Source organism: Pauljensenia sp. UMB0895 (assembly GCF_030218905.1).
Classification (GTDB): Bacteria; Actinomycetota; Actinomycetes; order Actinomycetales; family Actinomycetaceae; genus Pauljensenia; species Pauljensenia turicensis_A.
The window spans coordinates 1-57,671 of the sequence record NZ_JASOQR010000013.1; the positions used below are offsets into that span (position 1 = coordinate 1).

Below are 57,671 nucleotides of genomic sequence, written 5' to 3' on the forward strand. Positions count from 1 at the left end.
CACCCTCAAGTTGGCCGCCACATGCATATACGAGTGGGGGGAATGAGCTAGCGTCGGGCTACCTGCGCAGTTGCAAGGAATACCGGGTAGTCACGCCCCGACTTCGAAATCGTCATCACCGTGGAGACGAGGATATTCTGGCAGCCACATTCGTGGAGCAACTGCTCAACGAGAGCACGTTCGGTGCCGTGATGAGCCGGAACAATATCTCCGTCAGCATGGTAGGAACCGTCGTCCGCATCCATATCCGCCAGAGCAACCCAGCCACCCGGCCGCGCTCGCTCCACAAGCGCACGGATCACCGAGCGCTGATCCTTCATATGATGCAGAGCCATCAGCGACACAATGACGTCATATTCCTGGGAGGGAACTTCGCTGACCCACTGCTCCGCGTCACAGAACAGGGCATCCATGCGATCATTCAGGCCGGCATCCGCAATGTTGCGGTGAGCAACTTCCAACATTCCCTGAGACGTATCACCCAGACTCACGTGATCGGCATGGGAGGACAGAGCCAGCCCCAGCAGCCCCGTCCCAGAACCGATATCGAGCCAGTGACCTCCCGAAGGGAGTCGTCGCATTATTTCTGAGGCGACGGTGCGTGCGCGTTCCCCGCGTACGGGAGAAGAATCCCACTGCTCCGCGTGGGCATCGAACGGAGAATTGGCCGTAGGAAAAGACGAAAGCATGGGAACAGTGTATAGGAGCCTGTCTAGGGCGTGCTGCCCGCTTGGGGCGTGAGGTGTGGAATGAAGAAGAGAAATGACGGCATCGAAAAGGAAAGGAGCGCGTGGGGAGGAATAGCGCAGGAGGATGTCCGCCTCGTCGGGGAAAGGATCCGCATGGCGGACGTTTCCGCGCACACAGACGCAGCTCAGCACACTGGATGTATGCGCACGATCAAATTGGCCGTGATTCCCGGCGACGGTATCGGTAAAGAGGTTGTTCCCGAAGGCCTGAAGGTTCTGACCAAGGTCCTTGAAGGTTCCGACCTGGAACTTGAAACGACTCAGTTCGATCTGGGCGCTGACCGCTGGCACCGCACCGGTGACACCCTGACCGACGAAGATCTTGAAGCAATCAGGGGAAACGACGTCATCCTTCTGGGTGCTGTTGGTGACCCGTCGGTTCCCTCCGGTGTCCTTGAGCGCGGTCTGTTGCTGAAGCTCCGCTTCGCTCTCGATCACTACGTGAACCTTCGTCCCTCGAAGTACTACGAAGGCGTTGCCTCGCCGCTACGCATTCCCGACAACACAGACTTCGTTGTTGTCCGTGAAGGCACGGAGGGCCTCTACTGTGGCAACGGCGGTGCCGTCCGCGTCGGCACCCCGCACGAGATCGCAACCGAGGTTTCAGTCAACACTGCTTTCGGTGTTGAGCGCGTTGTACGCTACGCGTTTGAAAAGGCCAACGCTCGGCCTCGTAAAAAACTTACTTTGGTGCACAAACACAATGTCCTCGTGAACGCCGGACACCTCTGGCGTCGCACAGTCGAAGCCGTCGGAGCCGAATACCCTGACGTCGCCGTCGACTACTGCCACGTTGACGCGGCCACGATCTACATGGTCACCGACCCGCAACGCTTTGACGTGATCGTCACCGACAACCTGTTCGGCGACATCCTCACCGACGAAGCGGGCGCAGTCACCGGTGGCATCGGCCTGGCCGCATCGGGCAATATCAACCCCGACGGCGCATTCCCGTCGATGTTTGAGCCCGTCCACGGCTCTGCGCCCGACATTGCAGGCCAGGGCAAGGCTGATCCGACTGCAACGATCTCCTCGGTCGCACTGCTGCTTGACCATATTGGCAAGCCGGAACTGGCAGCCAAGGTGGAAGCCGCCATCGAAAAGGACATGGCCGACCGCGCTGCCGCCGATAAGGCAGGCGCTCCGCTGGTTCGCTCCACCTCCGAAATCGGAGACGCGATCTGCGTGGCACTTGCCTGAGCGTATTCTCACCGACTGATGCTCGCCTAGGTTCACATGACGGAACCTTGGCGAGTATCGTCGTATCCACACATATCCTGGACGTAACGCCTACGAAGAGGAGAAATAATGGCGATCCAAGAGCATGTGCCTACTCAGCTGGAATCCTTGGCTGCTCAGCCGATTGGATCCGGTGACGAGCTTGCAGGTCGTTTCCCTCTTACCGTCAACCCGAATCCTGCGTCGCAGGCAGAATACGACGCGGTGATGAATGATCTGACCTTCGGCTGTCAGTTCACCGATCACATGGCCCACATGCGCTGGATCAAGGGTGAAGGTTGGACGGATCGTGGTGTGATTCCTTACGGTCCGCTGGATCTCACGCCGGGTGCTGCGGTTCTGCACTACTCGCAGTCCGTGTTTGAAGGCATCAAGGCGTACCGTCACGATGACGGGTCGATCTGGACCTTCCGCCCGACTTTCAATGCGGCGCGCATCAACCACTCGGCTCGTCGTCTGGCTCTGCCCGAGATGGATCGCGAAGACTTTGTCGCTTCCCTGGTTGACTACGTTCGCGCGGATTCAAAGTGGGTTCCCGAAGGCGATGGCACCAGCCTCTACCTTCGCCCGTTCATGTTCGCCTCCGAGGCATTCGTGGGTGTCCACGCCGCCCAGGTTGTCGACTACTACGTGATCGGCTCGCCGTCCGGCCCGTACTTCAAGTCCGGCCTCACCGGTGTTCCGATCTGGGTCGTGAAGGGCTATCACCGCGCTGGCCCGGGTGGCACGGGTGCCGCGAAGGCGGGTGGCAACTACGCTGCGTCCCTGATGCCGCAGGAAGTCGCTGCTGAAAAGGGCTTCTCGCAGGTCTGCTTCCTGGACACCTACGAGGAAAAGTATCTCGAAGAGCTCGGTGGCATGAACATGTTCGTCGTCATGGCTGACGGCACGATCCGTACGCCCGAACTGTCCGGTGTCATCCTTGAGGGTGGTACGCGTTCTGCAATCTGCCGTATGTTGCGCGAGCAGGGAACCGAGGTTCGTGAAGAAAAGATCGCTCTGGACGAACTGGTTGCGGGCATCCGCTCCGGCGCTGTTTCGGAGATCTTCGCGTGTGGCACGGCCGCCGTCATCACGCCGATTACTCGCCTTGCGAATGATGACTTCGATGTGGAGCTCCCCGTTGGTGAAAAGACGAAGGCTATCCACGCTGAGCTGACCGGTATCCAGATGGGTCACCGTCCGGATCCGTACAACTGGCTCTACCGTCTCGCTTGACTTTCACGTTTTTAACGTAGGGGCCTCGTTGATTTTTATCGACGAGGCCGCCTCCATATACAAGACTGGGCTGTGGGACTGAGTCCCACAGCCCTAAAGCCTTGTGAGGGGCGGAGTTGGATCACTGATCAGCCAGGCGTGCACCTTCAGTCAGTGATTCGAGCTTTGCCCATGCGATCGACGGGTAGACGCGGCCACCCAGGCCGCAGTCGGTCGATGCGACAACGCGTTCCTTGCCGACGATGTCGGTGAACTGGTGGATACGCTGGGCAACCAATTCGGGGTGCTCGACAACGTTTGTGGAGTGAGATACAACGCCCGGGATCAGGTACTTTCCTTCAGGAAGCTCGATGTCCTTCCAGATTGTCCACTCGTGAGCGTGGCGCGCATTCGCTGCCTCGAAGGTCAGGCCATTGGCGTTCACTGCAAGAGCGAGGTCGACGATGTCCTTGAACGGGATGTCCGTGGTGTGCGGGCCGTGCCAGGAACCCCAGCAGACGTGGAAACGGATGAGCTCGGGATCGATACCTGCAAGTGCGTGGTTCAGAGCATCGATACGGACTTGCTGGAAAGCGCGGTACTCCTCGAGTGAAGGGGCAACAGCGAACTGGTCCCAGCCCTCGGCAATATCCGGAGCATCGATCTGAACGGTCAGGCCTGAGTCGGTGATGCGCTTGTATTCCTCGCGAAGAACATCAGCGAGTGCCCACACGACGGCCTCGTCATCTTCATAGAAGGCGTTGGCGACGCGGGCGGCAGAGCCGGGGGAGATAGAGGCGATGAAGCCATCCTTCACGGACTTTCCAACAGCTTCGAGGGCTGCTTTCGTGCCGGCAATATCGGCGTTGACAGCGTCGGTGCCAATGTAGGTGAGTTCCGATGTGATCGTCGGGAAGACAACGGGATTCTTATTCGCAATGTGGATACCGGAATCCGGATCGGAGTAGGCGTCTTGGAAACGTTGCCAGTCTCGGCGCTCTGCGAAGGAAGAGTATGAAATGCGACCTTCGCGGCCTGCCGGAGGACGCACATCGAAACGAGCGGTCTCTTCAGCGGTCAGACCACCGAAACGGGAGAAGGAGTAGGTCCACCATGCGCCGTAGTCGACTGTGTCGAGCATCGCATGACCGTACTCGCCATCGTTAACGACCGAAATGCCGAGCTCAACCTGCTTGGCAATAACCTTGTTTGCTTCTTCCTGAAGAATCAGAGCAAACTCAGCGTCGGAGAGCTCACCCTTTGCGCGCTTCCAGTTCGCGTCGACAAGTTTGGGTGTGCGGGGGAGTGAACCCACATGGGTTGTACGGATAGTCACGTCGGTAATCCTTTCTAGCGACCGCGTCGTGAGTGAAAGATTACGTTTGGGTACGAGGCGTAGGCCGAGGCGTCCATTGGGTAGGCGAATGTGACAAACTGTCTGTTCACTCAATGACCTCGTCGGACGCGCGTCAACCAATCCTCTTAGGCTTAACGCATTACCTAATTACTGGGAGGACGCTCATGAGCAGGCAGCTTCGCTCCGCGACTTCAACGCAGGGCCGCAATATGGCTGGTGCCCGTGCGCTCTGGCGCGCGACGGGTATGAGAGATAGCGACTTCGGGAAGCCGATTATTGCCGTCGTTAACTCGTTCACCGAATTTGTGCCTGGACACGTCCACCTTCGTAACGTTGGCAAGCTTGTCGCTGACGCAATCGTTGAAGCTGGCGGCGTTGCCAAGGAAATGAACACGATTGCCGTCGATGATGGTATTGCGATGGGCCATGGTGGCATGCTCTACTCGCTCCCCAGCCGCGAGGTCATCTCCGACTCCGTTGAATACATGGTGAATGCCCACTGTGCGGACGCCATGGTCTGCATCTCCAACTGTGACAAGATCACGCCCGGCATGTTGATCGCTGCGATGCGCCTCAACATCCCCGTTGTTTTCGTCTCCGGCGGCCCAATGGAAGCTGGCAAGAACATCGATCCGTCCGTGATCATTGGCGACGCGAAGACCGGCCACGGCAACCTCATCACCGTTATGAATGCGACGGCGAACGACGAGGTTTCCGACGATGCGCTGCTCGCCATCGAGAAGCTTGCTTGCCCGACCTGTGGTTCCTGCTCTGGCATGTTCACCGCGAACTCGATGAACTGTCTGACCGAGGCCCTTGGCCTGTCGTTGCCCGGTAACGGTTCAACCCTCGCCACCCAGGTTGCTCGCCGCGACCTGTTCGTGCGCGCAGGCGAAATGATCGTTGACCTCTGCCACCGCTACTACGACGAGGAAGATGATTCCGTCCTGCCTCGCAACATCGCGAACAAGGATGCCTTCCACAACGCGATGACACTGGATATGGCGATGGGAGGATCCTCGAACACCGTCCTGCACCTGCTGGCAGTTGCGCACGAAGGCGGAATTGACTTCGACCTCGAAGACATCGCAGAACTGGGACGCACTGTCCCGTGCCTGTCCAAGGTTGCACCGAACCACAACGACTACCACATGGAAGATGTCCACCGAGCAGGCGGTATTCCGCGCATTCTTGGTGAACTTGACCGTGGTGGGTTCCTCACCCACACCGTCCACACCATCCACTCGCCGTCGCTGGACGAGTGGCTGGGAGCATGGGATCCGAAGTCGCCTACCGTCACCGACGAAGCGATCGAACTTTGGAAGGCTGCGCCTGGAAACGTGCGCACCACCGAACCGTTCTCTACCTCGAATAAGTGGGCTGAACTCGACCTCGATCAGGAAAATGGTTGCGTCCGCGATATCGAGCACGCCTACACCGCAAACGGTGGCCTGACCGTTCTCTTCGGCAACCTTGCCCCCGAAGGCGCCATCATCAAGGCAGCCGGTATTGACCCGTCTCTCTTCCACTTCGAAGGCCGAGCGCGCGTCATGGAATCCCAGGACGAAGCCATCGAAAAGATCCTCGACAAGACCGTCGAAGCTGGCGACGTTGTTGTCATTCGCTACGAGGGGCCCGCAGGGGGGCCGGGCATGCAGGAAATGCTCTACCCGACCTCCTTTATCAAGGGACGAGGCCTCGGTAAAGCCTGCGCCCTCATCACCGACGGTCGTTTCTCCGGCGGCACGTCTGGCATCTCCGTTGGACACATTTCGCCTGAGGCTGCTGACGGTGGTCTGATCGGCCTGATCGAAGACGGTGATCCGATCATCATCGACGTGAACGAGGGTCTTCTGCAGCTCGATGTCCCCGAAGAGGAAATCGAACGCCGTCGCGCCGCTCAGGAAGCACGCGAACACCCGTGGACTCCGCTGAACCGTGACCGCGTTGTCTCACCCGCACTGCAGCTCTACGCCGCAACGGCAATGAGCGCATCGAAGGGCGCAGCGCGCGACGTCTCGCGCGTCCTCCGTTGAACGTTGAATCAGTGGTCGCGGCCTCGTCGATTGTGATGAGGTCCCCCACCCATATCTGAACGGTCAGCCCAACACGACCTGACCAGACCAAAGCGCACACGCGCTGAACTCGAGGGAGCTGGCAATGAGCGAACACGTTGCCCTGTACGACACGACCTTGCGCGACGGAGCCCAACAGGAGGGCATTTCCCTGTCCGTCGCTGACAAGCTCGCAGCACTGCCCATTGTGGACGAGCTGGGCGTCGACTACATCGAAGGCGGATGGCCGGGCGCGATTCCGAAAGATACGCAGTTCTTCCAGCGTGCTCGCGGCATACAGTTGCATCACGCGCGCCTTACAGCCTTTGGTGCCACCACGAAAGCCGGCGTTCGGGCATCCGAGGATCGCCAGGTTGCTGGGCTTGCTGAATCAGGCGCATCGGTCGTCACGCTGGTTGCGAAGTCGGATCCTCGCCATGTGACGCGTGCGCTACGAACAACGCTCGAAGAAAACCTGCGCATGGTGCGTGACACCGTCGAATACCTGACGGGCGAAGGTATCGACGTCATGGTCGATCTGGAGCACTACTTCGACGGGCTCGCATTCGATCCTTCATATGGAATTGAAGTGATGCTCGAGGCCGCGCGCGCTGGAGCCGTCGCAGTTATTCCGTGCGACACGAACGGTGGAAACCTGCCGTCGACTATCGGTGCGCTGACAGCGCGTTCGCGTCAAGCTTTGGATGAGGTCGGGTGCGGTTTAACGGTGCTCGGCATTCACGCTCACAACGACACCGGGTGCGCGGTAGCGAACACCATTGCTGCCGTGGAAGCGGGGGCGCGTCAGGTCCAGGGTACAGTCAACGGCTACGGTGAACGCACCGGTAATGCGAACCTGCTAACGTGTGCGGCGAACCTGCAGATCAAGTGTGGTTTTGATGTGATCCCGGACGATGCGCTCTCGTCGCTGGACTCCGTGTCCCACCGCATTGCGGAGCTCGTGAACATCACGCCGTTCGCGCGCGACCCCTACGTTGGAACCTCGGCATTCGCACACAAGGCTGGCCTGCACGCATCCGCGATCCGCGTCGATCCCGATCTGTACCAGCACATCGATCCCGCCCTGGTAGGGAACGGCATGCGGATGCTGGTATCCGAAATGGCTGGAAAGTCCTCAATCGAGCTGAAGGCTGAGGAACTCGGCATCGACCTGACTGCTCTTCCGAATGCCGCGGGCGTGCTGGCGGCAAAGGTGAAAGAACGCGAAGCTGCCGGCTACACCTACGATGCTGCCGACGCTTCTTTCGAACTGCTGGCGCTGGGCGAACTTGGGCAGATGCCACGCTTCGTCCGCGTCGAGTCCTGGAAGGTGACGACTCAGGAAATCGCTGAAGTCAAGGGCGATCCCTTCGCCGAATCGGAAGCAACCGTCAAGATTCACACGGAACGCCGTCACATTCGAACGGCCGAAGGAAACGGCCCTGTGAATGCTCTCGACCGGGCACTCCGTCACGTGTTGACTCGCGACTATCCGGTGTGCGCGAGCTTCAAGCTCTCTGACTTCAAGGTGCGTATTTTGGACGAGGATCGTGCGGGCACCGACTCCACGATTCGCGTTCTGATTGAAACCACTGACGGACATCGCTCCTGGTCGACCGTTGGTATCGGTACGGATATTATCGAGGCCTCGTGGGAAGCGCTCTTCGACGCCTACATGTGGGGGCTGTTGCATTCGGGCGTGGCGCCACTGTTGCGTGAGTGAACTTCAGCTGAAAACGCTGGCACGATTCGCATTGCGGGGCGTGGCGGAGGACAATTAAGGCATGCATGGAGAGTACAAAGTTCCCGGTGGCAAGCTCGTCGTTGTTGACTGCGACGTGGAAAACGACTCGATAGTGAATGTGCGCCTCTCTGGCGACTTCTTCCTTGACCCCGATGATGCGCTACTGCGTATGACGGGCGCGCTTGAAGGTGCCCCCGCATCACTGTCGGGTGTTGAGATCGCATCGCGCGTTGAAGTTGGCCTGGATCCTGATGATGTTCTCATGGGTGTTACGCCCGCCGCTGTTGGCGTGGCCGTTCGTCGTGCTCTGGGACATGCGCTCTCTTGGGATGACATCGATTTCGAGGTCATTCACGGTCCCGTTGTCGACCCGATGATTAACGTTGCCATGGACGAGACACTGGTCGAAGATGTTGCGGCTGGTCGCCGTAAGCCGTTCATGCGACTCTGGGAATGGAACGGCCCGCAGGTTGTCATCGGTTCCTTCCAGTCCTACCAGAACGAGATCCAGCAGGATGGCGTCGAACGCTACGGCATTACCGTGTCCCGTCGCGTCACCGGCGGCGGCGCTATGTTCATGGAGCCCGGCAACTGCGTCACGTACTCGCTGGTCATTCCGACCGCTCTGGTTGAAGGAATGAGTTTCGAACAGTCATACCCTTTCCTGGACCAGTGGGTCATGGAAGTCCTGGCAAAGCTAGGCGTGAAGGCGAAGTACATTCCGCTGAATGACATTGCGTCCGAAGCGGGCAAGATCGGCGGTGCAGCACAAAAGCGCTGGTCAAACGGCTACATGGTTCACCACGTGACAATGGCCTACGACATCGACGCAGTGAAGATGAACGAGGTTCTGCGCATCGGCATGGAAAAGATCCGCGACAAAGGAACCCGTAGCGCTGTCAAGCGTGTTGACCCGATGCGCTCCCAGATCGGTCTGCCACGCGAGCAGATCCTCGACACCTTCTACGACCATTTCAAGACGAAGTACAACGCTACTGACGGTGAAATCACTGAAGCCGACATCCAGCGTGCGAAGGAACGGTGCGAAACGAAGTTCGCGACCTACGAGTGGGTGCACCGCATTCCGTGATTGGTCAGAGCTGTTCCCCGCGGCTTGTCTCAGTCGCGAGGATGTTGTCAAGAGCCAGTGATTATCGAGAGCTGAGAGACGTACTCAATCCCTCGCAGGAAACTCCGTTCTCCGCCGACTTCTCGAATCAGATCAAGGGTGAGATAGACAGGCGTCATGCTCATGTCCCAGTTTTGCACCTAGCCCAGGTGACGCGCCCCGAAAACGGCGGTGCCGACGCGGACGATTGTTGCGCCTTCAGCGATCGCCCAGTGAAGATCATTCGACATTCCCATCGACAGTTCCAGCTTGCTCATCGCGTACGAGACCTCGATTCGATCTCGGATCTCGCGAAGCAGTGCGTACGCGGAGCGAACATCAGCCTCGACAGGGGAATTCAGCCCAACTGTCATGAAGCCACTGAGCTTCAAGTGTTCTGACCTCACGACTGCCTCAACGACAGAATCAACGCCTGCCGGCTGGCACCCGTGTTTCGTGTCTTCACCGGACACGTTGACCTCGATGAAAACCGGCAGGGAAGTGGAAAGACGCTGGTCGATCTTCGCGGCGAGCGCTACAGAATCGAGGGATTCAATCAGATCGACGCACGCCAACGCTTGATTGATCTTGTTCGATTGCAGTGGTCCGATCAAGTGCACGTGAGAGCCGTCGACGCTACGGATAGCATCGACGGTATCTCGGGCTTCCTGAACGCGATTGTGGCCAAGCAAGATCGGCTGCCCAAGGTCTTTCAACAGCCGTGCCGCTTGCGCGCATTCCTCGGCGGATCGCGTCTTCACGGCAAGCTCGAGCGCAACTTTTTGCGATGCCCCATAGTGGGTGCGCGCAACCTCAATCCGTTCCAACGCGTGCTGAATTCCCGCCTGAATGTTCATAGGTGAATCGTACGGCAGTCCGGCCTCGTACCCCCTGAATAATCCCTGACTTGCTCTGAACAACTGGCTTTCGAAGAGCGCGCCCAACGCGCATGCGAGATAATTGATGCAGCTTCACCAACGACTTCAAGGAGACTTCGTGCGCACGCTGCTCAACATCATTTGGCTACTCTTCGGTGGCATCTGGCTTTGGCTGGGATACCTGCTGGCCGGCATCATCGCGTGCGTTTTCATTGTGACGATCCCGGCTGGCCTGGCGTGCTTCCGTATCGCACAGTACGTGCTCTGGCCGTTCGGACGTAGTGTTGTGCCTCTGCCACATGCGGGCGCGGGGTCGACTCTGATGAACGTCGTCTGGTTCCTGATCGCTGGACTCTGGCTCGCAATGGGGCACGTAGCAACAGCTGCTGCGCAAGCCGTAACGATCGTCGGTATTCCGGTGGCGCTTGCGAATCTGAAGATGATTCCGGTGACGTGCTTCCCGTTCGGAAAGACCGTGGTTTCTGATCCGCGCGCAGTAATCATCTGAGCAGGTGCATCCAAGTGGGGAAAAAGAAAGCGAATGTGAGTTCGCCGTCAGGTCCGACTCGTGCGATTGAAGCATTGAATAAGGCCGGGATTTTCTTCACCTTGCACGAATACGAGCATTCGCCCGAAGCTCGCACGTATGGTGGTGAAACGGTTGAGAAGCTCGGTGTTAATCCGGCGACTGCATTTAAAACGCTGATGGTTAAACTGAATACCGGCGAGTTCGTTGTCGGGATTATCCCGGTTCTTCATCATCTGTCGATGAAGCTGATCGCGAAGGCTGCGGGTGCGAAGAACGCTGAGATGGCGGATCCTGCTGTCGCGCAGCGTCGTACGGGATACGTGGTGGGCGGGATTTCTCCGCTGGGACAGACGACTTCGCACCGTTTATTTGTTGATGAGTCCTGTTTGGACCATGACACGATGATCGTGTCAGGTGGTAGGCGCGGCTATTCGGTGGAGTTGAGCCCGCTGGACTTTATCGATGTGTCAGGCGCCGAATGTGTTCCGCTGACTGCGATCGACTAGGTGAATACAGGCCCGGCGTCTGCTGAGCCGTTAGAGATGAAAACCCTGAAGCAGGCTTGCGATAGGAAACTCTCTCTTTTCTGCTGCCCGAGCAAGCTTCAGATCATTCGTGCAGAAAGTGATCTGAGTATTGGGACTTGTCAGGATCGAAGCTGTTGCAAGGTGAATCGCATCGAGGCTCTTGAGCTTGCCGGTGAACTTCTTAGTGCGGGCCTACGGACAGTAGGGTCAGCGCGACTCCGTCTTGGCGATCGGATTCAACAAGGTCGATCAGGGCGACGAGGTGCCAGTCGCCATCGCCATTCGGATCAAGCAGTGTCTGAGTCGCCAACCAATACGTGTGGTCACCGTCCGCCTCGGCGCCAGCAACCTCAAGATCTGCGGGGGAAGGGTGCTCATTCAATTCGCACAATGAGGCCGACCGGGCTTCCTGATCGATCCCGATCCAGTCATACTCTGCCCAGTAGCGCTCCAACACGTGATCCCAACGTTCTTCATCCCACCCGGAATCGGCGTCCTCGCGCGCCAGAGCCTCAACCGCGTCGCGGCTCATCAGTTCTACACGATGGAACATCGCCTTACGCACTGCCGTACGGAATGCATGCTTGTTCGTCGTAAACGCGATCGTTCCGTCCTCGTCAGCGCCGAACGCAACCTCGTTTCCAACCGTCTGTGTAGCAGAATTCGAGGCCTTGCCTTCAGCCAATGCCTCCCACTCGTCCAACAAGGAGGAGTCAACCGCACGAATCAGGCAAGCCAGCCAATCGATGATCGCCTCGACCTCGTCCGTCATCGCATCATCGGGAATAATCTGCTTCATGCCACGATATGCATCCGTCAAATAACGCAACAGCACGCCCTCGGAACGTCCCACGTCGTAACGGGAAACAAGCTCCGTGAATGTCATCGCGTTCTCAACCATCTCACGGACAACTGACTTTGGAGAAATCTCAAGATTCCCGATCCAAGGATTCGCCTTCACATAGGTTGCGAACGCCGACTCCAACAGATGAGCCAACGGCATCGGCCACGTTACCGATTCCAATGCTTCCATACGTTCGTCATACTCCATGCCCTCGGCCTTCATCGCGGCGACGGCCTCACCCTTGGCTACAGAACGCTGGGCAAAGAGCAGTGGACGAGGATCATCGAGAACCGATTCCACAACGGACAGAACATCAAGCGCATATGACGGCGAGTCAGGATCCAAGAGTTCAATCGCAGCAAGTGCAAACGGCGACAGGGGCTGATTCAATGCAAAATCATCGGGCAAATCAGTTGCCGCACGGAGCCTGGGACGATGTTCCTTCAACGCTTGAGCGGTAGAGACGTGCTCGACTACGCCCGCCTGCAACAACGAGGAGTAGATGTCGCCCAAGCGGCGAAGATGTGGGTTCGAGTCCTGGGAACGGTCATCGTTGCCCACGGCCAGCTCCACCAAATGGGCTCCAGGATCACGCCCTGCAACTTCCGCTCCGGCAAGAACATTCAAGACCATCGAGTGCGTCATTGAGAACTGTGAACGCAACTGTTCGGGCTGCTCTTGCGTCAAACGCGTGAACGTCGCCTTTGTCCACGAGATCGTTCCGTCGCCAGGGCCCTTACTCTTCTTCGCATGCTTCTTCTGGGTGCGCTTCAACTCACGCACGTCGCGAGCCGCTTCCTGGGCCGCACTGAGCTTCGCGCGCTCGCGGGCAGCCTCAATCTCATGCTCAGGAGCAAGAACACGCACATAGCCGACGGTGTCGAAGCCAGCGCGACCTGCACGACCAGCAATTTGATGGAATTCACGTGCTGATAGGTGACGCATCTTGTTGCCATCGAACTTCACCAATGACGTCAACAACACCGTGCGAATGGGCACGTTGATGCCAACACCAAGAGTGTCAGTTCCGCACACGATGGGGAGCAAGCCCTGCTGTGTGAGGCGTTCAACCAGTCGGCGATAGCGGGGGAGCATACCGGCATGGTGAACACCAATTCCCTGGGTGAGTAGAGACCGCAGAGTCTGACCGAATCCCTTCGCAAAGCTCACGGTTGCAAGCTCGGCGTTGATCTTCTTCTTTTGGTCATCGCTGATCAACGTGCGCTTATTAAATGATTGCGCAGTTGAAACGGCATCTTTCTGAGAAAAATGCACGATGTAGACCGGCCAGCGGCCCTCGTTGAACAGGCGCTCGACCGTGTCATCCAAACGATCGACAACATATTCAAATTCAAGAGGAACCGGGCGCTTCGCATTATCAATCAACGCGACCTCGCGTCCGGTGCGTTCCTGCCACGTACGACGGAAGAACGCGGTGTCACCAAGTGTCGCAGACATCGCGACAAACTGAGGTTTCGTGAGCTCCAGCAGGGGAATCTGCCATGCTGATCCTCGCTGCGGATCCCCGTAATAGTGGAACTCATCCATCACGATCATGTCCGCATCCAAGGATGGGCCTTCACGCAGAGACTGATTCGCCAAGATTTCAGCCGTGCAGCAGATAATCGGCGCCAGAGGATTGAGGGACACGTCGCCCGTCACCATGCCAACGTTCTGCGCACCAAAAAGTGCGACCAGATCGAAGAACTTCTCTGAAACAAGAGCCTTCAGAGGTGCTGTGTAATACGAGCGCCCACCATTCGCCATCGACACGAAGTGCGCGGCCAACGCGATCATCGACTTGCCCGACCCAGTTGGGGTTGCAGCAATAATGTGCTTCCCGTCGAGGAGCTCAAGGAACGACTCTTCCTGATGCGGATACAGTGGCCTGCCCGTTGAGGCCGCCCACGAAGTAAACGCTTCGTAGAGCGCATCAGGATCCTTCAACAGGCCATCGTCTTCCAACTGGTCCAGAAGTTCATTCAAGCTCGCTGTCATGGTCCCATTGTCCCAGAAAGACGACTGCCCCCAAACGCTGGTTATTAAATGTTTGGATAGAAGGGACAGGCGATGTGAGCCTGTGAATAACTGCCTGTTTAAGGAAACGCGTTCAACGATGAGCCTCGTACCCCGACCGCCAACTGGAAGTGCACCCAAGTGGTCACGTTGTGGATCGAAAAACGGGGAAAGCAGATCATGTGCCATGCTTAGCGCGTCCCGTTAGCCGTAACCCACCACAGTGGTGGACAAGAAAGGAGTGCGACGTGGAAGACCTTGCAAATCAGATTCTGGCGGTCGCAGACTGGCTCACGTTACACGTGACAGTCTGGGTTCTCGTTGGCACCGGCCTTTTCCTGACCATCGCTTCTCGTGGTGTGCAACTGAGGCATTTCCCGTCGATGATTCGCGCTGTCACCGGCTCGCGTCAAGGCGCGAAGGGCGGCATCTCGTCCTTCCAGGCGTTCACGATTTCGCTCGCCGCCCGCGTCGGCGTCGGCAACGTGTTCGGCGTGGCAGCAGCTTTGCTGATGGGTGGTCCGGGCGCAATTTTCTGGATGTGGATCGTCGCCCTCGTCGGGATGGCGACCGCATTCTTCGAGGCAACGCTCGCGCAGGTCTTCAAAGTCCGCGTTGCTGACGGCACATTCCGTGGCGGTCCCGCGTACTACATTTCGCTCGGTATGAAGAACAAGGTACTTGCCTCAGTCTTCGCTGTCATCACCGTTGTCACCTGCGCATTCGTCATCACCTCCGTCCAGTCGAACGCCATCGCAGGAACCCTGCTCTCTGCACTTGGTGACGCCGGCTCTGAGCCCGTCATCGCTTCACTCACCCGGGCACAGATCATCATCGGTGCCCTGCTGTTCGTCTTCTCCTCCATGGTCATCTTCGGCGGTATCCGCACCGTCGCCCGCGTGACCGAATGGATGGCCCCGATCATGGCCACGATCTACGTCATCATGGTCGCGATCATCGTCATCATGAACATCGGCCAGTTCGGAGCCGTCCTCGGCCAGATCTTCTCCTCCGCATTCGCGCCCCAGCCACTCGTTGGTGGCCTCGGTGGTGGCATTCTCGCCGCCCTGATCAACGGCACGAAGCGAGGCCTCTTCTCGAACGAAGCCGGCCAGGGCACTGCCCCGAACGCCGCTGCAACCGCGACTGTTGCGCACCCCGTGTCCCAGGGGCTCATTCAGTCCCTCGGCGTTTTCATCGATACGGTCATCGTGTGTACCGCCACCGCGTTCGTCATCCTGATCGCAGGCCCGGATGTCTGGGGAGCCGAGGGTATCAGTCCCGCAAACCTGACCTCCGTGGCCGTCGCGAACGAGCTCGGTCAATGGACCATCATGCCGATGGCCGTCCTCATCTTCGTCCTCGCGTACTCGTCGATCATCGCCGCCTACGTCTACTCCGAAACGAACATGACGTTCGTGACCGGCAAGAAGTGGGCAACCTGGACTGTTCGCGTTATCTCCGTCGGGTCCGTTGTCCTCGGTGCGCTGGTCTCGCTGGACCTGGTCTGGAACGCCGTCGATATTGCGATGGCCGTCATGACCGTCACCAACCTGATCGCCCTGCTCTGGCTCTCGAAGTGGGGCCTGGGTGCCCTGCGCGACTACGAAGCTCAGCGCAAGGCCGGCGTCGAGATCCCCGTTTTCGTCGGCACGGACAATCCGCTACTTCCCGGCGATCTGCCGACCGACACCTGGGCCGAGGAAAAAGTCTCCTGATGCCGCGCGATTGGACTTCCCGTCCGCCTTCGAAGTTGCTTGCTGAAACGGCTTCGTATTGACGAAGCCCATCAGAAAGCCATCCTGACTCAACGCCGGTGCTCCGGGCTCATGCCCGAGGCACCGGCGTTTTACCACACTGTTCACCTTCAGATCGACGAGATCGCCACCGCTTTGTAGGCAATCCCCTCACGTTCAGACAATTGCGTGTTGTGTGGATTCCACCGACTACGTCGGCGGGGCCAACGCGCCACGCAAAACTTGCCCTCGGGGACAACCTGCCTCCGCGGTGGCATATTCTGCTGGCCACACGGTGCCCTGAACATTGCCAGCGTGTGCCGACAAAAAGGCGCTCGCGGTTTAGGCTTTGACTATGAAGATCGTGCGTTTTTCTGACGGTGACTCACCACGTTATGGAGCCCTTGAAGATGGCTCAACCCGAATCGTTGTCCTGAAGGGCGACCCGCTGTTCAATCCGGTTGAGCCCGATGGGCGAATCGTTGAGCTTGATGAAGTTCGCTTGCTTTCTCCGGTCATTCCGCGTTCCAAGGTCGTTGCGATCGGTAAGAACTACGCCGATCATGCGCGCGAAATGGGAGGCGAAGCCCCGGATATGCCGGTCGTCTTCTTGAAGCCGAACACCTCTGTCATCGGCCCCGATGATCCGATCATTCGCCCGTCCTGGTGCGATGAACTGCATCATGAAGGCGAGCTCGCAGTCATTATTAAGTCCCTGGCAAAGGATGTTCCGGTTGAGGACGTCGACAAGGTCATCCTTGGATACACCATTGCAAACGACGTGACCGCTCGTGATATTCAGCGAGCCGACTCGCAGTGGACTCGCGCAAAGGGCTTCGACACGTCCTGCCCGCTGGGGCCCTGGATCACCGTTGACCCGAACTTGGATATCAACAACCTGCGGATCACGACCACGGTCGATGGCGAAGTTCGCCAAGACGATACGACCGCCAACATGATCCACAATGTTGCGGAACTTCTCTCCTACGTGTCGTCGATCTTCACGCTATTGCCCGGCGATGTCATCATCACCGGAACCCCCAAGGGGGTCAGCGAAATGAAACCCGGTCAAACCGTTGAGGTCACCATCGAAGGCATCGGCACCCTTCGCAACACGGTTCGAGACCCCGAATAGTATCGCCCCTTTTACCTGTTAAACCTGTGGGGAGCAGTTCATTGAACTGCTCCCCACAGGTCTGTTTTTAGGTGCTTGGCCCTGTCAATCGCCAGAAAGCCAGCCGGTTAAAAAATCAGCCCAGACGTGCACCCGCGACCAAAGCGAGAACGCGGTCGATCATCTCCGCAATTGTTTCGTGCGAGCATGCCAGGTTGAAGCGCGCCCAATCGGCGTAGTCGGCGCCCAGAGTCTTACCGTCATTGACTGCGATTCCGGCTTGCTCGCGCAGAGCGATCGCAGGTGAAGGATTCAGGCCTAAGCCCGCGAATCCCAACCACGACAAGTACGTGCCCTGCGGGCGAACGAAATCAATGGGGGAGTGTGCGATCGCAGCCTCGAGTGCATCGACGTTCAAGCGAATATAGTCGCGGACTTCGTCGAGCCACTCGACACCATTCTCGTAGGCTTCGATCGTGCCAACAGTACCGATCGTCGAAGCGTGGACATGCAGTTTTTGACCCTGCTCATCCCAGCGCTCACGAAGCGCCTCGTCGGGAAGAATCACTTGAGCGGACGGAAGCCCCGCGATATTCCACCCCTTCGACGCGGCGGTCGCCGTCACCGTGTGCGCGGCAAAACGCGGATCAAGACGAGCGTAGGAGAGGAAAGGAACCTCGTCGAGGACCAGGGGAGAATGGATCTCGTCGCTGAACACGAGAGCGTCATACTGGCTGACCAGCTCGCCGAGCGCACGAAGTTCAGCTTCGTCAAAAACACGGCCGGTCGGATTCCACGGGTTGCAGAGAATCACGAGGCCCGCGCCAGCCTCAAGACCTGTTTTGATGCCCTCCAGATCGAGCGCCCAACCCTTGCCACCGGCAGTATCGCCGTGAAGGGAGGGAACCTCGATAACGGGGTGGCCAGCCTCGGTGGGCATTGAAAGGAAAGGCATATAAGCCGGCGTCGGAACGATCACCGGCGTACCCGGGCGCATCAACTTGGTCATCGTCAGTTCCAATGCGGGGAGAACGGACGTCACGAGACGAACCTGGTCTGGGCGCAGATCCCAGCCGAAACGACGCTTTTGGAAAGAGGCGGTTGCTTCAGCAAGCTTCGGTGCCAACCACGACGGCTGGTAGCCCAATAGTCCATCATTGATGCAATCCGTCATCGCCTTCGCGACGCTGGGAGCAGTACCGAAATCCATCTCGGCAACCCACGCGCCGATCGTGGGGGAGCCATCCTTGCGGGTCATCCCCGTCCATTTCAACGAGCCCACGCGATGAAGCTCAGCATCAGTAAAGGTACGAATTGGCACGATTGCTCCTTTATCGGGTCGCCGAAGCAGGCATCGATACCCTCTGATGCCTGCCGAGAAAATGACGTATTGGGAACAAGCCTAGCCCCGACGAAAAATACTGCCCGCCGGGGCGAGTAAGATAAAAGCATCATGAGTGAAACGACTGCTTCCGGCGCCGACGTGCGCGTTCGATTCTGCCCCTCACCGACCGGTACACCCCACGTGGGAATGGTCCGAACCTGCCTGTTCAACTGGGCATACGCGCGCCACACCGGCGGTACCTTCGTCTTCCGTATCGAAGACACCGACGCTGCTCGCGATTCCCAGGAATCGTTCGACCAGATCCTCGACTCCCTGGCATGGCTTGGCCTTGACTGGGACGAAGGCGTCAACAAGGGTGGCCCTCACGGCCCGTACCGCCAGTCCGAGCGCATGGACATCTACGCTGATGTCGCAGCAAAGCTCCTCGAAAATGGTTTCGCCTACGAGTCCTACTCCACCCCCGAAGAAATCGAAGAACGCCACCGCGCAAAGGGTGAAGACCCGAAGCTTGGCTACGACGGCTTCGACCGTGACCTCACCGAAGAACAGGTCGCTGCATTCAAGGCTGAAGGCCGCAAGCCGGTTCTGCGCATGCGCATGCCCGACGAAGACATCACGTTCAACGACCTTATCCGCGGTGAAATCACCTTCAAAGCAGGCTCGGTTCCGGACTACGTCATCGTTCGTGCCAATGGCCACCCGCTCTACACGCTGGTGAACCCGGTCGACGATGCACTGATGGAGATCACGCACGTTCTGCGTGGCGAAGACCTGCTGTCCTCCACCCCGCGCCAGATTGTTCTCTATCGCGCACTCGAAGAACTCGGCATCGCCAAGTTCATGCCTCGCTTCGGTCACCTGCCTTACGTCATGGGTGAGGGCAACAAGAAGCTCTCCAAGCGCGACCCCGAATCGAACCTGCTACTCCACAAGGAAGCCGGCATGATTCCCGAGGGCCTGAACAACTACCTCGCCCTCCTCGGCTGGTCGATCGCACCCGACCGTGACATCTTCACGATGGACGAAATGGTTGAAGCGTTCGATATTGCTCAGGTGAATCCGAACCCGGCGCGCTTCGATCAGAAGAAGGCCGTCGCCACCAACGCCGAGCACATTCGTCGCCTCGACACCTGTGATTTCACCCGTCGCCTAGTGCCGTTCCTGGCACGCGAAGGCTACATGAGCGCCGTAATCTACTCCGAGCTCACCGATACCGAGAAGGCAACCCTCGACGCTGCTGCTCCGCTGGCGCAGACCCGCATTCAGACGCTCGGCGAGGCTGGTCCACTGATGCGCTTCCTGTTCGTCGGCGCAAGCGCCCTCGAGTACAACGAAAAGGCTGTTTCCAAGCTCAAAGATTCCGCTCCGGGCGTGCTCGCCGCCGCACGTGAGGTTCTTGCAGGACTCGATGACTTCAGTGCTCAGGCAATCAAGCCCGCGCTCGATGCCAAGCTGGTCGAAGAGATGGGTGTGAAGCCACGCTTCGCATTCGGCCCGCTCTTCGTGGCGATGACCGGCTCGAACGTGTCGCTGCCCGTTGTTGACTCGATGGCAATCCTGGGCAAGGAAGAAACCCTTGCTCGCCTTGATCGCTTCATCGCGACGCTCGCCTGATTTCCTCAACGCTTTCGTGCCAATCGGTTGCTACCGGCTGGCACGAAAGCGTTTGGGGGAGGCCAAGTGTGGCTTTCGGCATCTTCCGCTCTGATTCTCCGCTTTGTTTTCATCGTGAATGTGCGAGGTTCATCGCGGATCGCTGAACGTGAAAGACGTTGTTTCGATGCGCCATCTCCCTGATGAACGGGGAGGGGCAGGAGAATGTGAGTCGAAACATGCCCGCTCGATTTGGCATTAGTGCCACACTCGACTAATCTTTCTTTTCGTCGCAAGAAACCTCAGCGGTGACTGCGATTGCCAATGGGGTATGGTGTAATTGGCAACACAGCTGATTCTGGTTCAGCCATTCTAGGTTCGAGTCCTGGTACCCCAGCCATCGGAACGTATGTTTTCCGATAGGCCCCCATCGTCTAGCGGCCTAGGACGACGCCCTCTCACGGCGTTAACGCCGGTTCAAATCCGGCTGGGGGTACCAAACCGATTTGCTCGGTTTAACTTGAAGTTTTCACCATGAGAATTTCAGCGCCCCCATCGTCTAGCGGCCTAGGACGACGCCCTCTCACGGCGTTAACGCCGGTTCAAATCCGGCTGGGGGTACCATTTGCACTCATGCTTTGTGGCGTGGGTGTTTTTGTTTATCTGCCACCGGGCACTGACAGGATCGCGACTAGATGGTGATCCCGGCCTCGTACCCTGGGCGAGCGTGGAGCGCACTGAGGTAAATGTGAGCGGAAAATACTAACTTTCGACGCTCATAATTCGAGTGTGCGCCTATCTTTACGTAGACTGGTTCGGTGCGCACGCACAATCGGACGACGGTCCGAAATGAACGTCAGGAGTATCTGTGTCCCTCATTGACAAGATTCTGCGAGCCGGCGAAGGCCGTACACTCAAGAAGTTTGATCAGCTTGCCACCCAGGTTGATGCGTTGCAAGAAGACTTCGAAGCGCTCACGGACGAAGAACTCCAGGCAAAAACCGCCGAATTCAAGGCTCGTCTTGAAGAGGGCGAAACCCTCGACGACCTCCTCGTTGAAGCTTTCGCAACAGTCCGCGAAGCATCCTGGCGCATCCTGCGTATGCGTCCCTTCCACGTCCAGGTCATGGGGGGCATCGCACTGCACAAGGGCAACATTGCCGAAATGAAGACCGGTGAAGGCAAGACCCTCGTCGCCACGATGCCCGCATACTTGCGTGCACTAACAGGCAAGGGCGTCCACGTCGTTACGGTCAACGACTACCTGGCAAAATACCAGTCGGACATCATGGCTCGAGTCTACAACTTCCTCGGCCTGACTACCGGCTGTGTACTGGTCGGACAGAAGCCTGCAGAACGCCGTAAGCAGTACGAAGCTGACATCACCTACGGAACCAACAACGAGTTTGGCTTCGATTACCTGCGCGACAACATGGCATCCACCCTCGATGACATGGTTCAACGTGGCCACAACTACGTCATCGTCGACGAAGTTGACTCGATCCTCATTGATGAGGCCCGTACGCCACTCATCATTTCGGGTCCGGCCTCGGGCGACGTCAACCACTGGTACATGGAATTCGCTCGCATTGCACGCATGCTTGAGCGCGACGTCGACTACGAAGTTGATGAAAAGAAGAAGACCATCGGTGTTCTCGAAGCAGGTATTGACCACGTCGAAGACCAGCTCGGCGTCGAAAACCTGTACGAGGCAGCAAATACTCCACTGATCGGCTTCCTGAACAACTCGATCCGCGCCAAGGAACTCTTCCACAAAGACAAGGACTACATTGTCACCGACGGTGAAGTTCTGATCGTCGACGAGCACACCGGCCGTGTCCTTCCGGGGCGTCGCTACAACGACGGTATGCACCAGGCAATCGAGGCCAAGGAAGGCGTCGAAATCCAGGCTGAAAACCAGACCCTGGCAACGATCACCTTGCAGAACTACTTCCGCCTCTACCCGGAGGGCTCCCGCGCTGGTATGACCGGTACGGCAGAAACCGAAGCAGCGGAATTCGCCTCCACCTATAAGATCGGCGTTATCCCGATCCCGACAAACAAGCCGATGATCCGCAAGGATCAGCCGGACTTCGTTTTCCCATCTGAAGCCGGCAAGCTCAAGGCAATCATTGAAGATATCGCTGAGCGCCACGAAAAGGGGCAGCCGGTCTTGGTGGGTACCGCTTCGGTTGAAAAGTCCGAACTGCTGTCCCAGTTGCTCAAGCAACGACACATTCCGCACCAGGTCCTGAACGCAAAGCAGCACGCGCGCGAAGCTGCCGTTGTCGCAATGGCCGGTCGCAAGGGTGCAGTCACGGTGGCAACCAACATGGCTGGTCGAGGCACCGACATTATGCTCGGTGGTAACTCCGAGTTCATCGCTCAGGCAAACCTCGCGGCCAAGGGACTTGACCCGAAGGAAAATGCTGACGAATACCGTGCGGCGTGGCCGATCGCCCTTGAAGAAGCAGATGCGGCCGTCCAGGCAGAACGCGAAGAGGTCCGTGAGCTTGGTGGCCTGTACGTTTTGGGTTCAGAACGCCACGAATCACGTCGCATCGACAATCAGCTGCGCGGTCGTTCCGGACGTCAGGGTGACCCCGGCGAATCGCGCTTCTACCTGTCCATGGAAGACGACCTGATGCGCCTGTTCAACTCGGGTATGGCGCAACGCATCATGGCCTCGGGCGCATACCCCGAAGACCTGCCGCTGGAAAACAAGCTTGTTTCACGTTCGATCGCATCGGCGCAGCACCAGGTTGAAGCGCGCAACTTCGAAATTCGAAAGAACGTTCTGAAGTACGACGACGTGATGACCAATCAGCGTGAACTGATCTACGATGAGCGCCGTCGTGTCCTCGAAGGCGAAGACCTCGAGCCCCAGATGAAGAACTTCATGCGTTCACTGGTCACTGGAATTATCGATGAAAAGACCGGTGGTATCAGCCCCGCCGAATGGGACCTTGACGTTCTCTGGGATACGTTGCGTGGCTACTACCCACCGTCAGTGACCTATCAGGAAGTCGAAGAAGAACACGGTGGGGCAGGTTCGCTGGTTCGTGAAGACTTGGTCGAAGAAATCTACGGTGACATTACCGCTGTCTACGAGGATGCGGAAGAAGCTCTGAAGGCCAATCCGCTTGCTCGCGGTCAGCTTGGTGAAGAACCGATGCGTGACCTTGAACGTCGTGTTGTTGTCGCGACCGTTGACCGTCTCTGGCGTGAGCACCTCTACGAAATGGACTACCTCAAGGAAGGTATTGGCCTGCGTGCCATGGGTCAGCGCGACCCGCTCGTCGAATACAAAGACGAGGGCGCTCAGATGTTCCAATCCATGATGGAGCGCATCAAGGAAGAATCGGTCCAGCAGGTCTTCTCTGTTTCCCACCAGTTCGAGCGTGCTTTTGAACAGGCAAAGGAACAAGGCCTCTTTAAAGATGATGAATCTGCGAAGGAATCGGCAGAAGAACCGGCCGCCCAGGCCGAGTCTGCTGATGCGCCTGCTCCGGCCAGCCCCGTTGCCGCTGCTAAGGCGCAGGTTGTCATCGGCGAAGCTCAGCGCCTCAACCTGGCGAAGCTCAGCTACTCATCGTCCGATGGGACGGCAACGCAGGGCAGGGCAACCTCGTCTGGCGCGTCGTCGAATCGTGCTCAGCGTCGCGCGTCGGCAAAGAAAGCGCGTCATCGAAAATAAGCGCTGGCTCTCGCCTTGGTGATTATCTAAGAAGGCGACGATAAAAAACGAAAACTGCTCCCCAGAAGAACATCGTCATTGATGTTTTCTGGGGAGAAGTTCGTTTACTTCAATCGCTGTGAACTTCTAAGCGATTTCAAGAGCGGTCGTCATCCAGCGACCTTTGAACTCTTGTAGGCGCAGTGCCACCGCATAGCATCGTGCAGCACCGCGAATAACGACGGACGCTTCAACTTTTCCGGGGCTGGGCTCGCTTGCTCGCCACGTGACGGGGATACACCCTGTTCGGGTTTCTTCGTCGCCTTCTTCCCGGAAACTCAGGTGTTTGAAAGCGTTGAAAAGTTGCGGAAGCATCCAGCGCTCCAGCTGACGTTTGTCCCTGAGATCAAGGACTGCCTCGATGGCTGCGCGGGCAAAACCTGCAGCCCACGGTCCCACGTCAGGAAGTGTGTCTGGATAGTGCCCGTAGGGAGTAGCCCGCGATTCGAGCCATGTCCGAGTGTCAGCTTGTTGCTTCGGAGGAACGTCGATTGTGAGGTCCCAGCGAAACATGCGACGTTCGGGCATGTACGGGAAGGAGGCTGGCATCGTTGCCATTGGTATAGCTCCTCTTATCTTGAGATTCTCGGTGTGTTTGACTGTGTTCATCGTCCGTCATGTAGACATGAAGGGCTGATTGTGTACCGCTGTATTTGCTACTCCCTTCCTTGCGCTGGGGATGTGGTGCGCGCGTTAAAAAGTGCCATCGAATGAGGTGCGATATTGCGACGCGCCGATATAGGTTTTTGTGTAAAGGTTGTTTATGAGTTATGAGTGTGCGGTCTGTGGGTGGATGCTGTCAATAGATTTCAAGTCCTGTGGATAACTTTTTACCCCTGAATGCTTTTCAACTGTTCTTCGTAACGACAAAAGCCCTAGAAGAGCTAAAAAATGGTGTTTTTTCAAAGAAAAATGATGAGTTTGAAGCGGCGCATCATCGCCTCATCAGGGTTATAGTGCTCGCATGTGTTGCGAAGAGAGGAAGCTATTTGCTTCAACGCGCTCAATGACAAGCAAGACACAAGGGTAAGTGTGGAACACTGAAGCTATGCGCGTATATTTCCCCGCTCTATCGTCTGATCTTGGCGAAGAACAGATTTCTTTGCGACAGGCCTTCGTAGCCGTTCCTTCCCCAGACATGGGGCGTGAGGACGTTGAAGTGCTTGAAGATGATGCGCAGGTCGAGGCTGCGTTGGCTTCGCTGATTCTTCTGCGCGATGCCCCAACGCATGCATATGCGCGTATTGTGCTTGCAACTGACATTCAAACGGACGCAGTGCCTTCTGGAACCGGAGTGCTTGAAGTCAACAATGTTCGGTGTGATTGGAACGATGTCGTTGCGATTCTTGCCGATGATGGTGAAACATCGGAGCAGGTTCGGCGCGTGATAGAAGCCGATAATCAAGACCAGGCAGACCACGCGATTAGTGATCTCTGGGAGTTTCCTCTGCAGTGGTTTGATGTGTCGGAACGAGATGCGCTGCGCGAGATTCTGAAGTAGGAATCTGTATTTACTGATCCCTGATGCATCGTGTGTGGGGCTAGCGTGATCAACGCTAGCCCCACACACGATGAAGCAAGGCCTTTCCCTTCCTCCCTGACAAACCGTCTATTGAAACGGAAGGGGATAATGTGTCGCCTGGAATCAGAAGTCGATCGACAAGCTTGAACCCCCGTTTGCTTTGGGGCGAACATGGATCTGATCGCTGATCTGCTTTGACATCTCTTCGACGTGGCTGATGACACCAACGGTTCGACCACTCTGGCGCAACGCATGCAGGTGGTGCATGACGACATCACGCGTATCGGAGTCCAATGAGCCGAATCCTTCATCGATGAACATCGATTTGATTTCCGTGCCCCCCGATTCAGCAGTGACAATGTCAACCAATCCCAACGCCAGTGCGAGAGAGGTATAGAACGTTTCGCCACCGGACAACGTTTGGGTCTTGCGAATGCGGTCTGTTTCCAGATCGTGAATTGCCAACCCCAACCCAGACTTCTTTGAACGAGTGCCATCTTCTGGTCTGCAGATCAGTTGGTAGCGACCACCGGAGAATGCGCTGAGACGAGGATTCGTCGCATCCAAAACCTCATTGAGACGCGACACTAGCACCCATGATGATAGGGGAGTCGAACTGAGATTGAGAGATCCACCGTTGACGATATTCACAAGACGCTGGTACGGAGCAACTTCTGCTCGGACATGGTCGAGCTCTGCCACGGCGGTCTTAAAGTGCGTGTGAGCATCGTCAATCTGTCCCACAAGAGCACTGAGCTGACCACAGCGGTGTTGCATGGCATCGCGCGCAGCCGTCGCATTGGTATCCGCTTCTTCCAAGGCCGCCGTAGACTGCACACTTCGATCAGCAACATTGGCAAGACGTTTGTCCAGGAGTTGGTTTCGCGTTATCTGAAGATCACTCTGATGGGAGTCAATCTGGTCCTTTAATGCACGGAGCTCTTCGCCAGCGATGAAATGTGAATCAACGAAAGCGAGGGCTTCCTCGATGGAAGCGCACGGCGAATCAGTGAGAGCCTGCGTCAGCGCATTCGTTGTAGTTTCAAGGCGCGCATAGCTTTGATTCCACTCTTGGAGGTGCTTGTGATGCGTGCGAGCTTCAGTCAAAGAATCGCTGACATTCGCCAGATGCGCTTCGATTGATTCAAAGGTTCCACGGCCTTCTTCACACCGAGCCTGCTTCGTATCGATTGATTGGGCAAGCGAAGAGTGTTGTGACTGCGCCTTGCCAATTTCAACCTTGGTTTCAGCGAGCTCGTCTTTCACACGGCTAATGTTCTGCTCAAGTTCGGCCAGAGCCTGATCAAGTTCCTTGATCGTTTGAGACAACGCTGAATGCTTGTCGATTCTTTCTTGAGCATTCTTGATTTCGAGTTCCAACGAAGCTTTATCCGCACGTGCAATTGTGTTTCCGCTCGCTATGGCTTGGTTGGTCTGAGCGTGAAGCATATGTGCTTCGTTCAATTCCTGCTCTGCTTTCGAACGCGCCTGATCGACAGCATCAAGGTCTTCGAGGGTGACAGCGTCCGTCTGGTCGATACGTGCCGGAGCTGGATGCTCCACCGAACCACAAACAGGGCAGGGCTTGCCGTCTTCAAGCTGGGTGGCAAGACTGCCACTGGCGTGATCCATCCACCGCATATGTGCTTGGAGGGAAGCGATGTTAGCTTCTTGCGCCCGGCGACGAGCACTTTGAATGTTCTTAGCCCTGATCTTGAGGATTTCGATATGCTCAGCGACTTCACATGCAGCCTGGTAACGCGGTTGTAAGAGCGCCATGTCGCGTTCGCCTGTTGCGAAGAGCTCCAAGTCTTTCAACATGTTTTCGCGTCCCTGAAGGGCGCTTTCACGCATTTTGGGAAGCTGGGAAAGCTGGTCTTCAAGCTGGGTGCGTTTCTGGGTGAGTACAGCAAGTGAGGCTGTTAATGCCTCTTGTTCTTCGCGTTCATTACTGAGTTCGTGCTCGAGTGACGTGAGGTTCTCAAGAGTTGCTTTCTTGGCACTGAGAGCTTCCACAATGGTGCTGAGTTCTTCTAAAAGCTCGTCAACCATGTGAGAGGAAAGAGAATCTTCCTCAATATGCGAAAGGGTCGTGAACCGTGAGCGAAGCTGACGATGCGCAGTGAGAAGCTCGGTATTTTTGACTGACATATAGTCGCGAGCGTCGGTGAATTGACGAACCGGCCCAGAGAGCGAGGAAGCAATAAGAGCATCGGAATGACGCTTCTTGTACTGATCAATGATCAAAGCGTGCTCCATCAGCATCTCCAAGTGAGATTGGAGTTCCATGCGTTCTTCAACCAAGGAGTTCAAGGCGCGGGTAGCTTCGAGCTCGCGGTGACATGCTTCGGCTATATCGATCAACCCGGGGAGCTTGGCTTCTTCTTCATCGCATACGCGATGAGCACTCTGGGCGAGAGTGATCGCCAGCGTCGATGCCTGCTGTGAATCGGGGTCAAGAGGATCGACATCCGCAAATGATGAGGGGGAATCCTGTGAAGCTAAGAAAGGAGAATCGTGGGAAGAATCAGCATCTGCGGGGCGAATGAAGTCCTGAAGGTGTCCGTACAGGCTCTCTAGATCGCTGAAACGACGGGTGACCTCGCGTTCTGCCTCTACTACGTCATCTGAATGTTGTTTTGATACTTCAGCAAGCTTCTTTTGGAAGGTCGTAAAAAGATGAGTGTTGAAAATATCTTTCAGAAGCGCTTCACGTTGCTCTGACTTTGCCATCAAGAAATCAGCGAACTTTCCTTGAGGAAGAACGACGGTTTGAACGAACTGGTCTTTTGTCAGACCAACCGCTTGCGTGATCCACTGATTCATCTCGGCGGCGTTACGGCCGATGGGATCCCCATCAACGTAGGTAAAATGACCATCGGCTGATTCGACGGGGTGTACCTGAATCAACGTCAACTGCCCGTTACGCGCAGTCTTATTGCCCTCGGGGATATATGTGGGTTCTCGGTAGACCTTGAAGAAACCTTCGGAGACTTCAAAGACTAGTTCGACATAGGACTTCGCTTTGGCCGGAACATGGTCAGAACGCAAGCGATCCTTCGTTGAGTCGCTTCCGCGCGCAACAATTCCGTACAATGCAAATGTAATCGCATCAAGAATTGTTGATTTTCCAGCCCCGGTGGGTCCTTCAAGCAGGAACAAACCGGAGTCGTCGAATCGGGTGAAATCGATCGTTTCCTTTCCAGAGAAAGGGCCGATTCCTGCGAACTCGATACGAATCAGCTTCATATCAGGCCTGCTTCCTTACTTGTTCCCACGTGTCTTGAATGATGCCTCTCTCGGTGTCGGTGAGTTTTGCTCCGCCTAAGAGCTCAAAAAACTCGAGAGAGATTTCAGTATCGCTACGAGACGAAACCGCAGATACTCCCGTGTGAGACGGCGGAGTAAGCGATGACTCGTGCTGGATGATCAACGCGTACGGATAGATCGTTTTCAACCGTGGGATCATACGATCGGGTCGAAGATCATCGGTCACCGTGATGGAGCAATAGGATGCTTGATCATTCGGGTCAGGGTCAGTGATCAGCTGGTCCATCGTTCCGCGTAGAACAGCAATCGAACGATGAACAGGAATAGCAATCGGTTGCGGGTGAAGGTATCCCGCTTCGTCCACTGCATCGGTGTCCAGCAAGTACACGCGCTTGGTTACCCGATATTCCGAGAAAGAATATGCGACTGGTGAACCCGAATAGAACACGGGAACAACGGTTCCTGAAATCTGTTGAGGACGGTGCAGGTGCCCAGCTGCGACGTATGCAAGGTGTGCCACCGGCGCGTTTTTCCCGCCAAGCGTGTCAAAGATTCCCGCCGGCACATGGGCAACGCCACCGACTTCGATATTGCGCTCTGAATCCGATGCGCTACCGCCGGTGATAAACGCATGAGGCATCGCAATCGCCGGACGCACATCACCCTGAGCGCGGCGTTTACGCAGGTCGTTATGGATTCGACGCAACGCTGCCCCCATTACGGCTTCGTGTGAGCGCGCCAGGGGAACAGGCAGTGAGGTTTCTTCATCGATCTCTTGATCGGACAGGATCTGACGAACAAGGTCAGGTTCAAGATAAGGCACGGGATAGATCAACGCACCGTCGTCGAAAGTGCCGCACTCAATCGCAGTGCCGATTCGTTCCGGTTCAGTCTCTATGACAAGTGAATCACTGAGAAGAGCAGAGAACATTCCCAAACGAATGGGGCCATCGTGATTCCCGGACGTCAGAATAATGCGCGTATGACCAGCCAAATCGGTCAAGTAGCGGGACAACTGGCGTACTGCATGAACCGGTGGAACGCTACGGTCAAAAACATCGCCACTAATCAGAACAACATCGACTTTGCGCTGGATAACCAGTTCCTTTAACCAGCTAAAGAAGGCATCAATGGAGTCAGATAGGGACTCGCCGTGAAGCGTGCGCCCAACGTGCCAATCCGATGTGTGAAGAATCTGCATGCTTCTAGTGTGAGGCATACCGTGTACAAACCGAATTGCACTCTCGACGGATTAGTCCTTTGGCCAGTGGAAATGATCAAGAATCTGGTCGTGAAGCAAGCCGTTTGATGCGAGTGCATTCGCTCCCCAGGGGCCTGCTACTCCGGACAAAGACGTAAAGCGCCCACCTGCTTCAGTCACAATTGGCACCAGCGCGGCCATGTCATAAAGCTCAAGCTCAGGTTCACAAGCGACGTCAACAGCGCCGGTGGCGACCAACATGTAGCTGAAGAAATCACCGTAGGCGCGCGTGCGCCAAACGCGAGCCTGCAAATCAATGAACTCGTCGATCCGCCCAACTTGCTGCCAACCCGTCAGCGACGAATACGATAGCGACGCCTCCGACAGGGCATTGATTGTGGAAACGTGCAGAGTATGAGGGGCATTCGAGCCAAACTGTTCCCATGCTCCGCCACCTTGGGATGCCCACCAGCGTCGTCCCAACGCAGGCGCCGACACAACACCGACAACAACATCGGAACCATCAACCAGTGCAATCAATGTCGCCCACACGGGGACATTGCGCACAAAGTTCTTCGTGCCATCGATCGGGTCAATGATCCAACGTCGCGTCCCCGCCCCAGACGAACCGCGTTCTTCTCCGTAGATCGCATCATCTGGGCGGCGAGTCGCTAACGCAGTGCGGATCATGTCTTCGACACCACGATCCGCGTCTGACACGGGCGTGAGATCAGGCTTTGACTCAACAACAAGATCAGATGCTTGAAAGCGCGCCATTGTGATTTCATCAGCGTGATCAGCAAGATCTAATGCTATTTTCAGATCATCAGCGTAACGAGAGTCAGGCATGTCTTCACTCTAGCGCGCATCGCGTGACGCTTGCTTTGCCACGTTAACGGCATCAAGCAGGCGACGCGCTGACAGTGCCATAGCGTTGCGACGCGCAGAGTCTTCATGACAGACAGCCTCAAACGGGGCCTCGCCACGCACCCAAGCGTCGATTGCGCAACTCGGTTCGCCCTCCGCATGGGAACAGAGGGGGAGGCACCACGAGGTTGCTTCTGCAACTTCCGGGAATACTCCCAGAACGTCTTCTTCGTCTACGTGCCCCAGGCCGAAAGAACGGACGCCGGGCGTGTCCATAATCCATCCGCCCTCGGGCAGTTCGAATGCTTCGGAGGAAGTGGACGTATGGCGTCCCCGTCCCGTCACTTCATTGACGTGCCCGACACTGCGGTGAGCATCAGGAACCAGCGCATTGATCAGCGTTGACTTTCCGACACCCGAATGCCCGACAAGCACGGAGAAATGACCCGCAAGCTCGCCCTTTAATGCCCCGAGTCCCTCAGTGGGAGTGGCCTTACCACCCTCAAGCGCCTGCGTAACAATAATGCGGAAGCCAAATGGAGTATAGGTCGCAAGAAGCTCGCTTGGGACGCCAAGATCGGACTTCGTGAGGCAGAGGATGGGGGTCATTCCGGCTTCATATGCGGCCACCAAACATCGGTCAATCATGCCGGTTCGAGGTGGCGGATCGGCCAGCGCGACGACGATACACATAGTGTCCGCGTTCGCGACAATCGCCTTTTCTCCGCGTTGGTCGGGTGCATCTTCCAATGATCGACGAAGGATGGAAGTACGTTCTTCGACGGCGACAATTCGAGCCAGCGTATCGACGCGTCCCGAAACGTCCCCGGTTACGCGCACGCGGTCACCCATGATCACCGACCCGCGCTTCAGCTCTTTGGCGCGAACAGCATTCAGAGTTGTCGCGTCGTCCATCCTGACGCGGTATCGCCCACGATCAATAGCAATGACGTGCCCGAGCGGTGAAGTAGACCAATCTGGGCGAATTTTTGTTCGTGGACGCTTTGACTTTCCTGCGCGAACTTTGACGCGCGGATCGTCGGTTCCAGTGTCACGCCTCAATGGAAGCCTCCTTGCTTGAAGCGACAAGCGATGCCCACATGAAAGGGAAATCGGGCAATGTCTTTGATGTGCACGCAATATCGTCCAGCGTTGTGCCCGGAATTCCCAATCCTAGGATTGCTGCGAAGGTTGCCATTCGGTGGTCGGCATAGGCGTGGTGGAGCGCGGGCGTCGGAGTGGTGGGGGGAGTGATCGCCAGATAATCTGTCCCCTCATCGACCTGGCAACCACATGCCCGCAGTTCTGTTGCCAAAGCGGCTAGACGGTCAGTTTCATGACCTCGCAGATGACCGATACCTCGTAGAAGCGAAGGTGAATCAGCGAAAACGGTGAGCGCAGCAATCGTCGGCGTGAGTTCCCCGACATCTGCCAGATCCACATCGATTCCGCGAATATGGCCGGCCTTCGCGCTCACAGTCAGTGCGCCATCGTGTAGAGTAACGTCGGCTCCCAGCCGTGGAAGAATGTCGCGCCATGCGTCACCGGCCTGCGTCGTTTCGGCGGGCCAATGCGGGATCGTCACCTTTCCGCCACACACCAGTGCGGCTGCGAGGAAAGGGCCAGCATTCGACAGGTCGGGTTCGATCGAATTGACGAGGCCGCGCGACCGTTCGTTGATGACATGCCAGGAATGGAACGCGGGGGCACCTTCGTCTATTTCCTCGACATCGCATCCGCGCGCTCGCATGGTCTGACAGGTCATTTCAATGTGGGGGAGCGAAACGACTTTACCGAGTGCACTGATCGTTACAGGATGGCTGAGCATAGGCGCAACCAACAGCAGGGATGACACGAATTGTGATGATGCGCAAGCGTCGACCGTGATTGTTGCTCCCGCCGGAAGGTGGAGTGGTCCTTGAATAGTGAAAGGCAGGAATCCTTCTTCGCCGTGGTAGGTGATCGTGGCACCACACTGCGCAAGAGCGTCCAGGAGTGGCTTGAGGGGGCGTAGACGAGCGCCCTCATCACCATCGAAATGAGTGATCCGACTGTTGAGTGCAGCCAAGGGCGGAATAAAACGCATCACCGTGCCGGAAAGCCCACAATCGATGGAGATCTCATCGGTGTGCTCTGGCGCTTGAGGATCAAGAGGGACAACGTGCGCCGAGGTGCCGGAAAACTCAATGTCAGCGCCCAACAGTCGAAGGGCGTCTATAAACAATCGAGTATCCCGCGAATCAAGAACCCCGGTCAGTGAAGAAGGAGAATCAGCGGTCGCTGCAAGATAAAGCTCACGAGCCGACAGTGACTTCGACCCGGGGATCTCAATAGTTGCATCTAACGTGCCCGATGCTACGGGCGCCTGCCATAGGCGGGAAGTCAAGCGGAAACCTTTGTCGCCAGAGCTTTCTCACGTTCTAGGGCGCGGCGTGCCTGCCACTGATTGACTCGCCATGACACTGACGGGGCACCCACGCGATCTGTGCTGGCCAGCGCATATGCTCCAGCAAGTGCGAAACGGGATGCCATTCCAGAGGTCATTTCACGGCGCTCAGCGCGACTACGAGCAGTCCAGAGCGGATGATTCACAAGAGCCATCGGAATCGAAATAGCCGCAAGAACCGTAGCGCTTGTCCGAGGAGCCTTACCAAGAGCAAAACATGTGGCTGCACCCAGCATCACGCCACCTAAAACCCGCGTTGCAACAGTCAGCTGCTCATCGGTGGGAACGGCCTCGCCCGCCACCGTATCCATCAGCGGACGGACAACGTGAGCGCGCTCGACGTGCACTTCAGGCTCACGCAGAGCTGAAATGCCATCGAGGAGGGCGGGAAGCGCCAAAGCTGGCCTTGCACATGCACGAAGAAGATTCATGCCTCTATTGTCCGATGAAAAGCGGTTTTCGTGAGCCACAACGCGCTTGATTATGGAATACAAACCTCGTCCGCACGCGTTCACAGACGTATGAACCACACGATTTGGGTCTCCAACGCTTACCCTTAAGAGTGATGACTACTTTCGACAACGCTTCTCGTCCCTTTGTAGAAGTGGAACTAGATCAGACATTCGTCCGCGATGCCATCCCGTACGAAAAAATGCTCTTCCGCGCAGCACTGCGACTGACAGGTAACAGAACAGACGCTGAAGACCTCGTACAAGAGACCTATCTTCGCGCATATGCGAAGTTCCATCAATACGCTCAAGGCACCAATTTGAAAGCCTGGCTCTACCGGATACTGACGAACACCTTCATCTCCGAATATCGCAAAGCGCAACGTCGCCCCAAACACTCGCCTAACGAAGACGTCGAAGACTGGCAGCTCATGCAAGCAGCTTCTCACGACTCAGTTGCTTTGGAATCGGCGGAAACCGAAGCTCTCGCTCGGATTCCGTCAACACAAATTCAAGAAGCATTACACAGCCTGAGCGACGAACAGCGAGCAGTTGTTGTACTCGCCGATGTTGAATCGCTCAGCTACAAAGAGATTGCCGACATACTCGACATTCCGATTGGAACCGTCATGTCGCGTCTCTCTAGAGGCCGAGCAAGCCTGCGCCGAACACTCGCAGACCTTGCCAAAGAATATGGAATTACAGGAGATAACAATGAGTGAAGCCATCGGATGCGACGCGTTCCGAGAAGCGCTCTTCGCCCTGGTGGATTGTGAAGAATGCGAAGAACGTCGCTCGCTCATTGATACCGGAACAGTCGAAGGCCCCTGCGAACGCGAACGCCTTGCCTTGATCGCGCATGCTTCTGGATGCGAGCACTGCGCCCAAGAATTAGACCGTGAACGCCATGTGCGAACCGCGTTGCGACACTTCTTCGATGACGAGCCTCTTCCCGAAGGATTCGAAGCCCGTCTGCTTGCTCGCCTCTCATCGGTTCAGGTTGAAACAACATCTGTATATGTCGAAACGTCAGGGCAGTGACGTGTGTCGCTAGGGCGGTCAGCCTGTTGGCTTAACCGCTGTTTTTATGGGAAACTGTCAGGGTTGAATTCAAAACTTGAGGAGATCAACATGTCGAAGAGGGGCCGCAAGCGTCGCGATCGTAAGAAGCACGGTGCGAACCACGGCAAGCGTCCAAACGCATGAGCCGTCTTTAACGCAATGCCCGGAGGCTAAAGCCTCCGGGCATTTTGTTTTATCAGTTTCCTTCGCATTACTCGCGAGGCGTCGCCCCCGTCCATTCGTACCACCCTGAATGCAGTACGAGCCACGCCATCAAGGCGTATCCGGACTGGCCGGGAAGCGTCAGCCCTGAATCCGTTCGCGCCCTCGAGGCTGCCATGTCTTCAAACCACTGATCGTGCGCAACAAGGGGAGTGTACGTATCAACGTAAGGAAGGCCACGGCGCTGGCATACTTCACTCATCGAACGGGAAAGCTGAGCAACCGACGACGAATCGCTCCCGGCAAGAGGTGGAGGTCCCACCACGAAGCAAGGAATCCCCAGCGAGGCGGCACGATCGGTGATATTCGCCAGATTCAAACGCGAACGAGCCGAGCTTAAACCCGCTGAAATATCAGCGGTACCAACACCGACAATCAAACCGCGAGGTCCTTCGGCACCCAAGCGGAGCCCGACTTCCGATTCCCAACGCGCTGCCAGGCTATTCGTGGATTCCCCGGGAACACCCAATGTCATCACCGTTGGAGCCGTTGCAAACTCTGATCGAGCAAGCACGCGACCAATCCAGCCGAGCGCTCGCGGGTCACCAGTTCCAGTGACCAGTTCGTCTCCGATAACGCAAAGTCTCATTGGGCTCCCTCGAGTCAGCGAGCAAATGCTGCTGCCATGAGTTCGGCGTTCTGCCGCTTGTGATCCGATCCTCGACCGGCTGCGGTTGTTGCCGATTCGGGGCGAGAGACAAGGCGAACAGGACGTTCAAACTCCATGAACATATTGAGTGCCAGGAACGGCCAGGGACCTTGGTTCTTCGGCTCATCCTGAACCCACATAATTTCTGCGTGCGGGTAGCGGGCAAGCTCTAAAGCAAGCTCCTGGGCGGGAAGCGGGTAGAACTGTTCAAGACGAATGATTGCCGTTGAACGATCGCCACGCGCTTTGCGTTCCTTAACAAGGTCATAGTAAATGCGTCCGGAACAGATCAAGACCCTAGTGACCTGCGTTGCATCAATCGACGGATCAACTTCACCAATGATTGGTCTAAAGGTCCCAGATGTGAAGTCTTCAATCTTAGAAGTTGCGGCGGCAAGACGGAGCAGTTGCTTGGGCGTGAAGGCAATCAGAGGCTTACGCGGGCGTCGATAGGCTTGCTGACGCAACATATGGAAGTGATTAGCCGGAGTAGACGGCTGAACGATCCACATATTGTCCTGGGCAGCCAACTGCAGGTAACGCTCGATACGCGCCGACGAGTGGTCGGGACCCTGACCTTCGAAACCGTGGGGAAGCATCATCACCAAGGAAGAACGCTGGCCCCACTTCTGCTCGGCGGAGCATACGAACTCATCGATGACGGGCTGCGCACCGTTCGCGAAGTCACCGAACTGTGCTTCCCAGACGGTCAGAGCATCGGGACGTTCCACCGAATAACCGTAGTCGTATGCGAGCACCGCATACTCCGACAGGGGAGAGTCGAAGATATCGAACTTCGCCTGCGTTGGGGTCAGGAACTGAAGCGGTGTGAATTCACGGCCGTTCGTGTTGTCGTGAAGAACAGCGTGGCGCTGGACGAAGGTCGCGCGACGTGCGTCTTCACCCGAGAAACGAACGGGCGTTCCCTCCATCAGCAGTGTGCCAAGAGCCAAGAGTTCGCCGAATCCCCAGTCAATGGGACGCTTCCCGTAGGCCATTTCTTGGCGTCGCTCGCAGAGCTGAGCCATCTTCGGATGCGGGGTAAAGCCGGGCGGGAAGGAAACGTGAGCGTCACCGATGCGGCGGATTTCTTCCGTCGTTGTTGCTGAGTGCCAGCCAATCATCATGCCGGAACCGGGCAACTGAGAGTCGGGCATCAACCAGCCGGCGCTTTCCTTCTCAGCATCATCTTGCGGTGCCCACCCGTTTTCGCGAGTTTCGGACAGGATGCGCGAGAGCTCGTTCTCGTACGCGGTCGCCGAAGCGAGGGCCTCGTCTTCTGTCAGTTGGTGACGACCAACGAGGTTCCGCGTGTAAACGGTGCGTGTCGACGGGATCTTATTAATCAATCCGTACATGACGGGCTGGGTCATCGACGGGTCATCACCTTCGTTGTGACCGCGACGGCGGTAGCAGACCATGTCGATGATGACGTCCTTATGGAACGTATTGCGGTACTCGAAGGCGAGTGCTGCCATGCGGACAACAGCTTCCGGATCGTCGCCGTTCACATGGAGGATCGGTACCTGGAGGCCCTTGGCAAGGTCGGTGGGGTAGCGGGTCGAACGGCCAGACGTTGGTCCGGTTGTGAAGCCAATCTGGTTGTTCACGATCACGTGGATCGTGCCACCGGTCTTGTAACCGGTCAGCTGGCTCATATTGAAGGTTTCCTGGACAACACCTTGGCCAATGAACGCGGCGTCGCCGTGAACCAGAACAGGGATAATTGGCAGGCTTTCATCGCCAAGCGCTTCCTGCTTGGCGCGGACAATGCCTTCTAGGACGGCGTCGGCGGCCTCGAGGTGCGATGGGTTAGCGCCCATGTACACCTTCGTTGCCACACCGTCTTCCAAGGTGTAGACGCCCCAGGTTCCTAGGTGATACTTCACGTCACCGGAGCCCTGAACCGACGAAGTATCTTGGTTTCCTTCAAACTCGGAGAAGATCTGCGCGTAGGACTTGCCAGCAATATTCGCCAGAACATTCAGTCGACCACGGTGCGCCATTCCGATCGCAACTTCGTGGATACCTTCTCGTGCCGATCGTGCAAGGACCTCATCAAGAAGCGGGATCAGTGACTCGCCACCTTCAAGGGAGAAACGCTTCTGTCCCATGAACTTGGTCTGAAGGAACTCTTCGAATGCTTCGGCGCGGATCAGCGTCGATAGAATTCGACGCTGTTCAACTGGAGTGGGAACTTCGTAGGGGAGTTCGATGCGGTGCTGGACCCACTGTCGTTGCTCGGGATCCTGAATATGCATGTATTCAATGCCGACGCTACGCGTGTACGTGTCGGACAGGCGAGTCAGGATATCGCGTAGCAACATTTGCTGTTGGCCACCGAATCCGCCGGTCGGGAAGGGACGATCGAGGTCCCATACGGACAGGCCGTACTGGGTGATATCCAGGTCGGGGTGGCGGCGCACGCGGTATGCCAACGGGTCCGTGTCTGCGGCAAGGTGACCGCGTGAGCGGAATGCGTGGATCAGCTCTACGATGCGCGCGGGCTTCCCCTTCTCACGCTCGACGTCGTACTCGTGGTCCGCTTCCCAGGCGTAGGGGTACTGGGGGATGTGAAGTGAAGAGAAAACGCGTTCGTAGAATCCATCCAGACCCGACAGCTTTTTATCGATGAGCGCGAGGAACTGGCCGGAGGCCGCACCTTGAATAATGCGGTGGTCGTAGGTCGACGACATAAACATGGTTTTGCCGATGCCCATTGCAGCCAGCTTGCGCGGGGAAACTCCGCGGTATTCGGCGGGGTAGTCGGTTGCGCCAACACCGATAATGAGGCCCTGCCCCTTCATTAGGCGAGGAACAGATGTTGTTGTACCGATTGTTCCAGGGTTTGTCAGAGTAACGGTTGCCCCTTGGAAGTCAGCGGTACCAAGATCGCCTGTGCGCGCACGCTTGACCAGATCCTGATATGCGTCAACGAATTCCATGAAGGTCATGGTGTCTGCCTTGTGGACGACCGGGACCATCAGAGAACGCCCGCCGGAGGCGTTGGTGACGTCAATTGCTAAGCCGAATCCGACGTGGGCTAGACGGTGGATCGCGGCCTTGGTGCCTTCCATCTGATAGCGGACGTTCATATCCGGCATTTCGCACAGAGCCTCGACCAAGGCGTAGCCAATCAGGTGGGTGAAGGAAACCTTGCCACCAACGGTGCGCGCCAAGTGAGCGTTGATCAGAGCGCGGTTTTCAATCAGGAGCTTCGCAGGTATCTGACGCTGTGACGTTGCAGTGGGAACAGAGAGGGATTCATCCATGTTCTTCGCGGTTGCGCGTGCCACGCCCTTGAGGATGTGGAGCTCGTCTTCCTCGGCAAGATCAGTGTTGAGTGATGCGGCGGTGTGGCCGTGCATCTGACGAGTATAGGGAGACGTTGCTTCCATGATGCGCGCCGGAGGAGCCGGGGGCAGGTCAGAACGCGTCACGGACTCCACGTTCGTTTCCGGTGCGTCCGCTTCGGGTTCCTCGAACACAGATTCAGCTAAGATACGTGCTTTCGGCTGTGCGAAGTGTGTCGTGGGGTGATCGTGGATCGACGAGGCCGCCGGCGGGAAAACCGCGGCCTGAACGGGGGCGGGGTGCGATGCGGCCGGAGCGGCCTCGGCAGTTGGCTGAGGAACACGCAACTGAGGAGGAGCGGACTCGGTCGCAAAAAATGCGCGCCACGAGGGATCAACCGAAGTTGGATCCGCCTGATACGCGCGACGCATGGTGTCGACGTACCAATTATTTGCCTGCGGCTGTGCTCCGTTGTCAGTTGCCACGAGAATCTCCGTTCTGTTCAGCCGTGAACCCTACGGCAAAGCATACGGACAGTCTGGGTCTTTAGGCCCGATTTTATAGAGATTGGATATAGCCTGAACGCGTCTTTGGGGAAAAGAAGAAGAATTTTTGGTGAAACTGGCAACAGAGTGGATTCTTGTGCTACACAGAGCACGAATCGGTAAACTGAACGGGTTATGGATTCTGATTTACCATCCAACAGTAAGGTCACGCAGTGATCGCAACTATTGCGATGCTCGTGCTTGGCATCGTTCTGATAATCGGCACATTTATTTTCGTGTCTGCGGAGTTTTCGCTGGTCGCGCTCGATCAAGCGGTCGTTGAAAAGCGATTCCAAGCCGGCGACAAATCCGCCGGAGAAGTCCTGAAGGCAACGAAAACACTGTCGACCCAGCTCTCTGGAGCCCAAGTTGGTATTACGCTGACCACGATTCTTCTCGGCTACACCACGCAGGTAACAATCGCTGACCTTCTTGAAACGGCACTCGGAAGTGCTGGTTTAGCGGCTGGGCTTGCCACGGGTATCGCCGCGATTGTGGCGGCAGTTTTCATTAACGCCGTATCAATGCTCTTTGGTGAGCTGGTTCCAAAGAACCTTGCGCTCGCTCACCCCTTAAAAACCGCGGGTCTTGTCGTTCCCTTTCATATGTTCTTCACTGCGCTGATGAAGCCGATTATTTTCGTTTTGAACGGGTCGGCGAACGCGGTGCTCAAACTGGTGAACATCGAGCCTCAGGAAGAGATCTCATCTGCTCGGTCAGCGTCTGAACTCGAAGCAATGGTTCGACACTCAGCCGAAGAAGGCACGATCGACACGTCGACCGCCTCGTTGTTGACGAACTCAATCCGCCTGTCCGAGTTCACCGCTGCCGACGTCATGACAGACCGCGGGCTGCTTCACTTCCTGCCGGACACCGCCGTCGCATCTGATGTTGTCGCCCTCTCACGAGAAACCGGGCACTCACGTTTTCCGATCGTCGGTGAGGATTTAGATGACATCATCGGCTTGGTTTCGTTGCGCCGTGCCATCGGAGTTCCTTTCGAGCGTCGCGACGAGGTCCCCGTTGTGTCTGCATCCCTGATGGCAGAGGTTCCATCGGTTCCCGAAACAGTCCCCATTGGTCCTCTGATGGTGCAATTGCGTGACGAAGGCCTGCAAATGGCAATCGTCGTCGATGAATACGGTGGGGTGGCAGGTGTTGTCACTTTGGAGGACGTCATCGAAGAAATCGTTGGTGAAGTGTCCGACGAGCATGATGGGCGTCGCCTCGGAATCCGTACCCGTGCCGACGGCGCTCTGCTGATCCCCGGAACCCTGCGCCCCGATGAGCTCTTCGAACGAACTCGGATCGCCCTTCCTGAAGACAACGCCTACGACACGATAGGCGGCCTCGTGATGGCCCAACTTGGACGCATCCCGATGGTTGGCGACCGCGTTGACGTGCACTCAGTGATCCTCGAAGTTGAACACATGCAGGGTCGACGCATTATGCAGATAGCGCTCTATGTGCCTGATCAGGAAGATGAAGAACCGGAGGTTCAGCTATGAGCGCCGGTTGGGGTCTTGGAATCACCGTTGTGTTGCTGGCAATGAATGCTTTCTTCGTCGCCGGAGAATTTGCGACGACATCGTCGCGCCGTTCGCAGATCGAGCCTCTCTGCGAAGAAAAGCGTCGCGGAAGCGCTCAGGCGATGTTCGCACTTGAACACGTATCATTGATGCTCGCTATCTGTCAGCTGGGTGTCACGGTCGCATCAACAACCCTCGGCGTCGTCGCAGAACCGGCGATCGCGCACCTCGTGGAGCATCCGCTGGTTTCACTGGGCTTACCTGCCTCGTCGGCGCACATCGTTGGTTTTATTGTCGCACTGATTATCGTGTTGTTCCTGCACGTAGTGTTCGGTGAAATGGTGCCGAAGAACGTGTCGATCGCAAACCCGGCACGACTCCTTCTGCTTCTTGCGCCGCCTCTGGTGGCAATTGGACACGTTGTCAGCCCGATTATCCACGCAATGGATTCATTGGCGAACTGGTTCCTGTCACTTCGTGGAATTGAACCTAAATCTGAAATTGCGGCAACGTTTACAGCCGAAGAAGTGGCCTCCATCGTCGAATACTCGACCGCTGAAGGAGCTTTGAGTGACGACTTTGGTCTGCTCTCGGGAACCTTGGAATTCTCGACTGAAACCGCTGGGTCAGCGATGGTTCCTTTGGGTGACCTGGTTACTTTGGAGCCCGATGTCACCCCCGACGAGGTTGAAAAAGAAGTCGCTCGAACAGGTTTCTCGCGCTTCCCGATCGTTGCTCAATCCGGTGAAATCGCTGGGTACATTCACCTGAAGGACGTACTCTATGCCGATGCTACGAATCGCACTCAACCGATTCCCGCCTGGCGTATCCGCAAGATGGAAACCGTTGCATCAACCGATGAAGTCGAAGACGCGCTCCGCGCAATGCAACGTTCGGGAACGCACTGTGCACTGGTGAAAAACCAAGCAGGAGAACGAATTGGCGTGCTCTTCCTTGAAGATGTTCTAGAAGAATTGGTCGGCGAGGTTCGTGACTCATTGCAACGCGATGTGATCACTCGCGACCGCGATGAGTTATGACTCCCACTTTCAACCAAACCTCTTTAACCGCCAGGCAATACGATGTAGGTTAGTAAGCGTTGAACTCGGGCACTCACTTCGAGGGCAACTCCCTGAAATCAGCAGATGAAAAGGAACGTTCAGCGTGTCTGAAGCCAAGATTGAATGTCCGTTGCCGTCACGTCGGCAGATTCATGGACATAGCGATCTGGACGCGTCTACGCCTCGCAAAAGACAATCCCACGTTACTCGTCGTGTAGCTCGTGTCGGTGTTCTTGCTGTGCTAACGGCAACGACTGTCGCGATCCCGCTGTCGGGGTTTGTTGGCGCTCAGTCTTCTGTTGAACTTCCTGCGCGTGCACTTGGTGTCAGTGCCGGTGACGAGTCCTGGACAACGGCAACGGTCGTCGCGCAATCGCAGGCCCTTGAAGGGTCCGTCACCGCAGCATCTCGCACACGAGTTCGCGCACCTTTGACTCTCAATGGGTGCTTGCCCTCTGCCCAGACAGCCGCGGGCAATCGAGATGTCCAGGTTCGATCCTCGGAGATCTACTGGCCAATGCCAGCAGGAACGTTCGAGATCACGTCGCCGTTCTTGATGCGCGTTTCCCCGATTTCTGGTCAGCTACAGATGCACGAAGGCATCGACATGGCTGGCCCACTGGGAACTCCGCTACACGCCGTGTATGGCGGCGAGGTCGTCGAGGTCTCTGAAAACAGCCGTTCCGGTGCGTTGGTGAAGATCAAGCACGTCCGTGAAGACGGAAGCATTTTCTATAGCGCGTACCTGCACCAGTACATGGATCAGATCAAGGTCCGTGTGGGCGACACCGTAGAAGCGGGACAGGTAATCGGTGCCGTTGGAAACAACGGTTGGTCAACTGGCCCGCACCTTCACTTTGAAATCCATAACTCCAACGACGAGCCCATCGATCCCGAAGCATGGCTTAAAGAAGTTGGCGCAGTTTATTTCGGAGAGCAGGCTTGTTCATGATCCCGGTTTCTTCTCGCGTTGGGCCGATCATTCTTGCCCACAGGGGAGGCAACGAGGTCGCGCCTGAAAACTCGCTTGAGGCATTCGCTGATGCACGTCAGCTCGGTATCCGCCACATTGAAACCGATGTTCATCTGACCGCTGATGGCAAGGTTGTTGTCCACCATGATCCGATGATCGATCGCGTGTACAACGGTTCTGGTCTGATTGCTCAGATGACGTGGGATGAGTTGAAGACGTACACGAACGATCACGGTGATCGTATTCCGTTGCTGTCCGAAGCTCTTGAGACCTTCCCGGATCTGTACTTCAACATCGATGCGAAGGTTCCCGGTGTTGAGGGGCCTCTGTTGGATGTTGTCCGTCAGGCTCATGCTGAGGATCGCGTTGTCCTGGCATCGTTTAACGAGCGTCGGCTGAAGTGGCTCAGAGAGCAATCTCAGGGCCAGATTGCAACGTCGTTGGGTAGTCAATCAGTGGTGCGTTTGGTTGCGGCTGCAAAGAGCGCAACGAAGACGCGCACATGGCGGATTCCAGGTTCTCATCAGGGCGTTGTTGCCGCTCAGGTTCCGCTGTCCTTCGGCCCCGTGACCGTTGTGGATCGTCGTTTTGTTGCGGCGGCCCATTCGCATGGTTTAGCTGTCCACGTCTGGACGGTCGATGAGATTGACGATCTTAATCAGCTGATCGCTCTTGGAGTCGACGGCTTTGTGACCAATAAGCCGAAGTGTCTGCGCGACTATCTGATCGATCGCGGACTTTGGGAAGAGCTTCCTCCTCCAGGCGCGATGCGGGGTCAGCACCCGCGCGACTGAGCGTCGTGAGCAGAATGCGCCCCCATGCGTTTATGTGCATGCAGGTGCGTTTTCTTTTGCGTTACGCGCGAGCTGGCAGGTTTGGGCGTGTGAGGCGACGTTGTGGGGTTTGCGCGTGGAGTGGATCCGGTTTTTTGCCTCGAATGACCTCAGAGAGTGCCAGCGAGGTTCTGTATGTTTGATCCGCTGTTGACGTCGATGCTGACCCCATACTTACACACGCATTCGGGGTGTGCGCCGCGCGGCGCACACCCCGAATTGTCTTTCAAGCTGAAAGGTTATCGGTCAGCCACAACGTGGTGGTGAGTGATTACGGGTTCACGCTTTCCAGCTTCCACGTCGTTGGCGAGCTTTACGCGCCACACCATCTGAGCGACGAGGAGCGCTGCCAGTACCCAACCTGCGAGATGAGCGATCATGGATTCGGCAACGAAGATTAAAGCCATGGCAACCAATGTCGGAAGCAAGTCTTGGAACGCTTTCACAACGTATCCGCCGAAGGACGGCATATCGACGCCATCGGCGTCAGCAACTGACTTGACCATGAAGTTCGGACCATTGCCGATGTACGTCAATGCCCCGCAGAAGACTGCACCCAACGAAATCGGGACCAAGTAGTACTCGGGGACACCCGCGATCAGGGTTCCATCGCCACCCAGCGACTTCGCCATTTCGAAGAAAGTCATGTAGGTCGGGGCGTTATCCAAGATCGAGGACAGGCCGCCCGTGAAGATAAAGAAGGTAACGCGGTTCAGGGGGAGGTGCGGTGCAACCTGCTCCAAGAAGCGCAATGCCGGAGCCATCGTCGAGAAGATGCCGATGAACAGGGCTGCAACCTCAAGGATTGGGGCCCACGTAAAGGCATTGTCCTCGTAGCGGATCTTCTTAGAGCCCGCAAAGTAAGAGATTGCTGCGGCGCTGAGCATGACGATCTCGCGCCACGGCACCAGGTCTGCTCCATGCGCGTGGCCTTCAATGATCTCGTGAGCGTTCCACGAGGGGATCTTGGCAACGGCGACGATGACAATGGCGAAAAGAACCAGGTTGAAAGCACCGCGCAGGCGCAGTGGGGTGATCTGGGTATCGTCCCTGACGATTTGCGCTTGAGGCTCCGACGAGTAAAGCAGACGGTCGAGCGAGTAGTACATACCGAGCATCAGCACAAGTACGAACAACCATTCCTTCCACAGCTGGAATGTCCAGGTGAAGGGGACACCGTTCAAGAAGCCTAGGAACAGTGGCGGGTCGCCGAGAGGTGTCAGTATGCCACCGCAGTTAGCAACGATGAAGATTGTAAACAGCACGGTATGTACGCGGTGGGTACGTTCTTTATTCGTCGCAAGAAGAGGGCGAATCAGGAGCATTGCGGCGCCTGTCGTTCCGATGAAAGAGGCAAGCGTGCCACCGATAGCCAAGAAAACTGTGTTGTTCTTCGGGGTTGCGCGAATGTCACCTTCAAGGTGGATACCGCCGGAGATGATGAAGAGCGAAAGAAGCAGAGCAATGAACTGAACGTATTCAACACCGACGTCAATCAGCGCTTCATTTCCGATCATGTACACCATGAATGCCAGCGTGGGTAGGCCTAGAACGAGGGCAACCAGAAGCTGGCTGGAGTTACGTTCCCACCACTTGTGTGTGGCGGGGATGATCGGGAAGAGTGCAATGGATGCAAGCATTGCTACGAACGGCAGAAGAGACCACCATTGGAAGGTCATCGGGATCCTTGTCGTCGATTACTAGGGACAGGCACATATTCGTGCGTACCGTTTCAGCCTAACGTGAAACCGCAATATCTTGCCGAAGATGTCCGTTTTTGATGATTGTTAACACTTTGCCCTGAATGTTCGTCCAGATGTGATTGGGCACAAAAAGTGCCCCGAACAGGATTCGAACCTGCGACCTTTCGCTCCGGAGGCGAACGCTCTATCCACTGAGCTATCGGGGCTTAACGCATTGAGTCTAGCAAAGGTTGATGGTGGGTGAAGAATGGCGCTTGACTGCTTCACTTTCGTGCATAGGCGAACGCCCTGATGACGCTGAGGGGTGAGGAGTGTCATACTAGGGGAGTTGATTCGCTGATACCCAAGGAAGGGACACAATGCGCGTTCATATTGGAACAGACCATGCTGGCTATGAGCTGAAGGAAAAGGTCGTCGAGCACCTCAAGGAAAAAGGTTACGACGTTGTTGACCACGGTGCCCATGAGTACGACTCGCTGGACGACTACCCGCCGTTCTGCATTGAAGCAGCAGAAGCAGTGGTTGCAGATGCCGGTTCTCTGGGTGTCGTTATCGGTGGCTCCGGAAATGGTGAGCAAATGGCCGCGAACCGTGTGAAGGGTGTGCGCGCTGCGCTGGTGTGGAATGATTCGACCGCACGTCTTGCCCGCGAGCACAACAATGCGAACGTCGTCTCTGTTGGTGCGCGTCAGCACACCGTCGAAGAGTGCCTGGCATTCATCGATGCCTTCCTCGAAACCCCGTTCTCTGAAGATGAACGTCACCAGCGTCGTATTTCCGAAATGGATGATTACGACGAAGCGCATCGAAAGTGAGTGGTGTCGTTAGACGCTGAAACTCAATAGAATGGGGTCCCTCGGTTTTCCGAGGGACCCCATTCGCGTTGTCACAGGGCAAGTAGCTCAGTTGGGCCTGCCCCTAGATGTCGAATCCGAAGTAGGGAGCTAAGGTCAGCGCCACAAGGAAAATGTTGAGTGCCACGATTGCGACGGCAATCAGAGTTCCACAAACCTGCGTGATCATCGCATTCGAGTGCTCGCCCATAATCGAAGGCTGGCGCGTGTAGCGGATCAAAGGAAGAATCGCGAAGGGAATGCCGAAGGACAGGATGACTTGGGAGACGACCAATGCCCACGTCGGTTCTGCCCCTATGCCGAGGATGATGAGGGCGGGGATTAGCGTGATCAGTCGTCGCACAATCAGCGGGATCCGAATGTGAAGCAATCCGGCCATGATTTCTGAACCGGCGTATGCGCCAACGGATGTCGATGCTAGGCCTGACGCGAGGAGACCAACGGCGAAGATCATGGCAACGACCGGTCCAAGTGCGCTGGCGATTGCAGTGTGAGCACCTTCAATGGTGTCTGTTCCGCTGACCCCTGATAGTGCGGATGCTGCGAGAAGAAGCAGACCGATGTTGACGATTCCCGCCAATCCGAGTGCCCACACGATATCAATCCGGGTTGCTCGCAAGTAATGTTTCAGGTTCGCGCGAGGAGCTTTTTCGTCGTGGTCGTTCACCAGCGAGGAATGCAGGTAAATCGCGTGTGGCATCACGGTTGCGCCAAGCATGGACGCTGCGACGAGAACCGAGTCCGTGCCAGCAAATCGGGGGACGAGGCCGGCCACAACTGACGGGCCGTCTGGCGGAGCAATGGCCAGTCCTGCAAGGAATCCGATTGTGATGATGACCAAAAGGCCGATGATGACGCGTTCAAAGATCTTTTGTGTCCCGCTACCTTGCAGGGTTAACAACAATGTTGAAACGACACCGACAATGATTCCGCCGGTAAGAAGCGGGAGCCCGAAAAGGAGGTGAAGTGCTAGAGCTCCGCCGATGACTTCCGCTAAGTCAGTTGCGGCTGCAACGACTTCTGCTTGAAGCCAGTAGCCAATGCGTGCGCGTTTTTTCAAACGTGTGCCGAGAAGAGCGGGCAGTGATTGCCGCGTGACTAGGCCCAGCTTTGCGCTCAAGTATTGAATGAGCATTGCTGCAAGGTTGGATGCTAGAAGAACCCATACCAGCAGGTAGCTGTAGCGTGCGCCGGCGGTAATGTTTGCTGCAACATTCCCAGGGTCCACGTAGGCGATTGCCGCAACGAATGCAGGACCCAGCAGTGTCGCAAGCGACGGGTGATGGGTCTTTGATGTGCCTGGAGTATGCGACTGCATCTCCGTAGAATCAAGTTTCGGCATACCGGAACCCTAACGCGTTTTTATTGAGATGTCACTCAAGAATGAAGAGCATGAACACGCCAAAGCAACGCTAGACCAGCGTGACCAGGGATCAAGATTCGCTCGAAGCCTCGTCAACCTGATCGGTGGAGAGCACGGGGTAGGTAGCGAGCACGCAGACGTACTGGGCGAAGGCAATCCCGAAGACGACGAACCAGAAAAGCAAACGGATAGCCCACGGCAGTGAAATTGATGCCAGCACAAGCGGTCCAGCCACAACGAGCAACGCCAACAGAGTCCGATGAAGCTTCGCCGCGGATGCCAAAAGCGCAGCGCTGGCCAAACGCGGAAGATCTTTGACGCTTACGCGTCCCCTGTATGCCAAACGGTGAGCAAACATCGGCCAGACCCACACGTGCGTAAACGCTGCAATCAGCACCACAAACACAATCAGCGCACGAACGATCAATGCCATTGAGTGGGAAGCAAGATGCGTCGTCACAGACCACTCCCACAACAGTAGGGAGAAAAGAAGACCTTCAATAAGTGCAAGGAGAATCGCGGGCAACGCTGCCTTGCGGACAACCTGAGCGACGGCCGGGGCAATCGCCGTGGACTCGGAAGCAATCAAACGCAACGAAACCAGCGTCATCACACCAAGACCCACACCGAAAGTGACGACGGGTAGCGAAATGAGCAAACCGACAACGTTCGCCATCACAAGCGCCGCAATCCACGACAGCACCTGAGCGATTGACGAATCAGGCCCAAAACGTGAGCTCACTTGGCTTCTCCGCTCTGAACCAGGGGAGCAGTCGTGCCACCAGCATGAATCGTGGCGGGAACAAAGACGTGGCGGACCGGTGCGGAATCATTGATCTGCTCGAATAAGACATCGCAGGTCAGGCGAGCGATCTCAAGGGGAGGCTGAACGACAGTCGTCAGTTCAGGTTCGACAAACTGGCCGATCGTAATACCGTCAAAACCAATGATGGACATGTCATCAGGAATCGACAAACCCGCTTCGCGAATTGCGCGCATTGCACCAATCGCGAGAACATCCGCGATGGCAAAAATCGCGGTCACATCGGGACGCTCTTGAAGCAGGCGCTTCGCCAAGTGATATCCGTGTTCGTAGGTGTAGGGGTTCATCTGCTCGCGTGTTTCGAAGCGAATCAGATCGTCATCAAGCGGAATACCGGCATTTGAAAGAGCCTGTCGATAGCCGGTGATGCGCTGGGCGCCAACAGAAGCATCCCCTTCGGGAACGCCAAGGGCGGCAATCGTTGTATGCCCCAAGTCAATCAGGTGTTGGACAGCGCGGGTAGCTTCTTCTTGGTCATCAACGGCTACAGACGAATACGCCGAATCATCAACCTTGGGCAGACGTGACACCGTGGAAAGCACGAAAGGCACGTTGAACTTCTTGAAGACGGATGCTTCGTGGCGGAAAGAGCCGCCAAGGAAAATAGCTCCCGCCATCAGTTCTTCATCAACGATCTTCGTGGCCTCTTCGACTTCGTCAGCCCAGTGGGGGACCTTCACGACGGTCAGAAGATAGTTCTTTTCACGGACGATAGCTTCCAATGGATCGAGAACCTGTTGGAAGAACGGATTATCGATACCCTTGATGATCAGGGCAATCGCAGGATTGTGAGAGAGCTTGAGGAAGCGAGCGTGACGGTTGGGGCGATATCCCATCTGATCGGCGAGCGCCACAATGCGTTCGCGAGTGGAGTCGGAGATATCGGGCTTGTTATTGAGTGCACGAGACACTGTCACCACACCAACACCGGCGACTTTGGCGATGTCTTTAATCGTGGGGCGGGAATTCGAGGCTCGCATGATCGCCTTCGTTTCGCTCTCTAGAAAACGGGGGTTAAACGGTGCTCGCCCCTTATCGTGGGCCGTGTCACACCAAGTGTGGTGCGACGCATCTTCAGATAAGGGGCGAGTCCGTCATGAGTATGTTCAGCCCTTGACTGCGCCGGCGACGACGCCTTCAATGATGTGCTTCTGGCTGGACAGGTAGAAGATGATGATCGGAATGATCGCAAGAACGAGCATTGCCATCAACGCGCCCATGTCGTTTGAACCGCGCGAGCCGACCAGCTGCTGAACAACAACAGGGATCGTCTTGTACGGGGTCGACAGGCCAATAACCAAGTAGGGCAGAAGGTAGTCGTTCCAGACCCACATCGCGTTGAGGATCGCGACGGTGATCATTACGGGCTTCAGCATCGGCATAACGATGCGGAAGTAGTTCTGAACCGGACCGCACCCATCAATCATGGAGGCTTCTTCAATCTCCAGAGGAATTGACTTCACGAAGCCGGAGATGATGAAGACCGACAGGGGAGCACCAAAGCCCAGGTACAGCAGGATCATGCCGATTGGGTTGTCGAGGTGCAATATGTCAGCGATCTTGACGGTCGGGAACATGACCATCTGGAAAGGAACGATCATCGAGAAGACGAAGAAGAGGTAAAGCAGGTTCGTCCACCACGTCTTCACACGCGTAATGTAGTACGCGGTCATCGCGCAGAAGAAGACGATCAGAATCAAAGAACCGATCGTGATGAAGAATGACCAGCCTGCGGCGGCCAAGAACCCGGTCTGCTCGAGGCCCGTCACGTAGTTCTGAATACCGGCGAAGTAATCGCCCAGTGGCAGAGCAAACGGGTTATCAGAGATGAACAGACGGCCCTTGAACGAGTTCATCAAGATGAAGAACAGGGGGCCAAGGAACACCAGAGTCAGTGCGATCAAAACGATGTAGAGAATCGCCTTGCCGACGGGGTTAGAGCGTTCTTCCGTGGCAACGATGGGGGCAGCCTTTGTGCTCACGCTTCGACCTCCTTGCTACGGGTTGCGCGCAACTGAATGAATGCGATCACGGAAACGATGAGGAAGAAGATCACGGCCTTGGCTTGACCAACGCCCTCGAAACCGACGCGCGAGTAGAATGTGTTAACGATGTTCAGAGCAACCATCTCGGTCATGTCGAGCGGTTGGCCGTTCGTCAATGCGAGGTTCTGGTCGTAGAGCTTGAACGAGTTGGAAAGCGTCAGGAACAAGCAGATGGTGATCGACGGCATGACCATCGGGATGGTCACGTTACGAAGAATCGTCCACTTTCCTGCGCCATCGATTTCAGCTGCTTCAATGAGTTCCTTCGGAACACCCTGAAGACCGGCGATGTAGATGATCATCATGTAGCCGACCATCTGCCAGTTGATCAGGATGATCAAACCGACGAAGCCGTAGGTGGCATTGGTGACCAGCGTGGTTTGCCAGTGCAGCAAGAGTGCGTTCAGAATTGTCTGCCAGGTGTAGCCCAAGACGATGCCGCCGATCAGGTTCGGCATGAAGAAGACGGTACGGAAGAAGTTCGTACCCTTGAGCTTGCGGGTCAGTGCGTAGGCGATTGCGAATGCAAACACGTTGACCGTAATGATGGAAACAATTGTGATGGCGGCGGTGAAGATCAGAGCGGTAACGAAGCCCTGCTTGTCGCTGAATGCATCAATGTAGTTCTGAACGCCGACAAACGTCGCGTTGGTGACGGTCGTGAACTTCGCGAAGGACAGGTACAAACCGATTGCGAACGGGGCAAGGAACGCCAGCGTGTACGCAAGGAATGTGGGTCCGACGAAGAGCAACCCAAATTTCTTAAGAGCTTTAATCATGAAAAGTTCTTCCTTGAACTATGCGAAGGCGGGTGTGCGGGACCCGGTTGGTTCCCGCACACCCGTATTCGGCAGATTAGTGCGGAGCGTTAAGCTCAGGCGCCCTTTTCAGCTGCCCATCCGGTGGTGAAGGTTTCGACGACCTTGTCCCAATCCATCTGGCCTGCTGCGTACTGCGACAGGGCGGCACCGAAGTCATCCTTGAAGGTCTGGCTCGGGAAGGTGGTGAAGACCCACGGAATCGTGGTCAGCTCGGTGTTGGACAGGTAGGAAACAACTTCCTTTGCTAACGGATCGGCCGGCTGCTCAGCATCGGTGAAGGTGTTGAACGGCGGGATGAAGCCGAGGTCTTCGACCATGTACTTCTTGCCCTTTTCGGAGTTGATCAACCAGTTGACGAAGTCGATCGAAGCCTTCTGCTTGGCCTCGGAAACCTGAGAGTTGATCGAGAAGAAGTTCTCAGTGCCGATGTTCAAGCCCTGGGTTTCTTCGCCCTTGTGTCCGGTGTAGATCGGGAGCATCTTGACATCTTCAGGCTTGACAGTGTTGCCTTCGATGTCAGAAATCTGGCCGTATGCCCAGTTGCCATTCTGAACCATAGCGGCCTTGCCGAGGGCGAACTCAGCCATGGAGTCGTTGACTGCCTTGGAGGAAGCGAGCTTCGGATCAATGGTGGAATTCTGCAGGTAGAGATCGAAGATGTTCTTGAACTCATTGCCGTGCGAGAAGGTCATTTCTGCCTTGTCGTCCACGCCGTCGTCCTGGTACTCGAAGTAGACGGGAAGGTCGGCGAGGTGCGTCTGCCAGCGCCAGTCTTCACCGGGCTTGAGTGAGGTTGAAGCAAAGACGCCGTCGATGCCGAGCTCGTCCTTGCGGGCCTGCATGTCCTCAACAACAGTCTTCAGCGTGGCGAAGTTGTTGATTTCTTCCATCGAGGAAGCCTTCGCGCCGGAGAGGGCGAAGTACTTGTCCATGATGGACTGGTTGTAGATGATGCCATAGCCTTCGACGACGTAAGGAACGCCGTAGACCTTGCCATCTTCACCCTTGACTGCCATTGATGGGTCAAGGAGAGCCTTGTTGAAGTCGGTGTCGGTCAGGTCGGCGGTATAGTCCTGCCAGTTCTTCAGGCCGATGGGGCCGTTGATCTGGAACAGGGTCGGAGCGTCTGACTTGGCGATTTCAGACTTGAGGGTCTGTTCGTAGGTGCCGGAAGCTGCCGTGACGACCTTGACCTCGACGCCGGTTTCCTCGGTGTACGCCTTGGCGATTTCCTGCCAGGTGGCATCGGATTCAGGCTTGAAGTTCAGGTAGTAGACGGAGCCGGTGGTGTCATCGGCTGAATCTGAACCTGACGAGCAAGCTGCCAGAGTAGAAAGGGCGGCGGCTGCTGCAACGGATGCTGCGGCGACCTTCATGAACTTCGACATCGCAGGTGTCCTCCTTTGGACGCTTCGAGTTCGTGACGCTACCTGAAGTGCGTCAAGTTGATGCGATAGCGGGGGGCTACGTCTGAAGAATTGTTATCTCCGTCGGTAACGTTTCCGGTGATAGTGAGCATAGGACGATGAAGGCGTTTGCGTCCACATTTTTAAAAGATTGTCAGGTCACAATTTGGTGACGAAAAAATGGCTTGGTTGAGTCATTTAATGGCTGTCGGGTTGTTTTTAAATCATTTACGGATACGTTACCGGTAACGATTCCGTTCCTGACCTGCAGATTTGCTTTCAACTCGTCCTATTTCACCTCGGTGCGCGTAGCTAATCGGGGACGAAAACAACTACCCTAGAAGGCGTGACTCCAGAAGAACTTGCACTTGTTATTCGTCAGGCCATCATCGCTGCTATCGATAATGGTTCGCTTACCCTGAATGCTGAAGACGTTCCCGACCCTGTGAAGGTTGAGCGTCCGCGCAACCGCGACCATGGCGATTGGGCAACCAATATCGCGATGCAACTGGGCAAGAAGGCCGGCATGGCGCCTCGTGACTTCGCGCAGCTTCTCACTTCCGCACTTGTCTCAGTTGAGGGAATCGACGAGGCCGAGATCGCAGGACCGGGCTTTATTAACATTCGGCTCGGTGCCGCATCTGCTGGTGAACTTGCTCGAACGATCCTCGAAGCTGGCGATGCCTATGGCACCGGAGACAAGCTTGCTGGCAAGCACGTGAACCTCGAATACGTGTCCGCAAACCCGACCGGTCCGGTTCACCTTGGCGGTGCTCGCTGGGCAGCTGTCGGTGACTCGCTTGCTCGTCTGATGGTTGCAGCGGGTGCACAGGTAACCCGCGAGTACTACTTCAACGATCACGGTTCGCAGATTGATCGCTTCGCGCGTTCCCTCTATGCCCGTGCAATGGGTCAAGAAGCGCCTGAAGACGGCTACGGTGGCCAGTACATCGCCGATATTGCTGCCCAGGTGCGTGCCGATGCGGCTACGGCCGCTCAGCCTGATCCTGTCACCCTCGAAACTGAAGAGGCTGTTGAAGTCTTCCGCGCTCGTGGCGTAGAGCTGATGTTCGGCGAGATCAAACAGCGCTTATCTGACTTCCGTTCTGAGTTCGATGTCTTCTTCCACGAAGACTCTCTCCACGAATCAGGGGCAGTCGCTCGTGCGATTGAAACCCTGCGCGAACGCGGAGAGGTCTTCGACCAAGATGGCGCCGTGTGGTTGCGCACTACCAAGTACGGTGACGACAAGGATCGTGTCCTCATTAAATCGGATGGTCAGGCCGCCTACTTCGCTGGAGACGTTGCCTACTACTTGGATAAGCGTCAGCGTGGCGCAGACGTCGCAATCTACCTGCTCGGTGCTGACCACCACGGTTACATCGGTCGCATGATGGCAATGTGTGAAGCCTTCGGTGATAAGCCGGGTGAGAACATGCAGATCCTCATCGGTCAGATGGTGAACTTGGTGAAGGATGGCAAGCCGGTTCGTATGTCGAAGCGTGCGGGCACGATCGTGACTCTTGATGACCTTGTTGATGCTGTGGGTGTCGATGCGGCCCGCTACTCGCTGGTCCGCGTTTCGATGGACTCCAACCTCGACATCGACCTTGACCTGCTGTCATCGCACACGAATGAAAACCCCGTCTACTACGTCCAATACGCACATGCTCGTACTCGTAACGTTGCGCGCAATGCCGCCGAACACGGCGTGACGCGCGAAGCTGGATTCGAGCCCTCAGCTCTCGATACGCAGGCGGATTCGGATCTTCTGGGTGTGCTTGCCCAGTTCCCTGCCCAGGTCGCCCAGGCTGCTGAGCTACGTGAACCGCACCGTGTCGCCCGCTACCTCGAGGCTCTCGCTGCTACATACCACACGTGGTACGGCCAGTGCCGCGTCACTCCTCGTGGAGATGATCCAGTCGATGCGGGTCACGTTGCCCGCCTCTGGCTGAATGATGCCGTGGCGCAGGTTCTGCGTACCGGCCTTGGCCTGTTGGGCGTCGCTGCTCCGGAACGGATGTGACGTGGGGGAAGCGCCAGCATCGTTTGACGCCCGCCCCATCGGGGACCTGATTTGCCCAGAGCCCGATCAACGGCCCGACATGTGGCCTTGGTCGGCCAAGCGCCTTGACAATGGTGTTCTAGAAATCGGTGGAGTTTCTTTGACGGACCTTGCCGATGGCTTTGCCACGCCCGCGTTTGTCCTCGATCGCGCTGATCTTGCTGGACGCGCGAATGTCTGGGCGACCGCGATGGCCGAAGAATTCTGGGACGGCTACGGAATGAATGGCGGTGACGCCTTCTACGCCGGCAAGGCATTCCTTTCATCCGACGTAGTCCGTGTCGTCACGGACGCAGGGATGGGAGTCGATACGGCTTCCCTCGGCGAGCTGACAATGGTGTTGCGCTCCGGCGTAAACCCCGCCAAAGTGGGGTTGCACGGGAACAACAAGCTTGATAGCGAAATCGAACGTGCGCTGTTGGCAGGCAACAAAGAAGGTATCGAGCGAATCTTCATCGATTCCCTCTACGAAGTCGGCCAGCTCGAACGCATCGCTCAGAAGCTGGGCGTCGTCGCACGTGTCATGGTGCGCGTGAAGACGGGTGTGCGTGCGGGCGGAAACGAATACATTTCCACCGGGCACGAGGATCAGAAGTTCGGCGTTGGTGCCTTCGATGGTCAGCTTGACGAGGTCGTTGACTCGATTGCCTCCTCGGATCATCTTGAGTTGCGAGGCCTGCACTCGCATATCGGCTCGCAGATCATCGGCATTGACGCATTCGTTGAAGCGGCTACGATTATCTGCCGGCTGGCGAAGCAGATCCAGGAGCGTACCGGCCTGACAATTCCCGATATTGATCTTGGCGGTGGGGCTGGCGTTGCCTACACGGGTGATGACGAAACACCGACTTCGCCTATTGAGATAGCGCGCGCAATTGCGGGTGCAGTGCGTGACGCGTGCGCTGAGCTGGACTTCCCCGTTCCGCACGTTTCAGTTGAGCCTGGGCGTTCGGTTGTTGGACCCGCGATGGTGAGCCTCTATCGCGTTGGGGCCGTAAAAGACGCGACCCTAGGAGATGGCCTGAAGCGTCGCTACATCGCGGTCGATGGGGGGATGGCTGACAATATTCGACCGGCTTTATACGGGGCACGCTACACGGCGACGCTCGCGAATCGTGTTTCCGATGTCGAACCAGTGCGCTCGCGAATCGTGGGCAAGCACTGCGAGAGCGGCGACGTTATCGTCTGGGATGTTGATCTTCCGAGTGATGTGCACGCCGGGGACCTTCTCGTTATCCCGGTGACCGGTGCCTACGGTTATTCGATGGCATCGAACTACAATATGTTGACCAAACCGGGTGTCATTGCTGTTGAAAGCGGTCAGGCGCGTTGGATCATGCGTCCTCAAACCATTGATGACCTGCTGGAACTCGATACTGGACTTGCCAGCCTTGCCACCGCCAACGACACGTAGGGGCGAATTCTTCAGCGTATGTCGTTCATGTTTTTCCTTAAAGAAGATCAGCTTACTGTTGAGTCACGCACGTGAAAAGGAAAGGATGCGCAGTGCGTTCATGATCGGCCTATTCAACGACTGCTACGACGGTTTTCAATCCTGATTTCACCATGTGGTGGTGCGAGTCATGCCTGCGCCTCGTTGAGCACCTTGAGTGGGAATTATCGACGAGGTTTCGCGCGCGATGTCGGCTTCGCGCTCATCGGGTCTTCAGGCCATAGATGCTTGGGATAACGACCCCGTAGCTGGGATCGCACCTGCTGGTAAGGCCCTGCCCAAAAACTTGCGAGGTCTGATGTGACGGCAGTGGGTCTGCCCGCGGGGTCCGTCAAGTGAATAAGAAGGGGAAGACGCCCGTTGGCGAAGGTGGGCGTTACAGTCCAACCGAAGGCTTCCTGTACCCGCAGTGTCACCGTTGGAGTGCCAGTTGACCAGTCGATTTTCCTTCGCTCTCCGGTGGGAATCTTAATGTCGGCGGGAGCCCACTCGTCGAAAGAACCCGCATGCCGCCAAGGGATCAAGCTCCTGATGAGCGACGCAGTGTCAATCCTGGCGATCGATTCGCCCTCTGCCAACGCGGAAATGAAGGGAGCACACCACGAGTCAGCGTCGGCAATCAGCGCATCATCGCTCACGTCGGGCCACATATCGGGCGCTACCGCGTGCAACGCTGAGAGACGAGCGCGCATATGTGTCGCAGACTCAGTCCACTTCAGCATTGAAAGACCGTGGGTGGTGAACTCATTGGTGAGTAGGCGCATGACATCCTCAGGGCTGGGCTTCACATTGCGTGGTTGCCCAAGTGCAATGACGCCAAGCATTGTGGTTGCGGTTGCGCGGATTCTTCCACCGCTGAGCGTGCAGTCCGTGCGCTCCGTGATGAGTGAGTGTCCTAGGGATAGTGCGTCTTCGGCGCTAATCGGAACAGCCGCTCGAATGAGACCATCGGCTCGGCCGACACTGCGCGTCACATCCGTGATTGCCAGCCAATCGCTTCCCGCCAGTGGAGACGAAGGTGGGAGGGAAGCTCCCTGCCCGTCAGCAAAAAGATAGGTTCCGCTTTGTCCACCTCGCGCGCGAGCAATCCACGTTGGGTGAGCAAGCCCAGCAACGAGGCCAATCGCCTCTTCGTCAGAGAGCCTACCGGGGTCGGAATGGGGATCCGCCCAGTGTTCGAGGCGCTTTGAAGACTGACGTACCCGACGGGCAATATCGGCGTGCCCCGCCTTCAATCGTCGAGCAAAATGTGCCAGGTCACCGTTGCCAACTCGAGGATTCTCACCGAGAAGAGCGACAAAGTATGCGGCGCGTTTACTCCCGATCAGTGGTGAAGCGGCAATCAAAGCCTTCCCGAGGAAAGGGGAAACAGGCATTCGAGCAACGCGACGACCAAGTGTCGTCGGAGAATAATTGTCGTCCACAAGGTCTGCGGCGTGGAGGCGCTCG

General features: G+C 56.6%; 45 protein-coding genes and 4 tRNA genes (1 of these 49 running past the window's edge). 26 read left to right on the forward strand and 23 right to left on the reverse strand.

Going from position 1 to position 57,671, the window contains the following annotated elements; translation table 11 throughout:
* Window positions 1-47: 47 nt before the first annotated feature.
* Complete coding sequence (locus tag QP503_RS06180; RefSeq protein WP_103633504.1) at window positions 48-689, reverse strand: class I SAM-dependent DNA methyltransferase; 642 nt, start codon at window positions 687-689, stop codon at window positions 48-50.
* A 201-nt stretch (window positions 690-890) separates the two neighbouring features.
* On the opposite strand from QP503_RS06180, the gene QP503_RS06185 reads away from it, so the two are divergent.
* Both QP503_RS06185 and QP503_RS06190 read left to right on the forward strand, forming a co-directional pair.
* Window positions 891-1,949, forward strand: a complete 1,059-nt coding sequence (locus QP503_RS06185) for a 3-isopropylmalate dehydrogenase (protein ID WP_103633624.1) — start codon at window positions 891-893, stop codon at window positions 1,947-1,949.
* A 108-nt stretch (window positions 1,950-2,057) separates the two neighbouring features.
* Complete coding sequence (locus tag QP503_RS06190) at window positions 2,058-3,206, forward strand: branched-chain amino acid aminotransferase (RefSeq protein ID WP_103633505.1); 1,149 nt, start codon at window positions 2,058-2,060, stop codon at window positions 3,204-3,206.
* A 121-nt stretch (window positions 3,207-3,327) separates the two neighbouring features.
* Here QP503_RS06190 and QP503_RS06195 read toward each other — a convergent pair whose 3' ends face one another.
* The gene (locus tag QP503_RS06195; protein WP_103633506.1) at window positions 3,328-4,521 is read right to left on the reverse strand and encodes a cobalamin-independent methionine synthase II family protein; all 1,194 of its coding nucleotides are present in this window, start codon (window positions 4,519-4,521) and stop codon (window positions 3,328-3,330) included.
* A 185-nt stretch (window positions 4,522-4,706) separates the two neighbouring features.
* Here QP503_RS06195 and ilvD point away from each other — a divergent pair, with 185 nt between their 5' ends.
* The 3 genes from ilvD (at window position 4,707) to lplAB (ending at window position 9,430) form a co-directional block, all read left to right on the forward strand.
* Window positions 4,707-6,578, forward strand: a complete 1,872-nt coding sequence (gene ilvD, locus QP503_RS06200; RefSeq protein WP_103633507.1) for a dihydroxy-acid dehydratase — start codon at window positions 4,707-4,709, stop codon at window positions 6,576-6,578.
* A gap of 124 nt (window positions 6,579-6,702) precedes the next feature.
* Complete coding sequence (gene cimA, locus QP503_RS06205; RefSeq protein ID WP_006681790.1) at window positions 6,703-8,319, forward strand: citramalate synthase; 1,617 nt, start codon at window positions 6,703-6,705, stop codon at window positions 8,317-8,319.
* Between the two features lie 61 nt (window positions 8,320-8,380).
* Window positions 8,381-9,430 carry a lipoate-protein ligase LplAB gene (gene lplAB, locus QP503_RS06210; protein ID WP_006681789.1) on the forward strand — a complete coding sequence of 350 codons (1,050 nt, stop codon included), beginning with the start codon at window positions 8,381-8,383 and terminating at the stop codon, window positions 9,428-9,430.
* Between the two features lie 179 nt (window positions 9,431-9,609).
* On the opposite strand, the gene QP503_RS06215 is transcribed toward lplAB, so the two are convergent.
* Window positions 9,610-10,305, reverse strand: a complete 696-nt coding sequence (locus QP503_RS06215; protein ID WP_103633509.1) for a YggS family pyridoxal phosphate-dependent enzyme — start codon at window positions 10,303-10,305, stop codon at window positions 9,610-9,612.
* 139 nt (window positions 10,306-10,444) lie between these two features.
* On the opposite strand from QP503_RS06215, the gene QP503_RS06220 reads away from it, so the two are divergent.
* Window positions 10,445-10,834 carry a YccF domain-containing protein gene (locus QP503_RS06220; RefSeq protein WP_103633510.1) on the forward strand — a complete coding sequence of 130 codons (390 nt, stop codon included), beginning with the start codon at window positions 10,445-10,447 and terminating at the stop codon, window positions 10,832-10,834.
* Between the two features lie 35 nt (window positions 10,835-10,869).
* Window positions 10,870-11,361 (forward strand): Cys-tRNA(Pro) deacylase, encoded by a 492-nt coding sequence (gene ybaK / locus QP503_RS06225; RefSeq protein ID WP_285084384.1) that lies wholly within the window; start codon window positions 10,870-10,872, stop codon window positions 11,359-11,361.
* A gap of 202 nt (window positions 11,362-11,563) precedes the next feature.
* On the opposite strand, the gene QP503_RS06230 is transcribed toward ybaK, so the two are convergent.
* Window positions 11,564-14,224 (reverse strand): DEAD/DEAH box helicase, encoded by a 2,661-nt coding sequence (locus QP503_RS06230; protein WP_285101418.1) that lies wholly within the window; start codon window positions 14,222-14,224, stop codon window positions 11,564-11,566.
* A 266-nt stretch (window positions 14,225-14,490) separates the two neighbouring features.
* Here QP503_RS06230 and QP503_RS06235 point away from each other — a divergent pair, with 266 nt between their 5' ends.
* Window positions 14,491-15,960, forward strand: a complete 1,470-nt coding sequence (locus tag QP503_RS06235) for an alanine/glycine:cation symporter family protein (protein WP_179370532.1) — start codon at window positions 14,491-14,493, stop codon at window positions 15,958-15,960.
* Between the two features lie 373 nt (window positions 15,961-16,333).
* Window positions 16,334-17,113, forward strand: a complete 780-nt coding sequence (locus QP503_RS06240) for a fumarylacetoacetate hydrolase family protein (protein WP_285101420.1) — start codon at window positions 16,334-16,336, stop codon at window positions 17,111-17,113.
* Between the two features lie 115 nt (window positions 17,114-17,228).
* Here the strand turns inward: QP503_RS06240 and QP503_RS06245 are convergent, their stop codons facing one another.
* Entirely contained in the window at window positions 17,229-18,413 is a 1,185-nt protein-coding gene (locus QP503_RS06245; RefSeq protein ID WP_103633515.1) for a MalY/PatB family protein, read from the reverse strand.
* 132 nt (window positions 18,414-18,545) lie between these two features.
* Between QP503_RS06245 and gltX the strand changes: the two genes are divergently transcribed.
* From gltX to secA, 5 genes are all read left to right on the forward strand, one after another.
* A complete protein-coding gene (gltX, locus tag QP503_RS06250) occupies window positions 18,546-20,051 on the forward strand; it encodes a glutamate--tRNA ligase (RefSeq protein ID WP_006681781.1) in 1,506 nt (501 codons plus the stop codon).
* A gap of 304 nt (window positions 20,052-20,355) precedes the next feature.
* A tRNA-Gln gene (locus tag QP503_RS06255) sits at window positions 20,356-20,430 on the forward strand.
* 23 nt (window positions 20,431-20,453) lie between these two features.
* Window positions 20,454-20,529 (forward strand) — tRNA-Glu (locus tag QP503_RS06260).
* Between the two features lie 49 nt (window positions 20,530-20,578).
* Window positions 20,579-20,654: transfer RNA gene (locus QP503_RS06265), tRNA-Glu, on the forward strand.
* A gap of 244 nt (window positions 20,655-20,898) precedes the next feature.
* On the forward strand, window positions 20,899-23,727 hold the full coding sequence (gene secA / locus QP503_RS06270) for a preprotein translocase subunit SecA (RefSeq protein ID WP_103633516.1): 2,829 nt from the start codon (window positions 20,899-20,901) through the stop codon (window positions 23,725-23,727).
* A 126-nt stretch (window positions 23,728-23,853) separates the two neighbouring features.
* On the opposite strand, the gene QP503_RS06275 is transcribed toward secA, so the two are convergent.
* A complete protein-coding gene (locus QP503_RS06275) occupies window positions 23,854-24,324 on the reverse strand; it encodes an Rv3235 family protein (protein WP_006681779.1) in 471 nt (156 codons plus the stop codon).
* A 260-nt stretch (window positions 24,325-24,584) separates the two neighbouring features.
* On the opposite strand from QP503_RS06275, the gene QP503_RS06280 reads away from it, so the two are divergent.
* Window positions 24,585-24,776 (forward strand): hypothetical protein, encoded by a 192-nt coding sequence (locus QP503_RS06280; protein WP_103633517.1) that lies wholly within the window; start codon window positions 24,585-24,587, stop codon window positions 24,774-24,776.
* Window positions 24,777-24,814: 38 nt separating this feature from the next.
* On the forward strand, window positions 24,815-25,267 hold the full coding sequence (locus QP503_RS06285) for a DUF6912 family protein (protein ID WP_179370527.1): 453 nt from the start codon (window positions 24,815-24,817) through the stop codon (window positions 25,265-25,267).
* A gap of 144 nt (window positions 25,268-25,411) precedes the next feature.
* Here QP503_RS06285 and QP503_RS06290 read toward each other — a convergent pair whose 3' ends face one another.
* The 6 genes from QP503_RS06290 to QP503_RS06315 are packed head-to-tail and all read right to left on the reverse strand — an operon-like array spanning window position 25,412 to window position 33,503.
* Window positions 25,412-28,537 carry an AAA family ATPase gene (locus tag QP503_RS06290; protein WP_285101422.1) on the reverse strand — a complete coding sequence of 1,042 codons (3,126 nt, stop codon included), beginning with the start codon at window positions 28,535-28,537 and terminating at the stop codon, window positions 25,412-25,414.
* 1 nt (window position 28,538) lies between these two features.
* Window positions 28,539-29,759, reverse strand: a complete 1,221-nt coding sequence (locus tag QP503_RS06295) for a metallophosphoesterase family protein (RefSeq protein ID WP_103633520.1) — start codon at window positions 29,757-29,759, stop codon at window positions 28,539-28,541.
* 51 nt (window positions 29,760-29,810) lie between these two features.
* Window positions 29,811-30,608, reverse strand: a complete 798-nt coding sequence (hisN, locus tag QP503_RS06300) for a histidinol-phosphatase (RefSeq protein ID WP_103633521.1) — start codon at window positions 30,606-30,608, stop codon at window positions 29,811-29,813.
* Between the two features lie 9 nt (window positions 30,609-30,617).
* Window positions 30,618-31,688 (reverse strand): ribosome small subunit-dependent GTPase A, encoded by a 1,071-nt coding sequence (gene rsgA / locus QP503_RS06305; protein ID WP_285101424.1) that lies wholly within the window; start codon window positions 31,686-31,688, stop codon window positions 30,618-30,620.
* Window positions 31,678-33,012: a 3-phosphoshikimate 1-carboxyvinyltransferase gene (aroA, locus tag QP503_RS06310; RefSeq protein WP_285101426.1), complete on the reverse strand. Its 1,335-nt coding sequence runs from the start codon at window positions 33,010-33,012 to the stop codon at window positions 31,678-31,680. The genes rsgA and aroA overlap by 11 nt, the downstream gene beginning before the upstream one ends.
* Window positions 33,009-33,503, reverse strand: coding sequence for a hypothetical protein (locus QP503_RS06315; RefSeq protein WP_179370525.1), 495 nt, complete (start codon window positions 33,501-33,503; stop codon window positions 33,009-33,011). The genes aroA and QP503_RS06315 overlap by 4 nt, the downstream gene beginning before the upstream one ends.
* Window positions 33,504-33,637: 134 nt before the next feature.
* Here QP503_RS06315 and QP503_RS06320 point away from each other — a divergent pair, with 134 nt between their 5' ends.
* The 3 genes from QP503_RS06320 to QP503_RS08910 all read left to right on the forward strand — a co-directional run bounded on the left by QP503_RS06320 (window position 33,638) and on the right by QP503_RS08910 (window position 34,727).
* On the forward strand, window positions 33,638-34,243 hold the full coding sequence (locus QP503_RS06320; protein ID WP_179370524.1) for a sigma-70 family RNA polymerase sigma factor: 606 nt from the start codon (window positions 33,638-33,640) through the stop codon (window positions 34,241-34,243).
* Window positions 34,236-34,562: an anti-sigma factor family protein gene (locus QP503_RS06325; protein ID WP_179370523.1), complete on the forward strand. Its 327-nt coding sequence runs from the start codon at window positions 34,236-34,238 to the stop codon at window positions 34,560-34,562. The genes QP503_RS06320 and QP503_RS06325 overlap by 8 nt, the downstream gene beginning before the upstream one ends.
* 90 nt (window positions 34,563-34,652) lie before the next feature.
* A complete protein-coding gene (locus QP503_RS08910; RefSeq protein WP_373273797.1) occupies window positions 34,653-34,727 on the forward strand; it encodes a 50S ribosomal protein bL37 in 75 nt (24 codons plus the stop codon).
* A gap of 67 nt (window positions 34,728-34,794) precedes the next feature.
* On the opposite strand, the gene QP503_RS06330 is transcribed toward QP503_RS08910, so the two are convergent.
* Both QP503_RS06330 and QP503_RS06335 read right to left on the reverse strand, forming a co-directional pair.
* Window positions 34,795-35,394 (reverse strand): GDSL-type esterase/lipase family protein, encoded by a 600-nt coding sequence (locus QP503_RS06330; protein WP_006681769.1) that lies wholly within the window; start codon window positions 35,392-35,394, stop codon window positions 34,795-34,797.
* A 14-nt stretch (window positions 35,395-35,408) separates the two neighbouring features.
* The gene (locus QP503_RS06335) at window positions 35,409-39,233 is read right to left on the reverse strand and encodes a multifunctional oxoglutarate decarboxylase/oxoglutarate dehydrogenase thiamine pyrophosphate-binding subunit/dihydrolipoyllysine-residue succinyltransferase subunit (protein WP_480939267.1); all 3,825 of its coding nucleotides are present in this window, start codon (window positions 39,231-39,233) and stop codon (window positions 35,409-35,411) included.
* A gap of 236 nt (window positions 39,234-39,469) precedes the next feature.
* Here QP503_RS06335 and QP503_RS06340 point away from each other — a divergent pair, with 236 nt between their 5' ends.
* The 4 genes from QP503_RS06340 to QP503_RS06355 all read left to right on the forward strand — a co-directional run bounded on the left by QP503_RS06340 (window position 39,470) and on the right by QP503_RS06355 (window position 43,650).
* On the forward strand, window positions 39,470-40,801 hold the full coding sequence (locus QP503_RS06340; RefSeq protein WP_103633627.1) for a hemolysin family protein: 1,332 nt from the start codon (window positions 39,470-39,472) through the stop codon (window positions 40,799-40,801).
* Entirely contained in the window at window positions 40,798-41,862 is a 1,065-nt protein-coding gene (locus tag QP503_RS06345) for a hemolysin family protein (protein ID WP_103633525.1), read from the forward strand. Before QP503_RS06340 ends, QP503_RS06345 begins: the two co-directional genes overlap by 4 nt.
* A gap of 124 nt (window positions 41,863-41,986) precedes the next feature.
* Entirely contained in the window at window positions 41,987-42,835 is an 849-nt protein-coding gene (locus QP503_RS06350) for a M23 family metallopeptidase (protein ID WP_103633526.1), read from the forward strand.
* Window positions 42,832-43,650 carry a glycerophosphodiester phosphodiesterase family protein gene (locus tag QP503_RS06355; RefSeq protein WP_103633527.1) on the forward strand — a complete coding sequence of 273 codons (819 nt, stop codon included), beginning with the start codon at window positions 42,832-42,834 and terminating at the stop codon, window positions 43,648-43,650. The genes QP503_RS06350 and QP503_RS06355 overlap by 4 nt, the downstream gene beginning before the upstream one ends.
* Window positions 43,651-43,928: 278 nt before the next feature.
* On the opposite strand, the gene QP503_RS06360 is transcribed toward QP503_RS06355, so the two are convergent.
* Both QP503_RS06360 and QP503_RS06365 read right to left on the reverse strand, forming a co-directional pair.
* Complete coding sequence (locus QP503_RS06360; protein WP_103633528.1) at window positions 43,929-45,368, reverse strand: sodium:proton antiporter; 1,440 nt, start codon at window positions 45,366-45,368, stop codon at window positions 43,929-43,931.
* 157 nt (window positions 45,369-45,525) lie between these two features.
* Window positions 45,526-45,598, reverse strand: a tRNA-Arg gene (locus QP503_RS06365).
* Between the two features lie 153 nt (window positions 45,599-45,751).
* On the opposite strand from QP503_RS06365, the gene QP503_RS06370 reads away from it, so the two are divergent.
* On the forward strand, window positions 45,752-46,207 hold the full coding sequence (locus tag QP503_RS06370; RefSeq protein ID WP_006681762.1) for a ribose-5-phosphate isomerase: 456 nt from the start codon (window positions 45,752-45,754) through the stop codon (window positions 46,205-46,207).
* Window positions 46,208-46,310: 103 nt separating this feature from the next.
* Here the strand turns inward: QP503_RS06370 and QP503_RS06375 are convergent, their stop codons facing one another.
* The 6 genes from QP503_RS06375 to QP503_RS06400 all read right to left on the reverse strand — a co-directional run bounded on the left by QP503_RS06375 (window position 46,311) and on the right by QP503_RS06400 (window position 52,686).
* Window positions 46,311-47,588, reverse strand: a complete 1,278-nt coding sequence (locus tag QP503_RS06375; protein WP_219811041.1) for an Nramp family divalent metal transporter — start codon at window positions 47,586-47,588, stop codon at window positions 46,311-46,313.
* Between the two features lie 91 nt (window positions 47,589-47,679).
* Window positions 47,680-48,351, reverse strand: coding sequence for a hypothetical protein (locus tag QP503_RS06380; protein ID WP_006681760.1), 672 nt, complete (start codon window positions 48,349-48,351; stop codon window positions 47,680-47,682).
* A complete protein-coding gene (locus QP503_RS06385) occupies window positions 48,348-49,412 on the reverse strand; it encodes a LacI family DNA-binding transcriptional regulator (RefSeq protein WP_006681759.1) in 1,065 nt (354 codons plus the stop codon). The genes QP503_RS06380 and QP503_RS06385 overlap by 4 nt, the downstream gene beginning before the upstream one ends.
* 126 nt (window positions 49,413-49,538) lie before the next feature.
* Complete coding sequence (locus tag QP503_RS06390) at window positions 49,539-50,414, reverse strand: carbohydrate ABC transporter permease (protein ID WP_006681758.1); 876 nt, start codon at window positions 50,412-50,414, stop codon at window positions 49,539-49,541.
* Window positions 50,411-51,256 (reverse strand): carbohydrate ABC transporter permease, encoded by an 846-nt coding sequence (locus tag QP503_RS06395; protein WP_006681757.1) that lies wholly within the window; start codon window positions 51,254-51,256, stop codon window positions 50,411-50,413. Before QP503_RS06395 ends, QP503_RS06390 begins: the two co-directional genes overlap by 4 nt.
* Before the next feature lie 95 nt (window positions 51,257-51,351).
* Entirely contained in the window at window positions 51,352-52,686 is a 1,335-nt protein-coding gene (locus QP503_RS06400; RefSeq protein ID WP_006681756.1) for an ABC transporter substrate-binding protein, read from the reverse strand.
* Between the two features lie 364 nt (window positions 52,687-53,050).
* Between QP503_RS06400 and argS the strand changes: the two genes are divergently transcribed.
* Together argS and lysA are read left to right on the forward strand one after the other, a co-directional pair.
* Window positions 53,051-54,730 (forward strand): arginine--tRNA ligase, encoded by a 1,680-nt coding sequence (gene argS, locus QP503_RS06405; protein WP_006681755.1) that lies wholly within the window; start codon window positions 53,051-53,053, stop codon window positions 54,728-54,730.
* A 79-nt stretch (window positions 54,731-54,809) separates the two neighbouring features.
* Complete coding sequence (lysA, locus tag QP503_RS06410) at window positions 54,810-56,183, forward strand: diaminopimelate decarboxylase (protein WP_243440796.1); 1,374 nt, start codon at window positions 54,810-54,812, stop codon at window positions 56,181-56,183.
* A 203-nt stretch (window positions 56,184-56,386) separates the two neighbouring features.
* Here lysA and hrpB read toward each other — a convergent pair whose 3' ends face one another.
* Window positions 56,387-57,671, reverse strand: partial view of an ATP-dependent helicase HrpB gene (gene hrpB / locus QP503_RS06415; RefSeq protein WP_285069687.1) — the 3' portion only. The gene runs 1,262 nt beyond the window's last position; 1,285 of the gene's 2,547 nt are visible here — the last part of the coding sequence; its start codon lies off the right edge, out of view; the stop codon is at window positions 56,387-56,389.

What these genes read in the sequence shown, in the direction of transcription:
- QP503_RS06330 (WP_006681769.1), bottom strand. Translation starts at nt 35,394, where the DNA reads ATGAGACTTTGCGTTATCGGAGACGAACTGGTCACTGGAACTGGTGAC.
- QP503_RS06240 (WP_285101420.1), top strand. Translation starts at nt 16,334, where the DNA reads ATGAAGATCGTGCGTTTTTCTGACGGTGACTCACCACGTTATGGAGCC.
- QP503_RS06395 (WP_006681757.1), bottom strand. Translation starts at nt 51,256, where the DNA reads ATGATTAAAGCTCTTAAGAAATTTGGGTTGCTCTTCGTCGGACCCACA.
- ilvD (WP_103633507.1), top strand. Translation starts at nt 4,707, where the DNA reads ATGAGCAGGCAGCTTCGCTCCGCGACTTCAACGCAGGGCCGCAATATG.
- QP503_RS06180 (WP_103633504.1), bottom strand. Translation starts at nt 689, where the DNA reads ATGCTTTCGTCTTTTCCTACGGCCAATTCTCCGTTCGATGCCCACGCG.
- QP503_RS06185 (WP_103633624.1), top strand. Translation starts at nt 891, where the DNA reads ATGCGCACGATCAAATTGGCCGTGATTCCCGGCGACGGTATCGGTAAA.
- QP503_RS06385 (WP_006681759.1), bottom strand. Translation starts at nt 49,412, where the DNA reads ATGCGAGCCTCGAATTCCCGCCCCACGATTAAAGACATCGCCAAAGTC.
- QP503_RS06295 (WP_103633520.1), bottom strand. Translation starts at nt 29,759, where the DNA reads ATGCAGATTCTTCACACATCGGATTGGCACGTTGGGCGCACGCTTCAC.
- QP503_RS06355 (WP_103633527.1), top strand. Translation starts at nt 42,832, where the DNA reads ATGATCCCGGTTTCTTCTCGCGTTGGGCCGATCATTCTTGCCCACAGG.
- QP503_RS06370 (WP_006681762.1), top strand. Translation starts at nt 45,752, where the DNA reads ATGCGCGTTCATATTGGAACAGACCATGCTGGCTATGAGCTGAAGGAA.
- QP503_RS06230 (WP_285101418.1), bottom strand. Translation starts at nt 14,224, where the DNA reads ATGACAGCGAGCTTGAATGAACTTCTGGACCAGTTGGAAGACGATGGC.
- QP503_RS06190 (WP_103633505.1), top strand. Translation starts at nt 2,058, where the DNA reads ATGGCGATCCAAGAGCATGTGCCTACTCAGCTGGAATCCTTGGCTGCT.
- QP503_RS06320 (WP_179370524.1), top strand. Translation starts at nt 33,638, where the DNA reads ATGACTACTTTCGACAACGCTTCTCGTCCCTTTGTAGAAGTGGAACTA.
- lplAB (WP_006681789.1), top strand. Translation starts at nt 8,381, where the DNA reads ATGCATGGAGAGTACAAAGTTCCCGGTGGCAAGCTCGTCGTTGTTGAC.
- QP503_RS06400 (WP_006681756.1), bottom strand. Translation starts at nt 52,686, where the DNA reads ATGTCGAAGTTCATGAAGGTCGCCGCAGCATCCGTTGCAGCAGCCGCC.
- QP503_RS06360 (WP_103633528.1), bottom strand. Translation starts at nt 45,368, where the DNA reads ATGACCTTCCAATGGTGGTCTCTTCTGCCGTTCGTAGCAATGCTTGCA.
- QP503_RS06345 (WP_103633525.1), top strand. Translation starts at nt 40,798, where the DNA reads ATGAGCGCCGGTTGGGGTCTTGGAATCACCGTTGTGTTGCTGGCAATG.
- gltX (WP_006681781.1), top strand. Translation starts at nt 18,546, where the DNA reads ATGAGTGAAACGACTGCTTCCGGCGCCGACGTGCGCGTTCGATTCTGC.
- QP503_RS06285 (WP_179370527.1), top strand. Translation starts at nt 24,815, where the DNA reads ATGCGCGTATATTTCCCCGCTCTATCGTCTGATCTTGGCGAAGAACAG.
- QP503_RS06290 (WP_285101422.1), bottom strand. Translation starts at nt 28,537, where the DNA reads ATGAAGCTGATTCGTATCGAGTTCGCAGGAATCGGCCCTTTCTCTGGA.
- hisN (WP_103633521.1), bottom strand. Translation starts at nt 30,608, where the DNA reads ATGCCTGACTCTCGTTACGCTGATGATCTGAAAATAGCATTAGATCTT.
- QP503_RS06275 (WP_006681779.1), bottom strand. Translation starts at nt 24,324, where the DNA reads ATGGCAACGATGCCAGCCTCCTTCCCGTACATGCCCGAACGTCGCATG.
- lysA (WP_243440796.1), top strand. Translation starts at nt 54,810, where the DNA reads ATGTGGCCTTGGTCGGCCAAGCGCCTTGACAATGGTGTTCTAGAAATC.
- QP503_RS06325 (WP_179370523.1), top strand. Translation starts at nt 34,236, where the DNA reads ATGAGTGAAGCCATCGGATGCGACGCGTTCCGAGAAGCGCTCTTCGCC.
- QP503_RS06375 (WP_219811041.1), bottom strand. Translation starts at nt 47,588, where the DNA reads ATGCCGAAACTTGATTCTACGGAGATGCAGTCGCATACTCCAGGCACA.
- cimA (WP_006681790.1), top strand. Translation starts at nt 6,703, where the DNA reads ATGAGCGAACACGTTGCCCTGTACGACACGACCTTGCGCGACGGAGCC.
- QP503_RS06315 (WP_179370525.1), bottom strand. Translation starts at nt 33,503, where the DNA reads ATGAATCTTCTTCGTGCATGTGCAAGGCCAGCTTTGGCGCTTCCCGCC.
- QP503_RS06215 (WP_103633509.1), bottom strand. Translation starts at nt 10,305, where the DNA reads ATGAACATTCAGGCGGGAATTCAGCACGCGTTGGAACGGATTGAGGTT.